This window comes from Calothrix sp. CCY 0018, assembly GCF_963920925.1.
Taxonomy (GTDB): Bacteria; Cyanobacteriota; Cyanobacteriia; order Cyanobacteriales; family Nostocaceae; genus Rivularia.
In genome coordinates this window covers 1-57,671 of record NZ_CAWUDI010000012.1, presented here as the reverse complement: position 1 = coordinate 57,671, position 57,671 = coordinate 1, and the positions used below count along the sequence as shown (strand labels likewise).

Below are 57,671 nucleotides of genomic sequence, written 5' to 3'. Positions count from 1 at the left end.
AATAAAACTTACGCGACTGGCATATTCTGGTCGTAGGGTGCTTGTACACTGACTCAATATAATGGTTTTGTGTCACGCACCAACCAGGGTTTTGTGACAATTGCGTAAGTCCTGACAAAAAAAAGGCAGGTGTCAAGTTAACTTCGACTACACTAGTTGAGCTTCATTTGCTACCACTTCATCAAAATCAGTACTTACAGATACTTCCCTCCAAGCATCTAATTCTGCTTTGATGAACTCCAATGCAGCTTCAATAGTTTTTACTGTATCTGCTCCCAATGCTAATCTGGTTGGTGGATTATCGCTATCAACTGCTTTAATTATTGCTAGAGCAGCTTTCTTCGGGTCTCCTGGTGCCTTGGCTTTCATTTCTTGCACGGGAACCACCCATTGACTTATTTCATTAATTAATGGCTTATAATCTTCAATCTGAGTGTCCATTAAGACATAAGAACGTCTGAAAAAATCTGTACGGAACCAACCCGGTTCAACCATCGTGACTTTTATCCCGAAAGGTGCAACTTCGTTAGCCAAAGAACCAGAAATTCCCTCTAGTGCAAATTTACTACTTCCATAAATTCCTCCCCCAGCACCAGCCCTAAAACAAGCAATTGAAGAAAAATTGAGAATATGACCGCTGCGTTGCTGTCGCATATGAGGTAGCACTGCTCGAAGTACTTCTAAGACACCAAAAAAGTTTGTTTCAAACTCACGACGAACTTCTTGATCGGGAACTTCTTCAATTACTCCAGCAACCTCACATCCTGCATTATTGACAAGTACATCAATGCGCCCAAAGAAAGCGATCGCCTTTTTCACAGCCTCCTTTACCTCTTCGGGTTTTGTCACATCAAGTTGTATTGATAATGTGCTATCCCGAAAGCTTGCCGCTAAATCTTCTACTTGCTGTAAATTCCGTGCTGTTAGCACCACAGTCTCGCCCCGCTCAAGTACTGCTTCTGCTAATGCTCGACCAAAACCACTTGAGCAACCAGTAATAAACCATACTCGTGTTTGAGAAATTGAGGACGCTACCATAATAAATTCTCCAATTTTTAAAAAGTGTTACTGACGTACTGCTAAAAAATGGGACAGGGTTAAAAGTTTTTTAGAAGAAAAACTTTTAAGGGAACCTATGACAGGCTTTTTTGAAAGCCCTCGTTTTCACGGTTCGGGACTCGTCCTGATACAGATTCAAGTCCCGTATCAGAAAAGCCGACCCCATTTTTTATAGAGCAATTGTAGCTAAGTTAAAAAACTTAAAATTGCATCGTTCAAAAAATGCTTTTATGAACTTGAAGTAGGCAGAAAAAAACCCACTCAAGTACGCAATTTAAACCTACAGTGGCTTAATGGGTGCTGCTAGATGTTTCCTGCATCTTTTTCCGGAGACTTAGCGGTCTCATGTCAGTCCAGACTTCTTTTATGTAATCTAAACATTCTTGTTTGAGTCCATTTTTACCAACATCTTTCCAACCTTGAGGATTTTCACGGTCTGATGACCAAATGGAATACTGTTCTTCATGATTAACTACAACTTTGTAAATTGTAGTGTCTTCCTTTTCATCTTGATACATAATTAACCTGGTGATATTTAACTAATATGTGAAGGTAGAAAGAAGTAAACTTATTGTTCTACTGGTTCTAAATGTCCTTTACCGTTCAAAGTCGCTAAATCAACATCTGCAATACATCTGACTTTTACATAGTTCAGTGTCAAATTACCAACTAAATGAACTTTCCCCGTTTGATGCTCAAAGTCAGCTTCATTAAACACAGATGCTTCCGAGTCGAGTCTTACACCTAGATCGGTACCTCCCTCTGTGTTTGTGAATTTGATATGTATATATCCTCGGTCAATATTTTCTTTAAGTGCTGTAGCTGTTTTTTCAGGTCGCAAGCTTGCTTCGATTGGATGTTCCCCTTCTGACAATCTTTGTACTAACTCGTTCATAGAAATATCTCCTAATTAATTAAGAATTATTTTTCGGAAGGACTTTCAGTTGCTTGTACTTGTACTGCTTCATAAACAGGAATCTCAAATTCAAGAATATTTTGACAAAACTCTTTCCATTCAGGTGTTACATTATCAAAAATAATATTCTCGTCTTTATAGATTCCATCTGTAACTACGTAGTTTTCTTGTAAATATAAAAAATCATCGTCCGTTAACACTCTTTTAACTTCTACTTCCTGACCATCTATCTCTTGTTTATATGCCCTTGTATTTTCTAAATTCTCAGTCCATTGCTCAAATTGACGTAAGTTTTTAATTAAGTATGCTTTGCAATACTTTGCCATTGTTGCCATTTTTCACCTACTTTTATACGTTTCGACAATCCGATCTAATTCTACATAAAAATAAGTATTTTATCAGTAAATTATTTATATAAAAAATGTTCTAATATTTGTATAAATAGAATTTATAAGTATTTATAAGTGCTGAAGTCTAGATAAAATTTTAAATTCTCTAAATGTTAATATCAAAGCTACTAACATAAATAAAATATCTCCTAAGATTGAGCCAATATATATACCTCTTAACCCCATAATATTTGAGAACAATAGCATCATTGGCACGTTGAAAACTATACTTTTTAAAAATAGTGCTAATAACACAACTTTACCTTTGCCGATAGATAAAAAAAGAGTATTGCTACAGTATGCTAAAGGCCATATAGGTGTTAATATATTGAGAATTCTAAAATTTGTCACATCATCTTCGGAGAAATTAACATTTGGCAGAATCAGATTTAAAAATATCCTTGGAAATAATTGTAAAGGTAGCCAAATAAATAGTAATAAAATAGCTCCAATTATTGCAAAAATTAAATATGCTTTCTTTAACCTGTTATATTTTTTTGAACCATAATTCATACCAATTACAGGTTTTAAAGCATTTGCAAAACCAATTATGGGAATAAAGACTAATGTAACCACTTTCATTGTTGCTCCAAAGAAAGCAATATCACTATTTGTTCCGTAATCAGAAATTAAATTAAAGATTATAAATTCTTGAACCAATATCATAACTGGATAAAATAGTGCTGATATTCCCACTGATAATATTGCGGGTAATAAATCTATTGCAATAGCTAACTTTTTCAAATTAACTGGGATAAAACTTTTACCTATAGTAAAATAAGCTAAATTCATAATACTAGAAACAACCATCGCAATAACTGTAGCAAGAGCAATGCCTTGGGTTCCCCAATCATATACAGTGATAAATATATAATTTAAGAATATGTTAACAGTTACAAAAGTCAGCTTAAATATTGTAGTTAATCTAATTTGTCCTTCTGAATTTATGACTTCACCACAAGCTGTTCCTACTATTAAGAAAACAGAACCTAATACATAAGTTTTAAAATATTTCGTCCCTTCGGAAGCTACTTCACCATTTCCTCCCATGAATGCAATTAATTCTTGACCAAAACTGTAGCCAATAATTGTAATAAAACATGAGATTACAACACTCATAATTATGAGGTTGCCAAATATTTTAGACTGAGTTTTAATATCTCCAGACCCAATAGCTCGACTGAGAACAGAAGCGGAACCTACCCCAATTAAACTAGCAAATCCATTTACTATATTTGTAAGGGGCAATGCAAGCGAGATACCAGCTAAAGCAGTTTCACCAATGAATCTGCCTGCAAATAAAGCATCAATAAAAGTATTTAAACTAAGCATCAATATCCCCAGAATACTGGGAACTGATAACTTGAACATCAGTTTAATTAAATTACCTTCAAGGATTTCATTTGTGATTTGAGATTGTTTTTGTGAAGTCATTTGTTTACTCAACTTTAACCAAACTGCTAACGCGATACTGCTTAACTGCTTCTAATTCCAAATATTTAGCTGAGTTAAATGCACTCATAACTTCACCACAAGCTTCAATTCTGGCCTCATAGGCACCTGTTTTACTACCATCAGTTGCAGCAAAATCAATCCGAACTTCTGCCCAATTAGGCTCGTGTTCTTTAGCGACTTCTTCCATCACCAGAACTTTTCCTGTTTTCAAGTAATCTAACCAACTCCAGCCAAACTGTATCCAAATTTCACGCTCGGCAATTTGCTCAAATTGGCTTAAACCAGTCCATCCTCGGTAGTATTTACATAAACCTGACACTGAACCATTTCGGTGTATTAGTAAATCTAATACATCTGGCTCTAGATGTCCCCACAAGCATCCTTGGGGTAAATCAATTAAAGTCGGAGCAAACTGATGACCACCAAAGTGAGTTGTTTGCCATACTCTTAATTTTCCGTTGGAAGCAGGAGCATATTCTTTACGTAATTGTCGGTATATAGGAGTTCCAAATCTGCCACAGGCTAGGTCTACTTGAGTATGAGTACAAACCATGAGTTCGCGAATGTGACTCGTTTGCTGTTGATATTGTTTAAATTCGGATAAATCATTAGGTTGTTGAATTAACTGTTTAAATATCGCCGTTACTAAATCAGCAGCTTTATTTTCTGGAACAATAAATTCCTGTTTCTCAAACCGAGAAAATAGCTTTGCAGGACGATAGTAGTAAAACACGCGGGTGAAACCAGGATTGGAATATTCGCGATCGGGAGCAATTAGTATCGGTTTTAACTTAATCCCATGCTGAAAAACTAACTCTTGGAATAAACCCATTAATGATTTGAGAGTGGGATTTTCCTGAAAAATTTCTTGCGGCCAAGGTTGTGGAATTTCCATAATTAACCAATAGTCACAAGTATCTGCTGTACCAATTAAGTCTTCTCCATTGGCTTTAGAAACGGCAGAGCAAAAACGACAGTCTTTTGCAAGAAATTGGGTATTATTTTGGGTTTGCATATTTACTGTACTGTGCTGTGGTTATTCTTCAAAAGAATGAAATATCAATAAACTATTAATCAAATCCAATATTTATATCAGATATTTTTAAAAAGATTGTCATAAAAATATTGGTGCGGCACTAATCTTTTATACAGCGCATTCAGTTTACTTTCCCACGGCGATTTTGCTACAAAATATTCTCTTTTAGGTTTGGAAGCTTCGAGAGCCTCTAATATCACTGCTGTCACTTTTTCAACTGGTAAACCTGTAGTCCGATTTCCCTTTGCAGAATTTTCCATAAATATTCTAAAATTTTTACCATATATAGCTTTCATTTCGGTTGACATATTAGCTAAAACTTTCTCGCAATTAGCTTCTACTTTGTCAGCCTGTTCTGAAGTGATTATTCCTTCTGGTAATATCGATAGTACTTCAATTCCACTCGAACGTAATTCGATTCGCAAAGAATCTGTAATTGCTTCAATTAAAAATTTTGAAGCAGATAAAAGACCTCTATATGGTAAAGCTAATTTACCACAAATTGCACTGATATTAATTATCCTACCTTTAGCTTTTCGTATCATTGGTAAGAAGGCTTGTGTGACTGCAATTTGACCGATAACATTTACTTCAAAATTCCATCTAATATCATCTATTGGAATACATTCTAATGGTCCATCTACCCCGACATATGCATTATTAATTAATGCTAATAATCCTTCATCCCCGATTGCCAATGAGACAAATTCTAAAGCTGATTTTATTTCTTCTGCTTTTGTAATATCCATAATGATGGGTGTTAAATTTCCAGATGCAGCCTGCTTTAGTGATTCAGCATCTTTTTCTGTACGGACTCCTGCAAAAACTCTATACCCTTGTTTATCTAGTAATAGCACGGTTGCTCGACCAAGACCTGTAGATGTTCCTGTTATGACGACTGCACCTTTATCATTCTTTGTCATATCTACTTTCTCCATTCCGGAAATATATTTTTAGATTGAAAAACGTATAAATCTAATAGCTAAAACAAGTTAGGAATAAATGGTTGGTACTTTGACTAATGTTAATGCTGACCGCGCATAACCATCTTTACACCGCTCTTTGGGTGACATTGGTCATCAAAACGCTTTTGTTTTTCTGGTCGATTGTTAACCAGTTCTAATTTACAGTTTGAAAGAATAGTTGCTAACACAAGCTTCATTTGAAACATAGCAAAAGGCGCTGCAATACAATTACGAGCGCCACCACCGAAGGGTAGAAATTCATAAGGGGAGAATTTTTTTTCTAGAAAGCGCTCTGGCTTAAATTGTTTTGGCTCTGGATATAAATCTTCACGTTGATGTATTAAATAAATATTACCAATGAGTACTGTTCCCGGAATTAATTCATAGCCCATCATCTCTAATGGAGACTCCACTAGTCTTGGCAGCATGAACATCGGACTTGAACAAATTCGTAAAGATTCGTTACAAACAGCATTCAAGTAGGGTAATGCGACAATATTCATCGGATTTAGATTGTCGCCGAGGCTATCAAGCTCTTCAAGGAGTTGCTCGCGAATATCTCTTAAACTATGAACCCAGTATAAACACCAGGTGAGCGAATGTGCTGCACCATCTCTACTTGCTAAAATAGGCAAAAACAAGAGGTCACGCACTTCTTCATCGCTTAATGGTGTACCCGTTTCATCACGAGCAAATATAAGCTCGGAAAGCATATCAGTACGTGAATAATCTGCTTGCTTCCGGCGTTCTTGGACTTCATCATATAAAAATTGTAATATTTCTTTGTAAAGGTAATTACGGTATCCCGCTGGACTCCATCGACCTAAATCTAATTGTGCAAAAGCGAATTGTTTAACAACAAGATCGAACAGTGGAGATTCTTCATATTTTATCAAAGAGGTAAATAGACGCTTGATTTTTTCATAGCGCTCTCCTTCTCGCAAGCCTATCACAACCTCTATTGCTACCTGTAAGATAATTTTTAATCCGATTTCATAAGCAGTGAAAGTTTTTCCAATACCCTGTTGACTAATAATTTTTTCTGTTAGTTTGCAAATACGTTGTCCGCTTGCATTCATTCGCTCTCCGTGGTAAGCCTTCATTAAAAGAGGACGACGATGTTTATGAACTAAGCCATCAATTTGAAGGATTCCTCGCTGTTCTACTGTCAAGGTGGAATCTCGGAAAAATGTACCAGAGTCTGTAATCTGTTTGGTATTATTGAAAATCTGCTTTATTCCTGAAGGATTACTGACGTAAACAATTGGTGTAGAACCAGACATTATAGTTACAACATCACCATAGCGTTTATAAATAGCATCCATACAGCCAAGCGGATTATTTTTAAGTTGCTGACTTAGCAGCCAAGCGGGTGTTTTAACTTTTGGAGGTAGCGTCATAAATATTACTTACTCCAGTATCAATGGAAAGGAATGAATTTGCTCTTTTGATTAAATTAAATCAACAGCTAATAACTGGGACTGTCCTTGATGTTGACGCAGACTACGCACAATCATCTTCACACCACTATCAGGGTAAGAAATTAGACCTTCAAATTTAGGACGTTCTGGGCGGTTACTGACTAGCTCTAGTTCATAATGCGAAAGGATGGTTGCTAATACTAGTTTCATTTCAAATAGGGCAAAAGTTCCGCCAATACACACGCGAGAACCACCACCAAAAGGTAGAAATTCGTAGGAAGAATATTGCTTTTTTAAAAAGCGTTCTGGTTGAAATTCTTTTGGTTCCGGGTATAAATCTTCACGCTGATGTGTCGAATAAATATTACCAACAAGTATTGTTCCTGGCTTCAACTCGTAACCCATCACCTTGACAGTAGATTCTACCAACCGGGGAAATGCAAATAACTGAGTTGGGTAAATTCGTAAAACTTCGTTACAAACTGCACTTAAATACGGTAATGCAAAAATGTTCATGGGGTCTGGGTTTTCACCAAGACTATCAAGTTCACAAAGTAGGCGATCGCGAACATGAGGAAAACGGTGAATCCAGTATAAAGACCAAGCAAGTGCTGTTGACGAAGCATCCTGGGCTGCAAAAAGAGGTGAGATTAATAAGTCTCGCACTTCCTCCAAGGTTAACAGATTACCTGCTTCATCCTTTGCTAATACTAGCTCAGAAAGAATATCAGTACCTAAGTTCTGTGCTTGCTGGCGACGCTCTTGAACTTCGGTGTAGAGCAAATCAAAAAGTTCTCGCCGCAGGTAAAGCAAGTATCCTTGCGGACTCCACCGACCTAAATCTCGCCCCCCAAAAGGTAGATTTTGAGCAATTTTTAGCGATGGAGATGACATCTGTTTCAAAGCCAAAGAAAGCAATTGCTTGAGTCTGTTGTAGCGCTCTCCTTCAGATAATCCCATCACAACTTCTATGCTCACCCGTACAGTGATATCTTCCATTGTTGGATAGCCAATGAAAGGTTTGCCTATTGCCTGTTGTTGCATAACCTTGTGTGTAAGGTCACAAATTCGCTGTCCGTGGGTTTGCATCCGCGCACCGTGAAAAGCAGGCATTAGAAGCTTACGTCGATGTTTGTGGCGTATCCCATCAAGTTGAAGGACTCCTTGTTTTCCCGTCATCAAGGCGAAACCCCGGTTTAATTTGCCACTAGCTGAAATTTCCTTGGTGCTTGTGAAAATCTCTTTTATTCCTAAAGGATTACTGACATAAACTGTTGGTGCAGAACCCGACATTAAAGTAATGATATCACCATAACGTTTGGAAATAGCATCCATATAGCCAAAGGGGTCGGCATTGAATTGCAGAGGTATTAGCCAAGAAGGAATTTTCGGTCCTGGGGGTAATTTCATAAGCATTTTTACTCCTATTATTCCTATTATTTATTTAAATTACACATAGCATTATCGATACAAATTCTCAGTTGTTTAGCTAATACTTGAATATGAGGTTCAACGAAAATTGAAAAATGGTCTCCAGGAACGTCAATGAATTGAATCGGTTGACTAGAATATTTACCCCAACCTAATAAGGGGTCGCTAGTATACCATTCTGGGTTATCAAAGTCATGAACTATTTCCTCCGATGCTCGAAATAGAGTTACGGGCTGAGGATAAAGCTGGGGAAGATAATTTCGCATCGCTTGAACATGAGCTTTAAAAAGTTTGTAATAACGGAGAAAGTCTTGAATTTCGGCATCGCTAAAGATAAAATTTGCCTTTTGATTAATTAAATTAAGTTGCTCAGTTAATGGCAAATCTCTAAGTTCTTCAAAAGGTACTGAAAAGTCTATATTATTATCGGTTTTTATTGATTCAGCTATGCGGAGCAAAAATTTTGTATCGTCATCATTTGTAGGTTCAATGTTTGTTTCTGGTAATATGGCATCAATGACAACTACTAAACCTACTGTTTGACCCTGCTTTTGTAGTTGCTGCGCCATTTCAAAGGCAAGTACACCACCGTAACAATGACCACCTAAAAGTAATGGACCATTTGGTTGTACTTTACGAATTTCTTGCAGGTAGCGAGTTGCTGTCTCTTCTACTGAAATAATTTCTGGTTTGTCTTGTTCTACATTATCTTCCAAAGCATAAAATGGATAATCTTCACCAAGTCTTCTGGATAAATTAAAGTAGTGACTAATACCTCCACCAGCACCATGTATACAGAAGAAAGGTATTTTGGAGCCAGAAGAGTTAATTGCTACTAGAGGAGAACCAGATTTTTGACGAGATGGCTGACTGACGATGGTTGCTAGTTTTTCAATTGTGGGATTTTCAAAAAGAGTCGATAGGGGAAGATTATGCCCAAATCTGTCTTGAATTTGAGCCATTAAGCGGACAGCTAAAAATGAGTGACCTCCTAATTCAAAAAAGTTATCTGTCACCCCTATAGGGCTAGTATTCAGAAGATTACCCCAAATTTTTACTAATGCTAATTCCGTAAAGTTTCGGGGAGGAACAAATGATTTATTCGTATTTTGTCGAACAATTTCATTATTAGGTAGCGCACGTTTGTCTACTTTGCCATTAGGTGTCAGTGGAAGTGCATCTAATACAACAAAAGCAGATGGTACCATATAACTAGGTAGTTTATGTTGCAAATAGGGCAAAAGTTGTGCAGCTATATCTTGCTTCTCTGTAACAATATAGGCAATCAAACTAGTGTTTAATTGAGCATCATCTCTGGCAATTACAACCGATTCTTGCACATCTTGATGTTGTGTAATTACTGTTGCTATCTCACCTAATTCTACTCGAAACCCTCTGATTTTTACTTGTTCGTCATGGCGACCTAAATACTCAATATTTCCATCTTTAAGATATCGGACTAAATCGCCTGTTTTGTAAATTTTATTTACTGGAATAAAGGGGTTATCAATAAATCTTTCTTGAGTTAATTCCTGACGATGTAAATAGCCTTTTGCTAAACCATCACCACCAACATAAAGTTCACCAACTACCCCTACAGGTGTTGGTTGTAAATCTTGATTTAACACATAAATTTGAGTATTATCAATCGGACAACCAATTGGAACACTGTGTGCTTGATTTTGTAATAAACTGGTGTCATAGTAAGTAGCGTTAGCGGAAACTTCCGATGAACCGTAAAGGTTAATAAGTTTTGCTTCTGGTATCAATTCTTGGAAAGTTTGAACTAATTTTACAGAAATTGCTTCTCCGCTAGTTATCCAAAGTTTTAGCTGCGACAATTTCTTAACTAGATGACTATAATTATCTAAAAGTAAACGCAGTAGTGAGGGTACAAGTACAATACGAGTAACTTTGTGATCCGCAAGAGTTTCTATAAATAATTGCGAGTCTAGTACAGTTGCATTGCTGATGATTACTGTAGGAATTCCTTGAAGTAAAGGAGCGAAAATTTCCCAAACCGAATCTACAAAGCTAATAGCTGTTTTCTGACAACAAACTTCTCCTGGAATAAAAGAATAGGTTTTCCATAACCAGTGTAAGCCGTTTACTGTACCGCAATGAGTCCCCTGAACTCCTTTAGGTGTTCCAGTTGAACCAGAAGTGTAGATAATATAGGCAAGATTATCAGCTTCTAAGCTATTAATGGGGTTTTCTAAACTTTCTTGAGCAATCTTCTCTTTATGAATATCTAAGCAAATGGTTTTAGCTGAAGATAAAGATAGTTTTTCTAATATCTCTTGCTTGGTAATTAACAGTGATGCTTGGGAATCAGCGAGCATGAAATTTAAACGCTCCACTGGATAACTTGGATCGAGGGGAATGTATGCACCACCAGCTTTGAGAATAGCTAAAATTCCCACTACCATATCTATAGAGCGTTCCAAACATAGAGCAACCAGCGTTTCTGTTGTTACTCCCTGTTTTTGTAAGTAATGTACAAGTTGATTAACTTTATGGTTAAGCTGACGATAAGTTAGTTGCTCAGATTCGTTAATTAATGCTAAAGAATCAGGAGTTTGCTCGACTTGTTGCTCGAATAATTGATGTAAAGTTGCATCTTGAGGATAATCTGCACTAGTTTGATTCAACTTAAATAATAGTTGTTCTTGCTCGGAAGCAGTTAATAATGATAATTCACTCAGACGCTGTTGTGGATTTACAACTATATTTTCTAATAAAGTTTGGAAATTATTGATAAATTGGGTAATTGTTGTTGAATCAAAAATATCCGTATTGTATTCTAAACACCCAGTTAATCCTGCTTCGGATTCAGACATTGATAGAAAAATATCTAATTGAGATGTACCGCTATCAAACTCCAAAGTACGCAAGGTTAATCCAGATACTTCATGGACAGAGTTTGGAGTATTTTGCAATACAAACATAACTTCATAAAGTGGATTTCGGCTTAAGTCCCGTTCGGGTTGCAATTCTTCTACAAGCATTTCAAAAGGCAAATCCTGATGTGCATAAGCATCGAGAGTCACTTCACGTACTCGATGTAAAAGTTCGCAAAAACTGGGATTTCCATTGAGGTTATTACGTAACACCAAAGTATTAACAAATAAACCCAACATTCCTTCTAATTCTGCACGGTTGCGGTTGGCAATTGGAGAACCAATCAAGATGTCTTCTTGGTTTGTGTAGCGGTATAGTAAGATGTTAAATGCTGCCAGCAAACTCATAAAAAGAGTGCTATCTCCTCGCTGGCTTAATTGTCTGAGTGCATTAGTCAGGGATACTGAGAATTTAAAGTATTGCTTGGCACCACTGAAAGTAGTAGAATTAGGTCGCGGACGGTCTGTAGGTAATTGGAGTACGGGTAACTCACCCTTGAGTTGTTGCTTCCAATAATTTAATTGGGTTGCGAGAAATTCATCTTGGATGCGATCGTGCTGCCAAATTGAAAAATCTGCATACTGAATTGGGAGTTCGGGTAAGGGGGAAGGTTGATTTGTCGAGAAAGCAGCATACAGCGTTGACAGTTCGCGTAGAAACACACCCCAAGACCACCCATCCGTGATAATGTGGTGCATGGTTACGAGCAAAACGTGTTCTTCTTGACTCAATCGTAGTAAAGTAGCTCTAATTAGCAGTCCTTTAGCTAAATTAAAGGGTTCTTTCGCTGAGGATGCTGCAAATTGTTTAACCTCCGATTCCCAATTTTCACCAGACAAATGTTCCTGGTTAATAATAGATAAATCCCAAATAAATTCGGGAGCAATTTCTTGTACTGGTTCTCCATTTACAAGTTTAAAATTTGTCCGTAAAACTTCATGACGCTTGATAATTTCATTCAAGCTTTGCTCTAGTGCTGCAATATTAAGATGTCCTTGTATATGAAAAGCGATAGGAATATTATAGAAAGAACTCCCGTGATAAAGCTGGTCAATAAACCACAATCTTTGTTGAGAAAAAGATAAGGGAATATTTTGAGTGTCTTGACGCTTGAGAATAAGATCGGATTGAAGCTTTCCTCCCTTCCATTTTTCTAAAAGGGCTTTTTTAGCTGGTGATAAATTAGAAGATTTTTTATTCATAGCAAATAATTATTTATGAATTATTAATTAGTTAATAGAACCGCTACTTCTTCTTCAGATAATTCCTCTATCTTTGATAACAGAATTTGCTCAAGCATTTCTGCTTGTTTGGCTGGTATCATTGCCTCGGATAAAAGTTCGCGCAGTGGTAAGTCCACAGGAAATTTTGTTCGCAATCGAGAAACTAATTGAGTTGCACTAAGGGAATCTCCTCCTAACTCATAGAAGTTGTCGTAAATACCAATTTCTGCAATTCCAAGTACTTCTTGCCATATTTCCGTAATTTGTTTTTCCAAATCATTTGTCGGAGCAACATAGGAATTACTAAGGTTAGGTCTAGAGTAACCTGAGAATGAATCTAATTGATTATTATTAGATTGTGAATTTTTATTGTTGTCTAGTTTAAATGTATGATTTTTCCTAGCATTTATATCTACTGTTGAAATAATAATCTGAGTACCTGACTTGAAAGAAAATACTCGTTTAAATACTTCTATAGTTTCTGTTGGGGTAATCGCTAATTCTGACCCAGTTACTTGGTTGAATATTGTTTGTTCCTGGTTCGCATTCAGTTGTAATTTATCCCAATTTATAATATACCACGGTAAACAATTATTCCGGTTATGTCGGTTAATAAAAGTATCTATAAATTGATTGCTTGCTGAATATAAACTTAATCCAAATCCTCCTAAAATAGAAGATAAAGAAGAAAAAACTATACAAAAGTCTAAATTTATATTCTGTAATACCTGTTCTAATACTGAAATTTTACGATGTTGTAATTTTAAGTTATTTTCTAATTCTATTTTTGTAATTTCTGGAATGGAAGCAAATGTATGTTCCCGTTTAATTCCAGTTGAACAAATTACCCCGTTAATTTGTCCGATATTTTCAGTTGCAAGGATTTGATATATTTGCTCATAATTAGTTGTATCTGCACGCAATACTAAAACTTCTGCACCATTATTCTCTAATGCTAGTAGTTGTTGGATTTTGCAACTCACTTCATCATCTTGAGTATGTGTTTCAAGCCATTCTGAGAAATCATCTTTTTCTGGAAATATAAAATCCTCAATAAATATGAGTTTTGCTCTTATAGTTTTTGCTAAATATTCTGCAAGCACAACTTCAATACTTTCTAACCCACCAGGAAACAGGTAAACACCTTGTTTTCTTAAAGGTATTTTGTCTTCAACGACTGATTTCAAACGAACTGGTTCAAATGTTTGTACCCAACGATGGCGATCGCGATAAGCAACTACATTATCTGAGGATACAGAAGTTAACTCATCTAAAAGTTTCTCAACAATATTACTTTCATCATCTTTTTGTGCTTTTTCTACTTCTCTATGGTTAGTTAAAGCGATATCAATACACCGACAATTAATATTGGGATACTCTTGCTCTATGACTTTACACAAGCCTAATATTGCTGCTTTTTCTGGGTCTAGTTTTTCATTACCATTAACCTCTTGGATGTTATTTGATATAACCCAAAGTTGTAAGCTATCGTTAATTTTTAGCTTACTAAGGCTTTGCGCTAAGAATAACAGACTATTAAATTCTAAATAATTTTCTAATTTATTTTGATCGTGATGACTTACGCTCCATAGATAAGCAATTTTTTGTGGTTTTTGACCTAACGATACTAATTCTTTAAGCAAGGTATCGTAGTCTTGACTGATAAATGGATTAATTGTATATGTACTCTCAGTTAATTTGCTAAACTGTTCTCCTTTTTTTACAGTAATGATATTTTGATATTGTTTTTTTAATACATCAATTAATTGCTCGCCGATTCCCAAATCATCAACAAAAAACAGCCAGTTTTCTTGTTTAGATTCTATTTGAGTAGAGGATGAATTAGGCAGTAAAGAACGTTTCCATGAAGGCACATAAAACCAGTCAGCAATATCTTGTTTATTATCTAAGGTGGTTAGTTTTTGATTTATATAATGGGAAGGAGATTTGGCATCAATCCAGTACCTTTGTCGTTCAAAGGGGTAAGTTGGTAAAGGCAAACGATGACGATGCTCTTGAGTATAAAACTCCGACCAATCTATTTCTACACCTCCAAGCCACAACCGACCTAATGTTTGTAATAAAAAGCTAACATCTGATTGTTGCTCTTTTACATGGCGTAATGAAGTTAATACCTGTTGCTTAGTATTTCTATCTAAATGCTGTGTCGTTAATGTGCTTAAAGTTCTTCCCGGTCCCACCTCTAGAAAAACACCTTCAAATTGCTGTATTAATTGCGATATCCCATCCGAGAATCTTACAGTTTTTCGTAAATGTTGGCACCAGTAATCTGGATTTGTGGCTTGTTGCTCGGTAATCCAGTCACCAGTTACATTGGAAATAAAGCGTATAGAAGGCGAATTCAGTTTGACTGTCTTGAAAACCTCACTAAATGCTTTTAAAATGGGTTCCATCATCTGGGAATGGAAAGCATGAGATGTATGTAACCGCCGACATTCAATTTCTTGAGAGGATAATTGCTTTTCTAAAGCTGCAACTGCTTCATTGGTTCCTGAAACTACACAAGAGGATGGGCTGTTAATTACTGCAATTTGTAAGGATTGTTGATGCAACTCATTTCCATCTAGCAGCAGTTGCACATCTTTTTCTGGAAGCTTAATTGCCAGCATACTTCCTGTGGGCACTTGTTGCATCAACTGTCCTCTTGTTGCCACAACTTTTAGAGCATCTTCTAAAGAAAATACACCTGCAATTGTTGCGGCAACATATTCCCCGATACTATGACCAATCATCGCTTCTGGACGGACTCCCCAAGATAAGAATAACTGAGCCAGGGCGTACTCTGTAACAAATAACGCAGGTTGCGTAAGAGATGTTTGTTGTAATTGCTTTGAAGCAGTTTCTATCTCTTCTTGCTTGGGGTAAAGTAGGGAACGAATATCAAGACCGAGGTGAGGTTGCAAAATCTTAGCGCAAGTATCTACGTGTTCTTTAAACGTCGGTTCTACTTCATACAGTTCCCGACCCATGTTTGCATATTGCGAACCTTGTCCCGAAAACATGAAAATAATTTGAGTGTGACCTGGCTTGCGGTGGTGACTCAAAATATGTTGTGGGTCTTGGCTGTGTAGTGATTTAACCGCATCATCTAGGTCTTGGCAAATTACTACGCGGCGATAGTCAAAATCTCGGCGACCAACTTGTAAGGTATAAGCTACATCAGGTAGGGTAATATCAGGGTTTTGCTCTAAATAATTGCGTAGTTGTACTGTTGTAGTGTCTAAAGCTGTGCTGGTTTTGGCTGATAAAAGTAATAATTGGTAAGGACGAGAAGGACTCGAAGCTTCAATTATTGGAGCTTCTTCTAAGATTACATGGGCATTAGTCCCACCAATGCCAAAAGAACTTACACCTGCTCTGCGCGTTGTACCGTTAGTTTTCCACTCTGATAACTGATTATTAACGTAGAAGGGACTATTGGCGAAATCTATCTGGGGATTTGGTTCTTGAAAGTGCAAACTCGGAGGTATTTGTTTATGTTTGAGTGCAAGGACTGTTTTTATCAATCCTGTTACACCCGCTGCTGTATTCAGATGTCCGATATTGGTTTTGACTGATGCGATCGCGCAAAATTCTTTTTTATCTGTACTGGTACGGAACGCTTGTGTAAGAGCTGTGATTTCAATCGGGTCTCCTAAAGGGGTTGCTGTTCCATGTGCTTCAATATAATTGATGGTTTCTGGTTCAACTCCAGCTAAAGCCAGCGCTTCTAAAATCACCTCTCTTTGACCATCAACACTGGGAGCCGTATATCCAACCTTCAAAGAACCATCATTATTGATAGCTGAAGCTTTGATTACCGCATGAATACAGTCACCATCAGCAACAGCGTCCTCTAATCGCTTCAAGACTACAACACCCAAACCGCTACCAAAAATAGTTCCTTGAGCTTGAGCATCAAAGGCTCGGCAGTGTCCGTCAGGAGAATTAATTCCTCCTTCAGTATACAAATAACCAGTTTTTTGGGGAACTTGTATCGAAACACCACCTGCAAGTGTAATATCGCTTTCGCCATTTAACAAACTTTGGCAGGCTAAGTGAACTGCAACTAATGATGTAGAACAGGTGGTCTGAACATTTATACTTGGTCCTTTAAGATTTAATTTATAAGAAATTTGTGTAGGTAAGTGGTCTTTATCATTGCCAATAAAAATTTGGAATGTATCGGCTGATTTTATAAAATCATGATTGGGATATAAATTTGACAATAAGTAACTACTAACAGATGTTCCAGCAAAAAGACCTATTTGACCAGTGTAAGTTTGCGAATCATAACCAGCATTTTCTAAAGCTTCCCAAACACATTCCATGAAAAAACGGTGTTGTGGATCTGTAATTTCTGCCTCTCTGGGGGTAAAGCCAAAAAATGAAGCATCAAATAGTTCTGTATCTGCTAATATAGTACCTGCTTTTACATATTTAGGGTCATTCAGTAGTGCTGGGTCTACTGCCGTAGATGCTAATTCTTCATCAGTAAAAAAATAAATTGATTCTTTGCCATTTTGTAGGTTTTTCCAAAAAATATCGACGTTATTGGCATCAGGAAAACGACCAGACATACCGATGATAGCAATTTCATCTTTATCATTAAAGTTATTAATTAAATTGTTTTCCGTATCCATAATTTTAAACCTTTTGTTTTCGCTAAATTATTTATTAATATTAATAAATTGAGAGTGAATCTCTTACGTATTTTTTTTAATTAGAGAGTGCTTTCTTGTAAACTTTACTTCAGATTTTATTAACCAGGTTCAGTGTGTTTCATTAAATGACCGAATAGCGTTGTCATCTAAAGTTAAGTGGCGGTTTCCGAAAAAAAAGGATACAATCTTCCGAATTTATTTGTATATAAAAGCTTTAGTTAATTGCCTAAATAATTTAGGTATTTTTCTCTGCCTCCTGCCTTTATTCGATAAGATTTACTCTATTATTGTTTTGAATCTCGATAATTCTGTAGAGCTTGTTTCCGACGATTTATTGAAGCTGTGCGACTTTTATTTTGACCAGAATTTTCTCGAACAAATTGTTGCTTATCTTGTAATTTAGTTAGATATTTGGCTAAATAGTTGATGGTTGGATATTGAAAAATATCAACTAATGAAAGTTGCTGAAATATTTTTTGCAACTTGCTATGAACTTGAACTAAAAGCAATGAATGACCGCCTAATTCAAAGAAATTATCATAAATACCAACTTCTTCAATACGAAGAACTTCTTGCCAAATATCAGCAATAGTTTTTTCTACCTCAGTTTGAGGTGGTAGATAAACCGCTTCCAGTTCTGGGCGTACTTGGTCGGGTACAGGTAATGCTTTACGGTCAACTTTGCCATTAGGTGTTAATGGTAGTGCCTCTAAGGTCAGCAAAGCATTTGGAATCATGTAGTTTGGTAACTTTGATTCTAAAAATTCCCGTAGTTCGGTAATTGTCAGTGTTTGCTCTTTTTGAGCAACTATATAAGCTACTATTTGTTGAAAATCTACCTTATCTTCCCTGACTAGTACTACAGCTTCTTGCACTGTTGGGTGTTGGCTAACAACTGCTTCAATTTCTCCCAGTTCGATGCGAAAACCGCGAATTTTAACTTGGCGATCAATACGCCCTACAAATTCGATATTGCCATCTGGCAGCCAGCGGGCTAGGTCGCCAGTCCGATATAATCTTGCTTCTGCTGCCGTTTTAGTTTTATCATTGTGCTTTATAAATGGGTTAGGGATAAATTTTTCCTGGGTTAACTCGGGCATATTCAAATACCCTTGTGCCAGTCCATCTCCTCCTACATATAGCTCACCCGTAACACCTTGTGGGAGAAGACTGCCATATTTGTCCAGGATGTAAATTTGCGTGTTTGAAATCGGTTTTCCAATCGGAATCGTATTTTTTTGCAAATATTCTTCTAGGGCTTCTCCCATATCTGTTTTTAAATCGTCTGTTAACTGCAAAGGTATCGCTTCAAAATACTCTACAGCAGCATAATTATCACCTTTTTCTTTACTTCTTGCTTCAATTTGATTTGCAATTCTTAGTTGATCCTCAAGAACACTCTGTAAATCACGAGCAGTCGTATTAGGATTGGATAAAACAGCCCGAAATACAATGATTTCTTTATCATAAGAACTGTCCACCAGAGTGGTCTTGGATGCAAAAGTCAGTCCTTGTTCAAACTGTTCTAATTGTATCTGTGTATTAAGTTGATTAATTCTTTGAATGTCATATTCACTCAAAGATTTTTGTATTGCTTTTGCTCTTAAATCTTCAGGAACATATCGGTAATTAACGATATTCAAAGCTGGTTCCATTATCAGTTCAAATGGTTCCAATTGCTTAATAATTTTGGAAAAATATTGGGCTTTCTCTATGCCATTGTTAATCAGAATCTCGTATCCCTTTTTACCGATAATATGAAGTGCCCCATGTAAGCATAGGGAAATTGCCGAACGTGAACCCTCAATGGTGAATCTTCCCACATCGAATGTATCTCTCTGAGCCTGGTAACGCGCTGTGGTTTGAGCAAAGTTTAACATCTGCGGATCTTTAAACAAACAAACACTAATACCCTGGGGTAGGTATAACTGTTTATGCCCACAAATAGTTATAGAATCAGCTTTGTTGATTCCCTTCAATTTTCCTTTGTGCTTGTCGGAAAATATCGTCGCACCACCCCAAGCTGCATCTACATGAAAATGAATGCCGAATTCCTGCGCGATATCGCCCATTTCAAATAAAGGATCGATTTCACCAGTTTCTGTTGTTCCAGCGATACCCACAAGTGCCAGGATGTATAACTTATTTCTCCTGCATTCGCGGATTTTTTCTTTGAGCAGATTGATATCTAACTTCCCGTCATTATTACTGTCAATAAAAATAATGTTGTCTGTCCCCAAACCTAACATCGAAGCTGCTTTATTGAGAGAGTAATGCATTAGCCGAGAGCCAATGATAACAATATCGTCATATCCCTTCTTACTTAGAACCTTGTAAAGGCTTTCTTTTGATAACTCTCCAGAATTTTCTTTACTTAACAATCCCGAATTTCGCGCACACAACAAGGCACTGATGTTTGCCGTTGTACCGCCAGTTGTTATAATACCTAGATTTCGATTTTTCTGCTGAATATTTTCTTCGTAAAATTCACCATTAAATCCATAAACAAGACGATGCAACATGGCGATCGCCTCTCTTTCCAAAAATATCAAAGACTTTGATGTCTCGATTTTAACCAGATTTTGGTTCAATCGCGAGATCATCTTGCTCATATCGTGCATAAAATCAGGCAAAGCGGATGTCATATGCCCAATGTATGTAGGAGACCCCGTATCGATTGTATATGGAAGCACTTCCTGGGAAAATTGATCGTAATAATTATCAACTGTTATAGGATATAAGGGCAACTCGCTCCGTTGAAATTTTGTAGCTAGCATTTCTGGACTAACCCCAGGTTTCGTAAAAGATTTCTGGTGAACCTTAAGAACCTGGTTTTTAGTTTGTTCGCGAACAACTTCCGGCTTGAAATATTGCAGTATTCTTTGACGTGTTTCCCAAAAATTAACTTCAAAGTATGTAACATCAGCGGCTACTTCTGAAGAGCCGTAGAGATTGAACAATCTGGCAGAACTGAGTTTCTGATGAAATGAGTCAGCTAACGCTAGTGGCAGGGCTTCACCGCTGCAAAAGACATATTTGAGATATTGAAGTTTTGTCAGTTGTTCGGGCGCATTGTCCAGCATCGCTTTGAGCAGGGATGGAACAACAACAATTCTAGTTATCTTTTTGTCGCTCAATAGGCTCATTAACCTGGGAATATCGCCCCGTATATTCTCTGGAACCACTACCAGCGGAATTCCTTTGAGAAGAGCAGAAAATATTTCCGCAACATGATCGACAAAATTGATGGAAGTTTTCTGAATACAAACTTCCGAAGCTGCAAATGGTATGGTTTCCCACATCCAATGCAAGCGATTGACAATGCCACGAACCTTACCGAGAACTGCTTTGGGTTTTCCGGTGGAACCGGACGTATAGATTGCGTATGCCAGCGAGTCGAGTGTTGTTTGACAATTTAAATTTTCAACGCTTTCCCTACCAATGGCATCCCTATCCCTATCTAGACAAACGATATGGGCGTTTTGAGAAGAAATCTTTTCGGTCAGAGACTCTTTGGTTAATAGGATATGCACATTAGAATTTTCTAGCATGAACGACAATCGTTCTTGCGGATAGTTCGGATCTAACGGTACATATACGCCATTGGCTTTGAGAACAGCCAGCAAGCTAACTACCTGCTCCAAAGATGGCTCAAAACAGATTCCCACCAGCACTCCCGAACCAACTTCGAGGGACTGTAAATAGTGCGCTAGTTGATTTGCCCATTGGTTTAACTGCTGGTAGGTCAGTTCCTGATTTTCAAATACCACTGCCACTGCATTTGGCGTTTTCTCTACCTGGGCTTCAAATGATTCATGGATACATTGCTGTTGGGGATATTCAGCTTTTGTATTATTCCACTCCCGCAGCAATTGATGCTGCTCAGATTCTGTTAGTAATGATAATTCTGAAAGTCTTCGCTTCGGATTTGCAGTAATCTCTTTAAGCAAGTTCTGGAAGTGTCCAGCCATTCGCTTGATAGTAGCTGCCTCGAATAAATTAGCATTGTAATGTAAGTTACAACATATATTATTTTTTCTTTCTGTAACGTCTAAGTTTAAGTCAAAATCAGCATTAACATTTGGAATTGATAAGGAATTTAAAGTTAAATTAGGTAATTCAAAAGCCGAAATAGGTGCATTTTGAAGTACAAAGCCTACTTGAAATAGTACTGTATGACTTAAACTTCGTTGAGGTTGTAGTTCATCTAACAAGAATTCAAAGGGCAAATCCTCATGTGCGTATGCTCCTAATGTCATTTCTCGCACACGATTTAGTAATTCTTCAAAGCTAGGATTTTCTGCTAAATTAGTTCGCAGCACCAAAGTATTCAGAAAAAAACCAATTAGCTCTTTTATCTGATCCCGGTTACGGTTAGCAATGGGCGAACCAACCACGATATCTTCGCTACCCGTATAACGCCATAGCAAGACTTGGAAAGATGCCAGCAAAGTCATGAATAAAGTACTTTTTTGCTGCTGGCTTAATGTATTTAGCGTTACAGATAATTTTTGAGATAGCTCAAATGAATAGGTTGCACCTTGGAATGTCCGAATCGCTGGTCTTGGGAAGTCTGTAGGTAAATCTAGTACTCTGGGTGCGTCCTCTAACTGTTTTCGCCAATAAGAAATTTGAGATTCTAGTACCTCGCCTTGCAGCCACTGCCGTTGCCAAACAGCGAAGTCCGCACACTGTATTGGCAACTCCGAAAGTGGAGAAGGCTTTCCTTTACAAAAAGCTTTGTAATGTGCTGTTACCTCTTTAATAAGTAACCCTATTGACCAGCCATCAGAAACAATATGATGCATGGTAAATAACAACACGTATTGTTGTTCGGATAAATGCAATAGAGTTGCTCTGAGTAAGGGTCCCTGCGCTAAATTAAAAAGCAATTGGGTTTCTTGAATAGCTAACCGCAAAACTTCTGCTTCTTGCTGTTGTGTGGGGTACTCTTGCAAGTCCACAATAGATAACTTTAAAGTAAAGGTTGGATTAATAACCTGAGTAGGTTGTCCATTTACACTTTTAAAAGTGGTTCGCAAGGTTTCGTGACGCTGCACAATTTTGTTAAGACTTTGCTCCAATGCAGCCACATTTAAAGCACCAGTAAGACCCAGGGAAATAGGAAAGTTGTAAGCGGTACTATTTGGCTCTAATTGATTTATAAACCACAGTCTCTGTTGGGCGAAGGAGAGGGGTAAGTTGGTATCTCTGGGAACAAAAACTATAGGGCTGTGAGTCGAACTAGAAACAAAACTAGTATTATTACGTAAAAACTCAAGTATTTCTGTTTTACGTTCTCGTAATTGAACGCTCAACTCAGGTGTAAGTTGTCCTTCAGGAGCGTTACAGTATAAGCGATTGCCATCAATTTTAAGCTTTATATCTAAACTTGAGATGTCTAATAAAAATTCTTCAATACTTTTCATCATTATTATTTTCTCCTTTAAACCATCAGCAAAGGAAGACCTTGTCAATAGCTTTTTAAATATAAAGTCCAAAAATTATATAGATAAATTTCTTCATAATTCAATCTCTTCTCTTTTAGAGGAACTAAGGCTGGAAAAATCTAGCAGCTTTTTGGTTGTATCACGAATATTTTCAATATAATTCGACATACCGGCTATAGTAGGTTTATCAAATAGGTTACGCATAGACAAATTAATTTGGAAAGTTTCGCGCAATTGGGAAATTATCTGAATTCCTAACAATGAATTTCCTCCCAATTCAAAAAAGTTATCATTAATTCCTACCTCTCCTACACCAAGATTCTTTTGCCATATTCTTGCAATTTTTTGTTCAATTTCATTTCTGGGAGGAGCGTATGCTGTTTGTAAATTTGGTCTGTGATAATTCGAGAATAAATTTTCTTCGTTGGTTGCTTTTTTATTTCTTAAAAATTCTCGTTTAATCCATTTGTCAATCCTTGGTTGTAACTCTCCCGCAGAAATAATCATTTGAACAGTTGTATTTATAGATAATAAACGCCTCAAGACTTCTATTCCTTCCTGCGGTGTCATACGTATTTTTTCTAACGCTAATCCAAAAGTAATATCTTGCTTTTCGCTGTCTTGAGACTGCCAGGTATCCCAGTTAGTACAAATATAAGGAAATGAGTTCATCTGGTTATGTTTGTGGGCATAGGCATCCATAAAAATGTTTGCCGCCGAATAGGAAATTAACCCCATGCCTCCCAAAACAGATGATGAGGAAGAGGTTAACAAGCAAAAATCTAACTTTTGACCTCGCAAAACTTTTTCTAGAACAAATAGTCCATATACTTTGGGATGAAATTGTGATTTACTTTGAGTTATAGAAGTTTCTGAGATAATGTAATACGCATCATCATTAATTCCTGCTGCGTGGATTACACCATTAATTTCACCAAAGCGCTCCTTAGATAAGGCTATAGCTTTTTGCATTTGTTGTTCATTGGCAACATCAGCACTGATAACCTGAACTTCTGCACCTAATTCCTCAAGCATGATTATTTTCCGAAGTTTTTGACTAACTTCATTTGATTCATCGTGAGTTAGCAAGTATTCAGACCATTGATGTCTTTGAGGGATATCCTTTCGCCCGATCAAAATTAACTTAGCCTGCATTGTCTTTGCAAGATATTCTGACATTGCGAAACCAATGTTACCAAGCCCACCAGTGATTAAATAAACGCCGCCTTTCCTTAATTTAGTTTTACTGGTAATATTTTCATCTATATGTAAAGCTTCGTAAGTTTTTATCCAGCGATGATTTCCACGATAAGCAACTAATCTGTAGGTGACTGGTGCTGCTAATTCTGTCAGCAAATACTCCACCAATCTTTGCGATTGCTTATTTCCGGATTCAGTAAAAACAATGTCGATACAACTACAAGTTATGTTGAGATACTCTTGTGGAATTACATTGCATGGTGCTAATATTGTCGCTTTCTCAGGACATAAATTCTCAGAGCCAGTTACATCATGTAAATTGTTGGTAATAACCACCAACTTCATTGGCTCAATAATATTTTGGTGTTCCAAAGCCTGTGCCAAAAATAGCAAACTATAAAAACCGAGATTTTGACAATTTTCAAAAAACTGATGCTTTAACTGTATATGACCATCTAGCTCCTGGTGAGTTAAAATACCGTCAGGTATGATGCTCCAAAAGTGAACTATCTCTTGTGGCTTACAACCCTGCTCTCGTAATGCTTGAATTAAGGCATCATAGTCATCCCTTTGTTGAGGATTAATTGTATACTGAGTGTCACTAAGTTTTGTAAATTTATCTGCAACTTTAACCGTAATCACATCTTGACCCTGTTGTTCGAGTCGCTCGGCAATTTCTATTCCAACTCCGTAGGTATCGACAAACACTAACCAACATGACTTTTGTTCTAACAGTTTTTCCTTTTGGAAAAGCTCAGGGGGTGTAGATTCTTTCCAGCGAGGAATGTAAAACCAATCAGCTATATCTGGCTTTTTACTTTTCGATTGCTGTCCTAACATAGCCAGATTAGCATTTTTGTTAACCTTAATCCAGTAAGGTTGTTGTTCAAAAGGATAAGTCGGTAAAGGAATGCGATGACGATGCTCCGATGCGTAAAAACCAGACCATTTTACATCTACCCCAACTAGCCACAGCTTACCTAAATTACTAAGTAAAAATGCGACATCAGACTGTTGTTCCCGAGGATGGCGTATCGAGGTCAGCACTAAAGATTCTTCTTTTTGATGCTGTTTAACAAAAGTGCTTAATGTCCGTCCAGGACCAACTTCTAAAAATAATGTTTCGGGTGTTTTAGCTAACTCAGAAATTCCTTTGCAAAAACGTATAGGCTGTCTCAGATGCTTTGCCCAATAATTAGGGTCTGTTGCTTGGGCTGCTGTAATCCAAGTACCCATGACATTTGATACGAAAGGAATTTTTGGTGGATTTAGTTTGACCTTTTGTAAAAATTGGACAAAGGTATCAATGATGGGTTCCATCATTTGAGAATGAAAGGCATGAGAAGTATGTAAACGCCTACAACTTACACCTATTTGTTGCAGTTCCTGTTGCAAATTATCTATTGCTTCTGAGGAACCGGAGACTACGCAGTTGGTCGGAGCATTAGAAGCAGCTAGAGAGATGTCTTTTTCTAGTAGTTGCTCTACCTCCTTTTCTGGAAGCTGAATTGATAGCATAGCACCACTAGGCAACTGCTGCATGAGTTTTCCTCGCATTGCCACTATCATTAAAGCATCTTCCAAAGAAAAAACTCCAGCCAAAGTCGCAGCTACATATTCTCCTATACTATGACCAATCATCATCTGTGGGCACACACCCCATGCCATCCACAACTTTGCTAAAGCATACTCGATCGCAAACAGCGCTGGTTGAGTAATTGCTGTCTGCTGTAACTTTTGTGTTGCTTCTTGAGCTTTTTCTTCACTGGGATAGAGAATTGTACGTAGGTCTACTTCCAATTGAGGTTTGAGCAATTCGCAGCAGTAATCAATCTGCTCTCTAAATACGGTTTCGTTCTGGTATAATTCCCGACCCATATTTACATACTGCGAACCTTGTCCGGAAAACATAAATACAATCGAGCGATTACAAGGTTCTTGGTAATGAGTAAAAGTTCTTTGAGGGTCTTGCAATGCCTTTATTGCATCTTCTTGGTCTTGGCAAACTACCATTCGCCGATGGTTTAAATTCCAGCGACCTACTTGTAAAGTATGAGCAACATCAGCAAGATTTAAATCTGAATGTTCCTGGAGGTAATTAGCCAGATTTTCTGTCTTCATTTCCAGTGCTGTACTGGTTTTAGCAGAAAGTAATAACAATTGCCAAGGTCGAGAAGAACTAGAAGGTTTAACTAACGGAGCCTCTTCCAAAATCACATGAGCATTTGTCCCGCCAAAGCCAAAGGAACTAATACCCGCACGACGAGGAGTACCATTAGTTTTCCACTCAGACAATTTATTATTGACGTAAAAGGGACTATTGGCAAAATCTATCTGGGGCGATGGTTCTTCAAAGTTCAAACTAGGGGGAATTTGTTCGTGTTTTAGGGCTAATACTGTTTTAATCAAACTTGCTACTCCAGCAGCGCCATCTAAATGCCCAATATTGGTTTTCACAGAACCAATCCGACAAAATCCCTTTTCCTTAGTTTTGGTGCCGAACGCTTGCGTTAATGCAGAGATTTCAATTGGGTCGCCCAGGGTAGTGCCAGTTCCATGGGCTTCAATGTAGCTAATGGTATCGGGCTCTACCTCAGCCATAACCTGAGCTGCTCTAATAACCTTAGCTTGACCATTTACGCTTGGTGCGGTGTAGCTAACTTTATCCGATCCATCGTTATTGATGGCAGAACCTTTGATAACAGCGTGGATACAATCCCCATCTGCTATGGCTTCTTCTAAGCGTTTGAGAACTACAAGACCCAAACCCCTTCCTCTTACAGTTCCCCCAGCTTTAGCATCAAAAGCACGGCAATGTCCATCGGCAGATTCAATTCCTCCTTCTTGATATAAATAACCATCTGCTGTTGAAATTGAGACTCCTCCTGCTATAGCAACACTACACTCACCACTGAGCAAACTTTGGCAAGCTAAATGTACGGCAACCAATGAGCTAGAGCAGGTGGTTTGAACTGCATAACTCGGTCCTTGTAAGTTTAATTTATAAGAAGCAAGTGTAGCTACATAACTTGGAGAAGTTCCTTTTTCTATTTGCTTATCACCGACAGACGCTATAAGCTCATAATTTGAATAAATGTTAAGTAAATATTTACCGAAACTTGTACCAGCGTATACTCCAATCGGTTTTTTGTAGACTTCCGAGCTATAACCTGCATCCTCAAGCGCTTTCCAGGAATGTTCTAAGAAAAAACGCATTGAAGGGTCCATGACTTCAGCTTCTCTGGGACTAATATCAAAGAATGAAGCATCAAACAGATCTATATCTTTGACTGCACCCTGTGCTTTAACATAATTTGGGTCGTTAAATAAAGCAGCATCTACACCTAAATCTTTTAATTCTTGATCGGTAAATCTATGTATTGATTCTATGCCGTCTCTAAGATTATGCCAAAATTCCTCAATATTTTTAGCTCCCGGAAAACAGCCACTCATGCCAATAATAGCTATTTCTAATCCAGTTTTGTTACTTAAATATGGCGAATTTTTCATCGGTTATATTAATTATTGATTGTTAACTATTTGTTAAACTTGTTAAACATTCTGTTGCTGATTTCGTAAAAACCGTTGTTTTAATCTGGCTTTACCAACTTCTAATTCTTGATTTAATTCATCGCTTTGATTGGCAAAACTATCTTCTTCTTGATTTAAATACCGGGATATAGAACTGATTGTAGGATATTTAAACAGGTCAGTCATTGCTAAGTTATTTGGGAAAAGTTCCCGCAATTTACTGTAAACCTGAAGCACATTTAAGGAATGACCACCAAGGTCAAAAAAGTTATCTTGAATGCCTACTTTTTCAACATTAAGTATTTTCTGCCAAATATCGGCAACTTTGCGCTCTATCTCATTTCGCGGTGACACGTAAGCAGCATCAAGTTCCGGACGAAGATTATCTGGTTTGGGTAAAGCTTTACGGTCTACTTTACCGCTAGGTGCTAGCGGTAGATTTTCCAGCATTACAAAAAAAGAAGGAATCATGTGGTCAGGTAATTTTTCCTTCAAGAAGCTACGCAGTTCGCTAATACTTGAAACTGCTTCGGTAGACGGAACTATATAGGCAACTAATTGCGGATTATCCGCTTCCTCCCGATCAACTACAACTACAGCTTCACGTACATTTGGGTGTTGACCTAAAAATACTTCAATCTCTCCAAGCTCAACCCGGAAACCTCGAATCTTCACCTGATTGTCAATACGTCCGAGAAATTCTATATTTCCATCACTCAGCCACCTTCCTAAATCTCCAGTTTTATAAATTAAATCTTGGCGATTTTCTGGTAAATTCTTCCTAGCATCTGTAAACGGATTCGGAACAAAGCTATTTCTAGTTTTTTGTTCATTTTTCCAGTAACCAGCACCTACACCAATTCCCGATACATAAATTTCTCCAGGAGCGCCAATTGGCAATAATTTCATCTTCTCATCGAGTATGTAAAGATTTAAGTTTGCTAATGGTTTACCAATTGGAACTGTTCGTTGCTTTTCATTAAAAGGCTTGTCAACGATAAATTGAGTGATATCATCAGCAGCCTCGCTAGGACCATAAGCATTAGCAATTCTGATGTGGGGATATATCTCAAGCCACTTATTTATCAATTTAGGCGATACAGACTCACCCGATAACATCATCCATTTTAAATTTGGTAATGACCTTTCATTGTTGGGTAAGTGGGAAGTATATTCAAGTAAACTTGTGAATAATGCTGGTACTAATTCAACAACTGTTATTTTTTCTGTTTTTATTGCTTCAAATAATTGTTCGGGGATAGCAACAGTTTCTATATCTACTATTACTGACTTTCCGCCAATTAAAAGTGGTGCTAAAAATTGCCATACAGAAATATCTGTTGAGGAAGGAGCGCTTTGTAGAAAACAAAAATCTTCTGTTAACTCCAAGCAATCAAATTGGGCATAAATATGATTGATTGCGCCATCATGCCTAACAATTGTCCCCTTCGGTAATCCTGTAGACCCCGAAGTATAAATCATATAAGCTGGGTCAACAGCTTTATTAATTTGTTCTAAATTGCTCGTGTTAAGATTATAAAAATCAGGCCTACTATATATATTTATCCCTGCATTATTATTAAGCAGTGGATCTTCGGGGATTACATTATCTAAAGAAATAATAGATAATAATTGCGAACCATTCTCCAGTAGTTCTGGTACGCCGCTTAATAGCGAAAAATCTGTTAATAAATATTTAATTTCGCTATTAGATAGCATATATTTAACTCTATTCTTCGGATAAGTACTGTCAATAGGTACATACGCTCCACCAGCCTTGTATATGGCAAGGATAGCAATAAGAAAATATATATCGCGGTCTTTAAAAATGCCTACAAACTCTCCTTTACAGACTCCTAATTTCTGCAATAATCTAGCTAATTGATTAGCTTTTTCATTAATTTCTTTATAGCTTAACTGAGTTCCTTCATGAATAACAGCTATATTATTTGGAGTCTTAGATACTTGCTGTTCAAATAATTGATTGATTGTCTGCTCAATTGGATACTCTTTAACATTGTAATTAAATCTTTGTAACAACTGGTGTTTATCAGTATCTTTCAATAAAATAAGATCAGATATTTTGGTACTAACATTGTTAATAATGCTTTCTATAGCGTTAGTATAATATCTACTCATCAGTTTGATATTTTCGTCTTGAAAAAGCTGTTCGCTATACTTTATATTACCGCTAATAACTTCACCGTCAATTAAAAAAGAAAATGTAATGTCATTATTAAGAAGATTAAAATTTTTGTGGTTATGAATGTTTTCTAATAAAACTACTACATCAAAAAATGGGCAACGATTTGGACTAGTTGGTATTCCTAGTAACTGAATTAATTCATCTACATTATAATTTTGATTGTTGAAAGCACCCATGATTTCATCTTTGACTTGAAAAATAAAATCTTTGAATGTAAGTTGAGGAATTACCTCAGTACGCAGCGGAATAATTTTACTATTTAAATCATCTGTATTAATTTTATAATATACAGGTATTCCAACAATAACATCATTATTTCTAGTGTATTTTTGCAGTAATATATTCAACGTAGACAATAGTATCCAGTAGCTTGAAAAATAAGAACCTTTAGCTAGTTTAAGGATTGCTTGAGATAAATCATATGATAGTTCAAAGTTAAGAGACTTATTTTTAGTAATACCAACTGAAGGTCTTATATAGTCGAGCATCAAATTGGTTTCTGGCAATTCTCCTGATAACTTATTTATCCAATAAATTTTTCGTGATAATAAGTTATTAGAGTCTAATTTTTTACTCATGTTATTCTCCTGATTCCAAAAATCTTTACAGAGCTATGTATATTAATTATTCAATTTAATTGAAGATACATTCATTAAAAGCTTCTTTAATAATTGAACAACCTTTTTGTAGCGTAGGCATATCAATTACCAAAGGAGGCAAAATTTTAATTACTGTGCTATTTCTGCCTGCTACTTCGACTATTAAACCTTTTTCAAAACAACATGAAGTGATGGTTTTGGCAAAACTTTTACCACCAACATTTTTAACATCAATACCCCAAATCATGCCAATCCCACGTATTTCTATCTTATCACTAATAGGTGCGATTTGTTGAGCGAGATAACTTTTCAATAAAAGCTCTTTTTCTTTAACATCTTGTTCAAGATTAATATTTCCTTTATACTCTAAAGCTGCTGTTGCTCCTATAAAGGCTAATTGATTACCCCGGAAAGTACCGTTATGCTCGCCAGGTTCCCATATATCCAATTCTGGCTTAATCAATAATAACGACATTGGAAACCCGTAGCCACTAATAGATTTAGAAAGTGTTACCATATCAGGAACAATGTTAGCTCTTTCAAAAGAAAAGAAAGACCCCGTTCTATTACAACCGACCTGAATATCGTCGCAAATTAATAAAATCTCATTGTCGTCACACAATTTTCTTAGTCTTTGCATCCATTCAATAGGAGCAACAATAACTCCACCTTCAGCTTGCACTGTTTCAAAGATTATTGCTGCTGGTTTTTCAATTCCAGAGTTAACATCATTTAAGACAGACTCTATATATTCTATAGTGTCAAAACTTTCCATGAATCCATAGGGATAAGGCATAAATGTGACATTATTTAATGTTCCAATTGTTCCTGCTCGGACTCCGGTATTACCAGTGATTGACAAGCTTCCTAAAGTCATTCCATGATATGCTCCCATAAAGGAGAATATGCCTGTTCTTTGTTTTACTTTCCTCGCTAACTTTAAAGCAGCTTCAACGGCATTTGTTCCTGTCGGTCCACAGAACTGGATGCGATAATCTAACTGTTTTGGATTGAGTACTACTTGATTAAACTGAGCTAAAAACTTCTCCTTAGCTGAGGTATACATATCTAAACCGTGGGCTATTCCATCAGCATTTAAATAGGACATAATCTTTTGCTTTATATAGTCATGATTATGTCCGTAATTTAAAGCACCTGCTCCAGCAAAAAAATCTATGTATTCTTTACCTGATTCATCATAAACAATAGAACCTTTTGCGCGATGGAATATAGCAGGGAAACTACGACAATAACTTCTAACATTTGATTCACACTTTTCAAATATATTCATGATATTTTTGTGATTTAATTACAAAATATTTTAATTAATCTACTAACTATTTATATTGGATATATTCCTAATCATTACAATATCTACTCAATGATTCTAAACAAAATCAAAATTATGTGACATTTCTTTTTCTAACATCAATAGTTGAGTATCGGGTTTTTGCTCTGTAAACAGCAATAAGTCCTTAAGGCATACTTCATGATTAGCCACCATACCTTCAAGCAATCTGTTTAGATGCTCCAATATATTATTAATTATTACAGTATCAATACGACTGAAATCGTAATTGATTCCAAGGGTCAAGGGAAATTCGGGAATTATGACCAAAGTTAAAGCATAGTTCGTTTTGTAAAAATTATTTGAATCCACAACCTGTAATATTCTGCTATGATTCTCTCGTAAATTCTCAGGTACTGGTAGATTTTCAAACACTACAATGCTATCAAATAAGGATATATTTCGAGGTACTTCACTCCACCCTTGAACATCTACTAAAGAACTATATTCATACTGCCGCATTTCAAGTAGTTGGGATTGAAGCTCTTTAAGCCAAGATAATAAATACTTTTCTGAATTTACTTTCACACGTACAGGTAAAGTATTGACTAACATCCCTACTATCGACTCTGACCCAACTAAGTCTACTGGACGACCAGAAACAGTACACCCGTACACTACTTCCTCGTAACCACTGTAGCGAGATAGAAGTATTGTCCAAGCTCCTTGAATAAGAGTGTTTATGGTTAGCTGGTGCTGGCGTGCAAAGGCATGAAGCTTAGATGTAGTTGCATCTGACAGAGTTATTTGCTCATCGTCATATTTTTCTTGTTGGTTTAGATTATCTGCCAATAGGTTGGTTAAGGGTGTTGGTGCTTTTACTCCTTTCAATTGTTTTCGCCAGAACATTTCAGCTTTGTTTACATCTTGCTGTTCAAACCAGTCGAGATACTTGCGGAAAGGAAAGCTAGGTTCTAGAAATACTTCTGTACCTTGAGAAAGGGCTTCATAAATTTGTACAACCTCACCAAGTATTAATGGTATTGACCACCCATCAGCTACGATAAAATGTCTGCTCCAGACAAATTCGTGTACATCTTTGCCAAGCTGAAAAAGAGTTAAGCGCATTAAGCTTGCTTGGGATAAGTCAAAGCCTTGTTGGCGATCACTTTTGAGAAAAGAATTTAATTTTCTCTGCTGTTCACCTGGATTTATGTCACTCCAATCGTATAACTCTAAAGGTACTTTGACCTGCTTGTATACAATTTGTAATGGTTGTTCTGCTTCTTCCCAATAAAAACCAGTACGCAGAATTGTGTGACGTTCTACCACTTTTTGCCAAGCACGCTTAAAAGCAGCAACGTTAAGTGAACCACGCAAGGTAAATGTGGTTTGGAAAATATACTGCCCAAATTCCGGCGCATATAAACTATGGAAGAGGATACCTTTTTGTACAGGTGTAAGATTGTAAATATCTTCAATATTTTCTGTTTGCATAGCAAATTTTCTCTCAAAATTTATTTACTGATTTTTTTTATGGTTGATTTTCGCTAAGAACGTATCCAGGTCTTTTTGACTCAAATGCGCTTTTGGAAAGTCAGAAGAAGTAAAACCTCCAGCAGCATTAGATTGGCAATGAGCAATTAGCAATCGTAATGTGTCTATAAATCTTTGAACAAGTTGTTCAATAGTGATCTTTTGATAAAACTGACCGTTGTATTTCCACTCTATTTGCAGTTTTTCCCCAAGTACAAAAGTGTTGATTTCCTGAAGATAAGGATGATTAATTTGAGAGTTGCTTTCTACCCTCAAGGTTTTAAACAAATGTGATTCAGAGGAAACTGCATCAAACGAATCTACGTATTTAAACTTCACCTCAGCTTGAGGAAGGGTTTGCAATTGCTTTTCTTGCTTTGTATATTTTAATAACCCATAACTGATACCTTGAGTAGGAATTCTCCGCATCTGCTCTTTTATAGCCTTAAGTGCTTCTGATGACTCAGTAATGCTTTCCAAACTCAGTATTACTGGAAAAATGCTCGTAAAACACCCTACAGTACTTGATAAGTCTACCTTGCTTTCAAATATTTCTCGTCCTTCTCCTTCTACATCTAGCATTATAGAATTACTTTTTGTCCACTGAGAATATGTCTGTACTAATGCTGTAACGAGAATTTCGTTAACTTTTGTTCGGTAAGCCTTGGGTATTTCTTGCGACAATGCTTTGGTCTCTTCAATAGTCAAAGAATCCACAACCTGACCAACTGAAGCAGCAGTTTTTACACCGTTATGATTGTCTACAGGTAGCTTTGATGGGTACTGATGGAAGAATATTTTTACCCAATAATCGCTTTCTTGCAAGAGGTTATTTGACTGTTCTAAAAGTTCAGTCCACTGTTTAAAAGAATTTGTTTTTAAAGGAAGCTTTACTGGTTGCTTTTGGCTGAGTTTTTGATAAATTTGCTGAAGGTCTTTCAACAAAATTCGCCAGGATATGCTATCCGCAACCAAATAATGAATCACCAAAACTAAACGCTGGGGCTGATTGTTGCCAAAATTTAATAAAGCTGCCCGTAACAACAAACCTTCTGCTAAATTTAAGCTAGTTTGTAGTTCACTTAAAATTGATTCTAAAGCGGTTTCTTGTTGTTCTGCAAGTTGACCAGATAAATCTATGTAGGAGAAAGATGCTGTTTTGACTGCATCTGTTACCGTGTTTGATTGCTGCCAAGCTGATTGTTGGGAATTGAATTGAAAACGCAAAGCTTCATGGTGCTGTAGCAAATACTGTACAGCTTCTTCAAATAAATCAGGTACAATTATTTTCTGTACTTCTAATACTAAAGTCTGGTTGCAATGCTGTGGTTTGGACAGATGCTCTTCAAAGAACCTGCGTTGCATTGGGGTCAAAGGAAGTAAGCCTGTCTCCGATTGAATATTCAAGTTTGTGTCTATAACAGCTGCCAAACTAGCAACCGTAGGATATTCAAAAATCTGCTTTGGTGTTACTTGTAAACCAACCTGATTAACTCTGGCGGCAATTTGAATAGTCATAATTGAATCGCCACCCAACTCAAATAAATTATCATTGATGCCGACTCGCTCGATTCGCAGTACCTGTGCCCAAATTTTGGCAATTGTTTCTTCAGCAGGTGTCCGGGGTTGCACGAAAGTCTGTGCTAACTCTGGTCTAACTTGCTCGGGATCTGGCAATGCTTGACGATCAACTTTACCATTGGGTGTTAGAGGCAAACTCTTCAGTTGCACGAAAGCCAAAGGTATCATATAGTCTGGCAGTTTTTGCTTGAGGAAGTCCCGGATATCGGTGGCTGTAAATGTATGCTGATGCGGTACAATATAAGCTATTAAACGCTTATTGCCCGAATCATCTTCTTGCGCTAGAACAACTGTTTCTCGGATCGTAGGGTGTTGTTGCAGTACCGACTCAACTTCACCTAATTCAATGCGAAAACCGCGAATCTTTACTTGATGGTCTATTCGTCCTAAGAACTCAATATTACCATCAGGAAGATAACGGGCTAAATCCCCTGTTTTATATAATCGTGATCCCACTTCATCGTTAAAGGGATTATCAACAAATTTTCGTTTTGTTAGTTCCACTTGGTTGAAATAACCTCGTGCTAAACTATTTCCCCCAATATGCAGCTCACCCGTAACACCAATTGGTACAGGTTGTAAATAATGGTCGAGAATATAAATTTGAATATTGCTGAGTGGGCGACCCAAAGGAACTATTTCAGATCGATCCTTGATTGCTTCACCATTAAGAGAATAGGTGAGGACACCTACAGTGGTTTCTGTGGGTCCGTAATGATTGAGGATTCGACAGTTTGGTGCGTACTTCTGAAGTGTTTCAACTAAATTCCAAGAAAGCGCCTCGCCACCGAGAATTAGGCACCTTTTTGGTAAAATCTTCTCTGGTTTTGAGGCAGTTAGCAAAGCATTTAAGTGAGAAGGTACAATTTTAAGGTAGTCAATTGGATGGTGATCGCAATAATCTAGTAAAGCTTCTGGATTTGTTGCTCGTTCATGGGAAATTACGTGCAGACATCCTCCCGTACAGAGGGCTGGGAAAATGACAGTGTTACCTAAATCTGCTGCAATAGTAGAAATCGTAGCAAAGTTAGCACTATCTACTGGCTTTAATTTATCTAAAATTCCATTTAGATAATTAAGAAGTTGTCGATGCTCAACCGCAACACCTTTTGGTTTACCTGTGGAACCAGAAGTAAACAACACATAGACGAGATCCTCGATTTTTGTAGTACAAATAGGATTTGTATCTGAGGATTGAGCAATAGTATCCCAATCTGTGTCTATACAAACTGCTTGGGCTACATCAATTGAGAAAGCGTTTGCCAACTGATGCTGTGTCAACAAAATTGGTGCTTGGACATTCTGTAATCTGAAGCACAAGCTTTCTTGTGGTAACATTGGGTCAAGCGGTAAATAAGCTCCTCCAGCCTTAAGAATGGCTAGAAGTCCAATAATCATTTCCAAAGAGCGCTCTACACATAAACCAACTACAACTCTTGGTTTTACTCCCAGTGTTTGTAAGTAATTAGCCAATTGATTGGCTTTGCAGTTCAGTTCGGCATAGGTTATTTTCTCATTTTCATATACAACAGCAATCCGATTAGGTGTTTTAGCGGCTTGCTCTGCAAATAGTTGGTGAATACATTTGGTTGATGTGTAATCAATACGTGTCTGGTTAAATCCGAAGACAAGTTGTTGGCGATCGCTTTGTGTGAGAATCTCTAATTGGGAGATTAATTTTTGCGGTTCTACAAGTGCATTGTTTAACAAAGTTTCAAACTGTGTGGCTAAACTTTGAATTGTCTCAGACGAAAAATAATTGACATCGTAATAAAATTCGGCAATTAAAGAGCTAACGCTCCAAATTAAACTTAGTTTAATTTTGAAAGGTTCAATACAGTTAACTAGTTTGTCAATAGCAAATGATATACCCGTATTAGAATATTTTTCTGGTAATTTATCACATTCAAAACCTACAGAAAAAGCGATAATTTCGTCTTCTTCTGTAATTTCAGAAACAAAATAATCTTGCCATTCAGCAGCATTTTCTAATGTTTGTGCTACTACTGTTAATAGCTCTAAAAAATTTAAATTAGGTGTAAATTTAGTTTTAATTGGTAGCCAGGTGGCTAATAAGCCAAGCACGTCATAAAGTTCTTCATAATCACGGCGCTCGCTTGCTGTACCGATAACAATTTCTGATTCTCCTGTTAATCGCCAAACCAGTATTTTCCAACAGGCTAATAAAATGACATCAGGGGTTTGATCGTACTTTTGAGCGAAATTGTTAATTTTATTAAGTAATTCTTGACCAATAACTAATTTATAACTATCAGTGACAAATTCTTGATTATTTCTTAGTTTTTCTAACGGTAATTTTAATGTGGATAGAGAGCTAATTTTTTGTTGCTGCCAATATTCTTCAGCTGAGGAAGCATCTTCATCATCCAGTAGTTGATTCTGCCATTCAGAAAATTGCACATACTGTACATATTCTTTGCTAAATGCCTTACCTTTACTACATTGAGCATAAGCTTGGCTAATTTGATTAACTAAATTTTTGATTGTTCTAGTATCAGCACATAATGTAGGTAAGGAAATAATTAAAATATGCTGACTCTCTGAAAGCTTAATTAAATATAAATAAAGTAGTGATTCTTGGGATAGATTTTGATATTCCTGTCTTGCTTGCCAGAATAATTCTTGAACTTTATTAGAAATATTTTTCTCAGAAAAAGCACTTAAATCTAAATATTCCCAATTAAACGAATTTCTATCTTCAACTACCATCACTGGAGTTTTTACTCCAGGTGGACGATAAAAATTGGTTTTGAGTATGTCGTGATGATTAACAACTTGTTCAGTAGCTATTCGTAGTATTTCCGGCTGAAGATTTCCCTCAATCAAAATACTTGATTGCGAACAAAAAGCAGAACCATTTTTTTTATGTAAATGCCACAGTCTTTTTTGCTGAGGTGCAAGTTGAAAACCGCTAATTGCTTGAGTTTTCATATTTATTAAGGATTATTGTACGCAGAGTATATTTTTTCGGGATTTGCTAAAAAAGTTAGTACATTTAGCAAATATTAATATTTTTACTATTTATTATTTCTCCCATTGAGACAACTATTTTACGTTGTCCTGTATAGGGCTTTCTGCCGTGAGCAGCCAGCATATTATCTAACATAATTACATCATTCTGTTGCCAAGGAAAGCTAGTTTTTGATTGCTGATATACTGCATTGATTTCGGCAATTTCTTCTTCTGCAATTACTGTACCATCTCCAAAGTAAACGTTACGAGGTAACTTTGACTCCCCAAACATGGATACTAATGATTCTCGTACTTCTATATCCAAATAGGAGATGTGGTGCAATTGAATTTGGTTGAAAAATACAGATTCGCAAGTTCTAGGATGTACTGCTAAGGCTGGACGAATTTGTCGAGTAACTAATCCATTATTACTATACCATTCAAATTCAATTCCTGCTTGGCGACAGTAATTTTCTACTTCGCTTTTATCTGTGGTTTTAAAGAAGTTCTGCCAACTAACATCTAATTTTTCCGCGTAATTCCTCACGTACATTAGCTGTTTGGTAGCTAGTTTTTCTCGTAATTGAGGACTTAGTAGTTGATAAGCTTTTCGACAGTCTATAATTGGAGTTTCTCCACCCTTAGTGGCAGGTTGAACGCAGTAAAACCAAATTTTTAAGGGAAAACAATGTAAATGGGAACTTTCATTGTGGAAAAGTATAGCTTTATCTGCTGGGTAAGGTGTAGAGCCATAAACTTTACCACCTTCACCGATACGGGGTAAATCCCCATATTCAGCAAATAAATTAGGACAAATAGCTTGGGCGAAATTTTCAAATTCTAATACTGATTTGATGTTAAAGCCTCTAAATAAAATCGCTCCATGTTTTAATAATCGTTTTTCAAGATATTCTCGGTTATTTTCGGACCAAGATATTGAGTCAAACTCTGCACTATTAGGCTGAATTACGAGAGGAAATTTTTGTTCATCTGTTAGATAACTTGTTTTAATCAGTTTATCTAATGACAAATTAACAGCTTTAGGAGCAATACTCATAAATTTTTGTCTTTTAGCTGCTTTACGTTTCTGCTGTTGCATAGTTTGTTGGGCTTTTTCTGCTTCCGTGAACATTTCCAATGTATTGATGTGGGTTTGAGGTTGGCTAATAATGCTATTGATTAATGTTTTCCAGTGATTCGTTAAACAAGTGATAATATCGGCTGTAAATAAATCGGCATTGTATTGCCATTCACCTTTTATACCTTGCTCGGTTTCTTCAAGAAATAGAGCTAAATCAAATCTGGCTATTTTACTTTCTACTTCTATTGGTTCTAAAATAAGTCCTGGTAATTCTAAGGCTGAAGTCGGTGTATTTTGTAAGACAAATAACACCTGGAATAATGGAACCGTGTTGCTTAAGTGACGCTCAGGTTGTAATTCTCTAACTAACTCGTCAAAGGGTAAATCTTGATAAGCATAAGCTGATAATGTCTGTGTACGAACTCGTTGTAATAACTCTAAGAAGGTGGGATTTCCGCTTAAGTCAGTGCGTAAGACTAACAAGTTAACAAAGAATCCTATTAATTGTTCAACTTCTGCTTGATTCCGGTTCGCAACATCTGTTCCAACAACAATATCATCTTGATTACTGTAGCGTTGTAATAAGATTTTAAAACTCGCTAGCAGTGTCATGAATAAAGTTACACCTGCTTGTTGGGAAAGCGATCGCACTTCCCGCCTCACCTCAGTAGGTATTAAGAATGTGTGACTAGCACCCCGGTTAGTTTTTACTTTTGGACGGGGATAAACTGTAGGTAGCTGCAATACAGGTAGATTTGTTAATTGCTGCTTCCAGTAAGTAAGCAAACTTTCTAACCTTTCACCTTGTAAATCTTGACGTTGACAAACTGCAAAGTCTGCATATTGAATAGATAATTCTGAGAGTGGGGAAGCTTTCTGGGTAGAAAAGGCTTCATATAATGCTGCTAACTCATTAATTAATACACTGATTGACCAACCATCAAAAACTATATGGTGGATAGTAAACAGTAAAATATGTTCTTCTTCACCCAGTTGCAAGAGAGTGCATCTAAGTAAGGGAGCTTGGTTAAAATCAAAGGGACGTTGAAATTCCTCTGCACTCAAACTGTTAATTTCCGCTTCTCGTTCGACTTCCGTCAAATTGCGTAAGTTCACTACAGGTATTTTCATCTGCACACGGGGAATAATTACTTGTAGAGGTTGTCCATCAACTAAAACAAAAGTAGTACGTAAAGCCTCGTGACGATGAATAATTTGGTTAATGCTTTCTTCTAAGACCTTTACATTTAAATTACCCGTAAGGCGAATCATTGCGGGCATATTATAAATATAGCTACCAGGGTTTAGCTGTTCTAGTAACCATAACCTGGCTTGAGCAAAGGATAGAGGTAAATTGCCATCACGAGGGACAGGCATAATTGCAGAAATACCCTTGGTGCTTACTTGCTGAATCTCTTTAGCTAGTTGTGCGATGTTTGGGAATTTAAATAGATGGTGAAGTGATATATCCACCTCCAAGGTTTTACGAATACGCGAAACAACTTGAGTTGCTAATAAAGAATGTCCCCCTAATTCAAAGAAGTTGTCGTAAATACCAACTTGGGAAACGCCCAGGACTTGAGTCCAAATTCCGGCTAATACTTCTTCTACTGGATTACGGGGAGCAACAAAAGTAGTTTCTAATTCCCAGTTACTATCTTTCAATAAAGGTAATGCCTTACGATCAACCTTACCATTAGGTGTTAATAGTAGCGCTTCTAATGTTACAAAAGCTGCTGGTACCATGTAGTTCGGTAACTTTGACTCTAAAAATTTACGTAGTTCAGGAATTGTCAGTGTTTGTTCTTTATGAGCAACTACATAGGCGACTATTTGTTGAGAATGTACTGAGTCTTCCCTTACTACAACTACGGTTTCTCGTACTGCTGGGTATTGGCTGATTACTGCTTCAATTTCTCCCAATTCAATGCGGAAGCCACGTACTTTTACTTGGTTATCAATCCGACCAATGTACTCTATATCTCCACTCGGCAGATAACGTGCTAAATCCCCCGTTTTATACAGACGTGTTGTTTCTGTACTAAAGGGATTAGGGATAAATCTTTCTGCACTCAAGTCAGGACGGTGGAAATAACCTCGTGCAAGTCCTTGTCCACCGATACACAACTCACCCGCTACACCCACAGGAACTAATTGACTGTATTGGTCTAGGATGTAAAGTTGTGTGTTCGCAATCGGATGACTAATTGGTATTATCTTACTATCAGTTTTGAGTTGGTATGCAGCTGACCAAATAGTAGTTTCCGTCGGACCGTACATATTCCACAGACAACCACACCGCTCTAATAGTTGACTAGCTAAATGTTTAGGCAAAGCTTCGCCACCACAGAGAATTTTTAATTGACGATTACCATCCCAGCTTGCTGCCAAAAGTAGCTGCCATGTTGCTGGTGTTGCTTGCATAACTGTAGCTTTTGAATTTATCAGTTTTGCTGACAACTGGGTTCCATCCGAGATAATTTCCCGACTGGCAACTACTAAGCGAGCGCCTACTATGATTGGCAGAAATAGTTCTAATGCCGCAATATCAAACGAATAAGTAGTTACTGCTAACAAGGTGTCATCAGATGTTAATCCTGGGGCTTCCTTCATAGAATACAGAAAGTTGCTCAAAGCGCTGTGGGGAATTTGTACCCCTTTGGGTTTGCCCGTGGAACCTGAAGTATAGATGGTATAAGCTAGGTTATCAGTAGTTAGTTCAGAACATAAATTTTTCTGGCTGTGCTGTGCTATTAGATGCCAATCAGTATTTAAACAAACAACTTGAGCTTTATGTTGCGGTATTGTTTCTAGAAGCGACGCTTGAGTTAGCAATACTGACGCTTGAGTATCTTCTAGTATAAATTGTAATCTTTCTAAGGGATAGTTGGGGTCTAAGGGTACATATGCACTACCAGTTTTGAGAATGGCTAATAGTCCGATTACCATATCAAGCGAGCGTTCTACACAAATCCCCACCAATACCTCTGGTTTTACTCCTAGCGATCGCAAATAGTGCGCTAGTTGATTTGCTCTAGCGTTTAGTTCCTCATAGGTTAACTGTTGATTTTCAAATACTATTGCAACAGCATCTGGCGTTTTCTCTACCTGTGCTTCAAATAATTCATGGATACATTGAAGTTGAGGATACTCAACTTCTGTATTATTCCACTCCCGCAGCAATTGATGCTGCTCAAATTCCGTTAATAATGGTAATTCTGACAAACGCTGTTGTGGATTTGCTACCATACCTAATAACAAGGTCTTTAAATGCCCTAACATTTGAGCAATTTTAACATTCTCAAAGCGATGGGAATCGTAAAAAATCTCAACCGATAATTCTCTATCTACTTGTACTGAAACATTAAGTGGATAGTGAGGATGAATAAAACTATTAATATTAAATATTTTGAGATTATCTGTTAGTTGTTGTATGGAAGAATTTATAGGGTAATTCTGAAAATTAAATATAGTTTCAAATAAAAGCTGCCTAGCAGAAATTTCACTCCACTTTTGGATTTCTATTAGTGGAGTATGTTCGTATTGACGCACCTCATTTTGCTGTGTCTGTAATTGCTTGAGCCAAGGTATGAGAAATTCTTGAGGATTAAAGTTTACTCTGACTGGTAAAGTGTTGATAAACACCCCTACCATGGATTCTACACCTGCTAATGTGGTTGGACGACCAGATACAACTCCTCCAAAAACAATATTGTTTTCACCACTATAACGACTTAGAATAATTGTCCATGCTCCCTGCAATATAGTATTGAGTGTAAGTTGCTGTTGCCGAGCTAAAGACTGCAATGCGGCTGTTTCTGTATTTGATAAGCGCAATATCTGTGAAGCATAATTTTTATTTTCGACAACTTGATTGCTAAAATTCTGGTCTATCCCCAAAGAAGTGACTGTTGTAAAACCTTTAAGATATTGCCGCCAAAAAGTCTCTGCTTTCGACAAATCTTGCTTTTGTATCCAAGCTATATAGTCTCGATAAGGACGTTTTTTTTGCAACTGTACATCTTTACCTTGGGTTAATACTTGATAATATTTAAATACTTCTTGAAGTAGTAAGGAAGAAGACCAACCGTCTAATAGTAAGTGATGATGACTCCAAACGAATTTGTAGTGCTTTTCAGCTAACTGGAGTAACGTTAAGCGCATTAGTGGAGCTTGAGAAATTTCAAAATCTTGTTCTCTTTCTAGTATCAAACAAGTTTCAATGCGCTCTTGCTGTTCAATCAATTTTAATCCTGACAAATCTTGTTGCTGCCAAGGTAGTTTAACTTTTTTATGCACTACTTGCACAGATTCTTTTATTCCTTCCCAAATAAAAGAGGTTCGTAAAATCGGGTGTACTTCAAGTAATTGCTGCCATGCTTGTTGAAATAGAGAGATATTTAAATCTCCCTGAATATCAAAACTTAGCTGTTCAACATAGACTCCCGATTCCGGTGCATAAAGAGTGTGGAAGAGTATGCCCTGCTGCATAGGTGATAGTGGATAAAATTCCTCAATATTCTTCATAGTTTTAAAAATCTTTAGATTTTGTTGATGCTTGTCAGAGAGTGCTTTTAATGCGGACTTCCTTTAAAGTTATTTTGTTTACAATATCTATTCCATAAACCATACTCTTAGAAAAATATTGCTTCCACATTCTTAAGGAGTCACCACCAGAATTCGGGTCATTATATCCTCCTATACCAATTTATAAAATTTTTAGTTTCTTATTTTGGAAAAAGAGATTTGGTTTGTTTTAACTAGCATTGTAATTATTCCAGTGTAATAGTGCGATTTGTAAGTTCATAATTATTTAACTTTTGGTTTGATTAATCGCTGCCATAATGTCGTCAATATCGTCTTGGCTCCATTGACTAGATTCAAATTCAGCAAAATCTGAAGGTGTGTAGTTTGGTACTGAAGAAGACTGAGTACTAGTAAATAGAGAAAGTAAAGCTGCCAGAAAATCTTGAGCTAATTTTTCGATTGTTTCTCGACGATGTACATTTTGGCTGTAAATCCAGTCAACTTTTAGTTGCTTTTGGACTATCAAGGCATTAATTTCTATGAGATGACTGCGTTGTCCACGTAAACTACGGGATAAACCGTTAGATTTTGGCGATAACTTAAACAAAGAAGATTCAGGTACAGTTTGCTCGTAGTTGCCAAGGTAAAGGAAAAGTACCTCCGCAGGTTGTAGCGATCGCAATTTTTCTGTAATTATTTCATCTTTACTAAGGTAGCGCAAAACTCCATAACCTAAACCCTGATTTGGAAAACTACGTAGTTGTTCTTTTACCTGTTTTAAAATTTCTCCTGTTTGTTTGGCTTCATCAATCTCCAAAAACAAAGGGGCAATATTAGTAAACCAGCCCACTGTACGCGATAAATCAATATCATCGAAAATAACATCCCTGCCATTCCCCTCTAAATCTATCAATAATGATTCCTTAGCAGTCCATTTACTAAATGCTTGACCTAAAGTAGCAAGCAATACATCCTCTAAGTGGACTCGATAAGTTGCAGCAATTTCTTCTTGTAGTATTTGTGTTTGTTCCGTACTCAAGGTAACAGAAACAGTCTCAGCAGATGCCACAGTATTACTACCATCTGGATAATCTACTGGCAGTGGTAATACCCAATCACGCTCAGTTGCTAACCAATAAACCTGTTCTCTTTCTAACTCTATTGACTGAGCGTACTTAGCTAACCGCAAAGCCCACTGTTTGAATGAAGTTGTCTTCGGCTGTAGTTTGATAGCTGTTGTTTGGCTTAGTTGTTGGTATGCAGCTTCTAAATCTTCTAGCAAAATTCGCCAAGAACCAATATCAATCGCTAAATGATGAATAGCCAGTAACAAACGGCTTGATTGCTGCGTACCAAAATCAAAGTAGGCAACTCGCACAATCGGACCAACTCTTAGATTTAGACTAGCTTGTATCTGTGCAGCAGATGCATCAAACGCCTGTTCTTGCTGCTGCGGTGACAGTCCTGATAAATCTATCTTTATAAACGGTACAATCTTCTCCAGATTAGCATTTACTTGTTCCCATCCCGATGCTTCCTCTCGAAAACGCAAACGCAAAGCGTCATGATGTATCAACAAATGTTGAATTACCTGTTCTAAAATGAACGGGTCGAGGGATTGTTGCATCTCTAAAACTACTGTTTGATTCCAGTGATTTGCATCTAGTAAATTTTGCTCAAAAAACCAGTGTTGAATTGGTGTTAAAGGTAGTTCTCCTTGTACTAATCCCTGTTCGCTTAAAACCGTTTGTGTTTTTGTAGCTATTTTTGCTAACTCTACAACAGTTGGGTATTCAAATAAATGTTGATTTGTAAACCGTAAACCTGCTTTATTAGCTCTAGCAGTAATTTGGATACTCAAAAGAGAATCGCCACCTAATTCTAAAAAGTTATCTTCAATACCTACTTGTTCAATCCCTAGAATTTCTTGCCAGATATTAGCTATGCTTTGTTCTGTCTCATTTGTGGGAGCAATATAGTTATTCTGTAGGTATGGTCTCGAATGTAATGCTGTTGAATTACTTTGATGGACAATTTCGGAAGGCTTAATCCACTGTTCGATTCTGGCTTGTAAATCAGTTGTTGAGACAACTATGTGATTTACTTTATTTAAAGATAATACACGTCGAAATATCTCAATACCTTCTTGGCTGGTCATGAAAAGTTCAGTGGAAATTTCTGGTTTTGTCGCTAATTCTATAGTCAATTGTTTAGTTAACCAGTTATCCCAGTTTACAGCCATCCAAGGTATAGAATTAATTTGGTTATGTTTATAAATAAAGGCATCTGTAAAAGTATGGGCTGCTGGATAAGCTGCCATACCTAATGCACCTAAAATAGATGACAACGAAGATATTAAAACACAGAAATCTAACTCAATTCCTTGCAATATTTTTTCTAAAACAAATAGCCCATGCCCATTAGCTCTCAATTGTTGTTCGCATTCGTTTCTATTTATCTCTTCAATTGTTTTAAATAACTTTATCCCAGCAGCATGAATAACACCATGTATCTGACCAAAGCGGGCTACGCTTTGAGTAATCACAGCTTGCATTTGGGTTTCGTTATCGACATCAGCACTCAGGGGAAGAATTTCTGCTCCCAGTTGCTCTAAATCCTGTATTTTCCGTATTTTCTGGCTGACTTTATCTTCTTGTTCATGAGTTATCAGCCATTGCTCCCACTCATCTACTGTAGGTAAAGCCGAGGTGCTTACTAATATCAGTTTTGCTTTGACTGTCTGAGCTAAGTATTCAGCCAGTTCCAAACCAATACCCCCTAGACCTCCAGTAATTAAATATACTCCTTCTTGCCGCAACTTGGGCATATCCGGAATATCATCTACAGTGAGAGGTTCATAAGTTTGTACCCAGCAATGATGTCCACGGTAGGCAATTTCCGAGTGAGACGGCTTACTGTTCAATTCTGCTACAAGTTGTTCTATAAGTTGATTTTCTGCAACAGTTCCAGCTACGGGTAAGACAATATCAATGCTGCGACAGGAAATATTTGCATACTCTTGGGGAATTGTTTTACACATTCCCAAAATAGTTGCTTTTTCTGGACTTAATCCCTCTAAAGCTGTGACATCATATAGATTGTTGCTAACAACTAAGATATCTATAGGTTGAGTAATATTTTGTTTACTCAAAGATTGTGCTAAATACAACAGGCTGTAAAAACCCCAATTTTGACATTTCTCAAAAAACTCGATTCCTGATGTTGTTTTCTCTGATGATGTGATATTCCAGAAATGAGCAATCGCATCTGGGATTTGACCTAAATTATGCAATTGAGCAATTAGAGCATCATAATCATCAGGACAGTTGTGGTTGATGCTATATTCACCTGCACTCAGTTCGCTAAAATGCTCTCCTGGGTAGACGATAATTACATTACTATCATCATCCCGCAAACGTTTAGCTAGTTGTGTTCCTACTTGATAACTATCAGCAAATATTAATACCTGTTCTTTTGATTTGAAAGTTTGCGGTGTAACTGCTTGCTTCCAAATTGGCGTATAAAACCAGTCTGCTATATTGGACTTTTTCTGGTTAGTAACAAAAGAATCACTAAATTTTATTTGAGGTTCTATCCAATAACGCTGACGTTCAAAAGGATAGGTAGGTAATGGAACATGGTGACGTTGTTCCGTAGCATAAAAACTAGACCAATCGACAGAAACCCCTTTCAGCCATAGACGACCAAGTGTATTCAGTAAAAATGCTATATCCGCTTGTTCTTCCTTGGGATGTCGTAATGAAGACAGCATTACTTGCTCACTTACTTGTTGGGAAGACTGCTGTTTGAACAAAGTAGATAAAGTTCTCCCTGGTCCAACTTCTAGTAAAATTTGCTGCGGCTGTTGTATTAGTACAGACACACCATCAGCAAACCTTACTGTTTCCCGTAAATGTCTTGCCCAGTAAGTTGCTTCTGTAGCAGCTTCTGCCGATATCCAGGTACCAGTAAGATTGGAAATATAAGGAATTTGTGGAGGACTTAGGCTAATTTTTCTAACTTCATCTGTAAATTTCTGTAAAATGGGTTCCATCATTTGGGAATGGAAAGCATGAGAGGTATGCAACCGACGGAATTTTACCTCTTGAGTAACTAAATATTCAGCCAGCACGTCTATGGCTTTATCAGTTCCTGAAACTACACAGGAAGAAGGTGTATTTTTAGTAGCTAAAGATAAATCTTCATTGAGCAGAGGTAAAATATCGGCTTCTGGTAGAGGAATAGACAGCATACTTCCTCTTGGTAATTCCTGCATTAATCGTCCCCGAATGGCGACTAGATTTAATGCATCTTCTAAAGTCATGACACCAGCTATGCAAGCCGCGACATATTCCCCAATACTATGACCAATCATGGCTTCTGGAACAATACCCCAAGACATCCACAACTGAGCTAAAGCATACTCAATTACAAATAATGCTGGTTGAGTTATATAAGTTTGTTTAAGTTGTTCTTGTGCAGCTTTCTCTTCAGATTCGCAAGGATATATAACTGTAAGCAAATCTAAACCCAAGACAGGTTCTAATATTAAACAACAACGGTCTACGTATTTACGGAATACTCGTTCGGTTTCATAAAGTTGTTTACCCATATTGACATACTGACTGCCTTGTCCAGGAAACATAAAAGTAATTGGACAGTCGTATGATTCTTGATAATTAGTAAAAACCTTTTGAGGAGAGGGATTTTGTAATATGCTGACGGCTTCTGGTATATCCTGACACACTAAGATACGACGATGATTAAATCCTCTACGTCCTACTTGCAGTGTATAAGCAGCATCCGCTAGATTTAAATTGGGATAGTCTATAAGATGTTGAGCCAAATTATAACTAGCGGTGTTTAATGCTGTCTCGGTTTTGGCAGAAATTACCAATAATTGCCAAGGGCGACTAGGAGCAGAATCGGATAGTGCAGGAGATTCTTCTAGAATTAAGTGGGCATTGGTTCCCCCCATCCCTAAAGAACTGATACCAGCACGACGGGGAAATGATTCAGTTTTCCATTCTGTGAGTTCTGTATTTACATAAAAAGGACTATTGGCAAAATCAATTTCAGGGTTGGGTTGTTCAAAATTCAGACTTGGTGGTATTTTTTGATGTTTTAAGGCTAAAGCTGTTTTAATTACACCTGTAACTCCAGCAGCAGCATCAAGATGACCGATATTTGTTTTAACAGAACCAATTGCACAGAATTCTTTTTTCTGGGTACTAGCACGAAAAACTTTAGTTAAGGCAGCTATTTCAATGGGATCGCCTAAACTTGTACCAGTTCCATGAGCCTCAATATAGCTGATAGATTCAGGTTTAACTCCTGATAGCATAATTGCTTCTGCAATCGCTTCTGCTTGTCCGTCAACACTAGGCGCTGTATAACCAACTTTGAGCGAACCATCGTTGTTAACTGCCCAACCTTTTATTACTGCATATATATGATCCCCATCTGCTATTGCATCTTCTAGTCGCTTGAGCAGAACAACTCCCACACCATTCCCAACAGTTGTTCCTTGCGCTTTGGCATCAAAAGCACGGCAATGTCCATCAGGAGATAAAGTCCCTCCTGGTTGGTACAAATAACCTGTTTTATGAGGGACTCGAACTGAAACTCCTCCAGCCAAAGCCATATCACATTGATAATTGATTAAACTTTGGCAAGCAAGCGTGATTGATACTAATGAGGTAGAACAAGCGGTTTGAACGGTAATACTTGGTCCAGTTAAATTTAATTTATAAGAAACACGGGTATTCAGAAAATCTTTGTCATTACCAATTAATTTTTGATAGGACTGTGCAGAACCAACCCGGTCACTATTTAAATCAAAAGATAAATAATTATTTAAACTAGCACCAGCATACACTCCTATGCGACTTTTATATCTATTGGAATCATAACCAGCATCTTCCACAGCTTGCCAAGCAGATTCTAAAAATAGACGGTGTTGTGGGTCGGTAATCTCAGCTTCTTTAGGGTTAAAATCAAAAAATCCAGCATCAAATAAATCTATATCTTCTAAAATACCGCTTATTTTAACATAGTTACTATCATATAAACAACTTGAATCAACACCTGCTGATAATAATTCTTCATCTGTAAGCTGAGAAACTGACTCAATTCCAGCTTGTAAATTTTGCCAAAATTCTGTGATATTTTTGGCTCCAGGAAAACGTCCTGATATACCTATAATGGCTATTCCTTCCATTAAGACTTCAGATTCTATGCTATCCATTTTTTTCAATTATTATCTTAGCTAGGTTAGATTAAATTCAACAACATTGAATTATGTTATGCAATAAAACTCCACTATTTTCTGTCTCGCATAAAGTAGCAACTTTTTACTTCAATTACTTAAGATAACTAAGCAGAGAATAAATTCGTCGGTTTCTATCACTAAACGAGCGACGACCATGTAAAAATCTAGAATTATCAATCATGACTAAATCTCCTGGTTGCCAAGAAATTACTTCTGTACAACTATTCATTACTTGGTTAATTTGATTGATAACTGTTGACGCAATAGATGAACCATCTTCAAAAGTTACATTCCCTCTAGGATTTTTGTATTCGGCAATTAAACTATTAGCAAATGCATTTTGATGACCATATTTAGTCTTAACTACAGCCGAGCAAACATATTCAATTGAAACAGATTGGTCTTGATTAATTTTGTAACTTAATCCAGAAATATCATTAAGCATCCGCTTGACATCAGCTATAGTAGAACCAACTCCTAGAAAACGTTTCCAATCAGCAGGTGGAAATTTTTGTAAAAATTTGATTTTCCTAGTAATAAATAACTCTCGCAATTCCTCACCCAATTGTTCCCATACTCGCACTCCATCCCAAAATAAAGTTTCACCACTTTGGGCTGCTGGTACACCGCAACAAAACCAGATTACATCGGGACGAAACGGAGAGTTAGCATTTTCGCAATGAGGGCTAACATAATGCATTCCTGGATCTACTAAAGTGACGAATTTATTACGCGAATCAACTATGGGTCTATCTTTATCTAAGACAAATTTTGAACTAAATTGTTCGGCAAATTCTTTCATTTTGTCATAATCAACACCAAAATCTCTAAACAATAATACACCGAATCTTTTAAATAAATTTAATTGTTCTTGAATCGGTAATTCCAAGATTGACTTAGATTCTTTGTTGATAATTACTTTGGCACTAGTAGTTAGCGAAGAAGCGGTTTTCATAATTATAACCTAGATTATCTTTGTAGTTCAATTGTCGATATCTGATTAATTATTTATGTTTTTACCTCGTTTAATCAAGTTTTTACGTCTATTTACAGATGCTATTTGTTTTTGAACTCTATTATTTATAGATTCAAAATTAGACCCTGCTTGTGAAGTTTTCTTTATGTAGTTAGTCAAAGACTTAATAGTGGGGTTTTGAAATATTTCTACAACAGAAATGTCGTAGTGCAAATCTTCCCGTAATTTATTGTTAACCTGAGCTATTAATATTGAATTACCACCTAAATCAAAAAAGTTATCATTTACACCTACTCGTTCTAAACGCAATATCTCTTGCCAAATTTGTGCTATCGCTCTTTCTACCTCAGAGTTTGGTGCTTCATAAGCCTTTTCTAAATCACGGCGCTGATTATCAGGTGCTGGTAAAGCACGACGGTCTATTTTCCCGTTAGATGTCAAAGGTAAAGCATCTAACACAACAAAGGTAGAAGGAAGCATATATTCGGGTACTTTGTGTTTAATAAATCCCCGTAATTCCTCTAGAGAAGGCGTAGCATTCTTGTCAGCAACCAGATATGCAATTAAGCGGCAGTCATTCGGTATATCTTCTCTAGCTACTACTACCGTTTTTCGTACCTGCGGATGTTGTTCTAATAAAGCTTCAATTTCTCCTAGTTCAACACGATTTCCACGAATTTTTACTTGATAATCTATTCTGCCTAAAAATTCAATGTTTCCATCTTCGCGATACCGTGCTAAATCTCCTGTTTTGTAAAGGCGTGCGTCTAAACTGAGATTTTGACTTGGAGAATTCCTATTTAATTGTAAACCATTAAATGGACTAGGGATAAACTTTTCTTCAGTTAATTCTGGTTTATTCAAATAACCTCGTGCTAATCCCGTTCCACCAATATGTAATTCTCCGGGAACTCCTATAGGAACAGGCTGTAAGTGTTTATCTAAGATAAATATCTGTGTATTAGCAATTGGACGACCAATAGGAACAATTTTTTCATTCGGATTACAGCACCACGCTGTCACATCAATAGACGCTTCCGTTGGTCCATAAAGGTTATGTAATTGAGCATCAAAACTCTTGAAAAATCGTTGTTGTAATTCAAAAGATAAAGCTTCACCACTACAAATTACACGCTTGATACTTTTACAGTTTTGATGCTGTGGTTCCTCTAAAAAAACTTGCAGCATAGAAGGAACAAAATGAAGTGTAGTTATTTTGTGTTGTGATATAAGTTCTGCTATATACCCCGCATCTTGATGACCTCCTGGTTTCGCTACAACTAAAGCTGCACCTGCCAATAATGTCCAGAAAAATTCCCATACCGATACGTCGAAACTAAAAGGAGTCTTTTGTAAAACTCGGTCTGATGATGTTAATTGATAAGCACCTTGCATCCACAGCAAGCGATTACACGCACCCTGATGAGTATTCATTACTCCCTTGGGTTTACCCGTGGAACCAGATGTATAAATTACATAGGCTAAATTTTCTGATTTTACATCGCTGACTGGATTTTGAGAACTGTAATTTATATATATTGAACCTTCGGTATCTATACATACTAATTGTGCTTGATGTAGTGGCAGTTGATTTTCTAAATGCGGTTGCGTTAACAATACTGATACTTGAGCATCTGCCAGCATGAAATTTAACCGTTCTTGAGGATATGCTGGATCTAGCGGTAAATATGCACCACCTGCTTTCAAAATAGCCATTAAGCCCACAAGCATTTCAATGGAGCGTTCCATACAAATACCAACAATTGTGTCTGATTTGACACCTTGTTGCAGCAAGTAATAGGCTAGCTGATTTGCTCGACTGTTTAACTCCTGGTAGGTTAATTGTTGGTCTTCAAATATTACAGCGATATTTGAGGGTATTTTCTCTACTTGTTCCTCAAATAACTGATGAATACATTTATCTTGAGGATAATCTTTTTTAGTATCATTCCACTCAACTAATAACTGTTGTACTTCAGGTTGCGTTAACAATTGTAATTTTGAAATATTTTGTTCGGGATCGTTAACTATGCTTGACAGTAAAGTCTGGAAATGTCCCAGCATTCGGTTAATTGTGTTTGCATTAAATAAATCCGTATTGTACTCGCAAGTTGCAACTAACCCTTGCTGGGAGTCCTCCATAAACAATGTTAAATCAAACTTGGATGTACCGTTATGACCCTCTTCATAACTAACTGATATCTCAGGTAAATCTAAATTCGGTATTGGAACATTTTGCAGAACAAACATCACCTGAAATAGTGGATTGTAACTCAGGTCTCTATTTGGCTGTAATTCCTCTACTAACTTTTCAAAAGGTAAGTCTTGGTGAACATAAGCCTCTAAAGCAGTTGATTTTACCCGTGTTAATAACTCTTGAAAACTAAGCTCGTCAGATAACTCTGTACGCAGTACTAAAACGTTGACAAAAAATCCGATTAATTGCTCAATTTCTGCTCTACTACGATTAGCAATTGGCGAACCGACAATAATATCAGTCTGACCTGTATAGCGGTACAGCAAGATTTTGAAGGCTGTAAGCAAGGTCATAAACAGAGTTACTCCCTGCTGACGGTTCAAATCCTTTAGTTCTTTTCTCAGAGTTTGGGGGAGAACTAATTGACCTTTCGCACCTTTAAAAGTTTGAACTGGTGGACGTGGACAGTCAGTTGGTAAATTTAGTACACTCAGTTCACCCTGCAATTTTTGTTTCCAATAGGTTAATAATGGTTGACTGCGTTCTCCATCAATAGATTTTTGTTGCCAATTGAGAAAATCTTTATATTTTATGGGTAATTCCGGAAGTTGGGGAAGTTCGTTTTGAAAATATGCATCATATAGCCCAACTAGTTCTTTGATAAAAATGCTGATAGACCAACCATCTGCAATTATATGATGCAGAACAACAATTAAATGATAATTTTTGTCACTTATTTGTAAAAATTTTGCACGAATTAGCGATTTAGAAGATAAATCAAAAGGCTGTTGTGCTAACTCTGTAGTTAAACGGTGTGCTACGCTATTACGTTCGCTTTCTGGTAATGAGCGTAAATCTTCAGCAGCTAAAGTTAAGGGTACAGCTTGATTGATAACTTGAACGGGTTGTCCATCTCTTAATGTAAAGCTTGTACGTAATACTTCGTGTCGTCTGACAATTTCGTTTAAACATTCTTGTAAGATTGCTTGATTAACAGAACCTTTTAAATTAATAACTATAGGAATGTTATATGTAGATGTATCGGGACTCAGCTGATGTATAAACCACAATCCCTGTTGGGCAAAAGATAGAGGATAATAAGATGTATTTGTATTTTTGTCTTGCTGGGTAAGGGATATTAATGGGAGTCCATCTGTAGTCATCTGAGCCAGTATCTTAGTGACGAGCGATCGCGTACTCATTCCTTCAAAGAAATCAGCTACGGATACCTCTACTTCTAAGTCAAGCTCAACCCGGTTTTTCAATTCAAATACTTTGAGAGAATCAAGTCCAAGAGTAGTTAATGGTTCTTCCGGGTTGATATCCGAAGGTGCGACACTTAAAACTCTTGCTTCTTGTTCTATCAGATATGTTTCTAAAACTGCTTGACATTGCCTTGGAGAAAGCGCTAATAGTTCAGAACGCTCAAATCTAGTTTCTTTTCTTGCGATATCACTAATTTTGAGAATATTGCTCTCAATTACACACAAGGTACCATTCTCAAACTGAGCGCGAGTTGTACGTCGTTGAATCTTACCACTGGAAGTTTTGGGGATACTACCTGGTTTAATTAAAACAACTGCATAAACTTGTATTTCATGTTCTTCACTAATGGCTTGACGAATTGCATTCGCTACTTCTGTCGTATCCGGTTTAGCACGAAACTCTAATTCTTGCACCACTACTAGTTTGTCTTCGTTATTAACTAAAACCGTAAATGCTGCACTCGCACCGGCACGCAACGAAGGATGACTGCGCTCTGCGGTTAATTCTATATCCTGCGGGTAAAGATTGCGACCTCTAATTATAATTAAATCTTTGGCTCTACCTGTAATGAACAGTTCTCCAGAGTGCAAAAAACCTAAATCCCCAGTCCGTAGAAACGGTTCTTCTCCTGTATCTGATAAACAAGCATCGAATGTCTCCTTGGTATCTTGTTCGCGATTCCAATACCCTTGACCAACACTCGGTCCTGATACCCAAATTTCCCCGATTTCCGAGGCTTGACAACTTTTGAGTGTTTCTGGATTCGCAATTACTACTTTCTGTTGTGGTATAGCTCGTCCGGAACTTACAAAATTGTAACCCTCATTATCAACAGATGATTCAACGACTCGATTAGATTCTAATCCAGATTTTCGCACTGCTTTCACCATAGGTGATGTAGCCTTATCTACACCGGAAACCATCAGGGTAGTTTCAGCCATTCCGTAACAAGGGTAAAAAGCCTCTATACGGAAACCACACTCTGCAAAAGCCTCTGCAAATCGCTTTAAAGTTTCATACCTAACGGGTTCCGCACCATTAAATGCTACATCCCAACTACTCAAATCAAGAGTCGCTTTTTGTTCTGGAGTAATTTTTTGCACACATAAGTCATAGGCAAAATTCGGTCCCCCACTTGTTGTTCCTTTATACTTCGAGATAGCCTGTAACCAACGGTAAGGACGTTGAAGAAATGATGTGGGAGGCATAATAAAGCAGGGAAAACCCCCATACAAAGGCTGCAAAATACCGCCAATTAGACCCATATCATGGTACATCGGCAGCCACGTCACGAACTTACTTTCTGCTGAATGCCCCATGAATTGGTAAGTTGTTTGAGCATTGTGCAGTAAGTTTCTATGACTAATCATTACGCCTTTGGGTGTCCCTGTGGAACCAGAAGTATATTGCAGAAAAGCTAAGGTATCTCTATTAATAGAGAGTTCTTTCCAACTAACTTCTGTTCCTGGCGCAATATTATCGGTAGCCAGCCACTGCAAAGATTTTAAGTCAGTCTTCTCTGTCATTAAAGACTGCACTGTAAACAATTTTTCCGTTGTCGTCAGAGCGATCGCCGCTTGTGCATCATTAGAAATCGCTTTGATTCTTGGTGTATTGCGCTTATTTCGTGGAGGGTATGCAGTTACAGCTACAACCCCCGCATACAAGCAACCGAAAAAAGCAATTAGAAAATCTAGCCCCGCAGGATAAAGTAGTAAAGCGCGCTCTCCAGCCAAACCTTGTGCTTGCAACTGAGCCGCGATTCGACGCGCACGTCTATCTAACTCCTGATATGTTAGTGTTGTTTCTTCGGTTTCACCATCTAATAGAAAGGTGAAAGCATTTCCTAAAGGCTGCTTGGAACTTCTTAGACGCAGCAGTTCAACAACTGTAGAGCAGTTGCGAGCGTCTTCTTCAGAACAAGAAGAATGTTGATTCATTTTTTTGACCGCTAGATGCACCCGTGATAATTTTCTTACTCTTACTTTACTTTGATAATAGAAAAATAAATAGTAAGTAAACCTTTAACTCCCGAACAATATTTCAATATGTTTATCTGTAAGCGAATACCTTCTTACTAGACTTAAATTTTAGGTAAACACCTAGAATACTAAAATGTTGCAAATCGTATTAAAAACTGGTATGATTAACAAACTTAACTTTTCGGTTTAGTCTAAGCATTGTTAATATTGGCTTAAAAAAACTTAAATAATGTCCCGACAATCAAAAAAGTACGCCGCCAAAGATATATTTATCTTAAAATGGCTGAAATGTGGAGCATTCATATCACTCATCTCCTATAACTAATACTTCCTGTTTGTAAGATATATCAGTCTCAAAATATTAAGTATAGTAGTTAGCAAAACCAAAACCTTTTAGTCAAGTTAAACAACATATAAATGATTTAACTTTAAGTCTCGACCATTAAGTTTAATTTCAGCTAAGTACCAGCGACTCTTAGATAACAGTACTGAAAACTTACCTTCGTCCATTAACTCAATTTTATCGCAGCTAAATTTCTTAGCCACCATTACATTAACGAAAATTAGTAGTATTAGCAACAGTTGGAACATCATGATTCATTATCAAATCATTTAGATTTATCAATCTTGGTTATTGCAACATTTTGTCTATCTTCCGGAAGATGAAATATATGCATTTCTTCTATAGTTGCCAAATGATATAGGGTAAAAGGCTTTTATAAATAATCGAATCGGGGATATTTAGATTTAGTTTATATGCGGCGTGAAGCGGTGAATTTAATTAGTATCACAGTATCTAGGTATGTGTCAAGTAAAGACCTGGCCTAGGAATTACTGTTGATTGGTATCTACTAATTGAGATAAACGATTAACTATCCTATGTATTGATATACTATCAGGAATAAGGTAGTTTTGCTGAAAATTGCGTAGGAAATAAGAAGCGATACTTGATATCTTACATCTTATGACTACACAAGATTTACTAAATATCCGGAACTTCACAGAATCTTCATAAAAAGCACTTTTACAAACTTAAATTTATAGTAAAATTCACGTAAGTCACTATTTGAGATATATTCGCAATAATTATGAATATAAGTTAATCTCAGTTTATGAGTCTTGTAACTTGAAATCACTTTTCTCAAGTTTTTTTTGTAAAAGAATCACTCCGTATCGCTTGCGTATTCAATCAAATGCGCTGGCTCGATTTTGGTTGCCTTCCGAAATATAACACCAACATAAAGGAAAATTAACAATGGTACAAGTTAGCCTTTCTACTTCTACGAACTACGATGACGAACGTAATGCGCTCGTTGAAGAACTGGGGACGGCTTTGACGGTTAGCTTCTCGTTGGATGAACCTGCACCCGAAGGTGGTTTGAAGGTTTATGTTGATAGCGATGTCGAACAAATTGTCAATCGTCTCAATTTACCTGGGTTTGGCGGTAATCCAATCGTTGAAAATATCAACCCCTCGTTGGTTGGCACTAATTTTGATAATTCTGGCTTTTTCGTCACTATTGATGAAGGAAGCACGAATGCCAGCT

Annotated in this window: 22 protein-coding genes; 1 reads left to right on the top strand and 21 read right to left on the bottom strand. The window is 37.0% G+C overall.

Going from position 1 to position 57,671, the window contains the following annotated elements; translation table 11 throughout:
- Positions 1–147 precede the first annotated feature (147 nt).
- The 21 genes from ACM03V_RS10845 to ACM03V_RS10745 form a co-directional block, all read right to left on the bottom strand.
- Complete coding sequence (locus ACM03V_RS10845; protein ID WP_414620789.1) at positions 148–1,038, bottom strand: oxidoreductase; 891 nt, start codon at positions 1,036–1,038, stop codon at positions 148–150.
- Between the two features lie 311 nt (positions 1,039–1,349).
- Positions 1,350–1,577: an MbtH family protein gene (locus ACM03V_RS10840; protein ID WP_414620788.1), complete on the bottom strand. Its 228-nt coding sequence runs from the start codon at positions 1,575–1,577 to the stop codon at positions 1,350–1,352.
- 50 nt (positions 1,578–1,627) lie between these two features.
- A complete protein-coding gene (locus tag ACM03V_RS10835; RefSeq protein ID WP_414620787.1) occupies positions 1,628–1,954 on the bottom strand; it encodes an MbtH domain protein in 327 nt (108 codons plus the stop codon).
- Positions 1,955–1,980: 26 nt separating this feature from the next.
- Complete coding sequence (locus ACM03V_RS10830; protein WP_414620786.1) at positions 1,981–2,310, bottom strand: hypothetical protein; 330 nt, start codon at positions 2,308–2,310, stop codon at positions 1,981–1,983.
- 123 nt (positions 2,311–2,433) lie between these two features.
- The gene (locus ACM03V_RS10825) at positions 2,434–3,798 is read right to left on the bottom strand and encodes an MATE family efflux transporter (protein ID WP_414620785.1); all 1,365 of its coding nucleotides are present in this window, start codon (positions 3,796–3,798) and stop codon (positions 2,434–2,436) included.
- Positions 3,799–3,802: 4 nt separating this feature from the next.
- The gene (locus tag ACM03V_RS10820) at positions 3,803–4,834 is read right to left on the bottom strand and encodes a sucrase ferredoxin (protein ID WP_414620784.1); all 1,032 of its coding nucleotides are present in this window, start codon (positions 4,832–4,834) and stop codon (positions 3,803–3,805) included.
- Between the two features lie 77 nt (positions 4,835–4,911).
- Positions 4,912–5,778, bottom strand: a complete 867-nt coding sequence (locus ACM03V_RS10815; RefSeq protein ID WP_414620783.1) for an SDR family NAD(P)-dependent oxidoreductase — start codon at positions 5,776–5,778, stop codon at positions 4,912–4,914.
- 101 nt (positions 5,779–5,879) lie between these two features.
- Positions 5,880–7,220 (bottom strand): cytochrome P450, encoded by a 1,341-nt coding sequence (locus ACM03V_RS10810; RefSeq protein ID WP_414620782.1) that lies wholly within the window; start codon positions 7,218–7,220, stop codon positions 5,880–5,882.
- 51 nt (positions 7,221–7,271) lie between these two features.
- Positions 7,272–8,651, bottom strand: a complete 1,380-nt coding sequence (locus ACM03V_RS10805; protein WP_414620781.1) for a cytochrome P450 — start codon at positions 8,649–8,651, stop codon at positions 7,272–7,274.
- 26 nt (positions 8,652–8,677) lie between these two features.
- Positions 8,678–12,775: a non-ribosomal peptide synthetase gene (locus ACM03V_RS10800; protein ID WP_414620780.1), complete on the bottom strand. Its 4,098-nt coding sequence runs from the start codon at positions 12,773–12,775 to the stop codon at positions 8,678–8,680.
- A gap of 23 nt (positions 12,776–12,798) precedes the next feature.
- The gene (locus tag ACM03V_RS10795; RefSeq protein ID WP_414620779.1) at positions 12,799–17,439 is read right to left on the bottom strand and encodes a beta-ketoacyl synthase N-terminal-like domain-containing protein; all 4,641 of its coding nucleotides are present in this window, start codon (positions 17,437–17,439) and stop codon (positions 12,799–12,801) included.
- A 305-nt stretch (positions 17,440–17,744) separates the two neighbouring features.
- Positions 17,745–22,892: an aminotransferase class V-fold PLP-dependent enzyme gene (locus tag ACM03V_RS10790; protein WP_414620778.1), complete on the bottom strand. Its 5,148-nt coding sequence runs from the start codon at positions 22,890–22,892 to the stop codon at positions 17,745–17,747.
- A 90-nt stretch (positions 22,893–22,982) separates the two neighbouring features.
- On the bottom strand, positions 22,983–27,620 hold the full coding sequence (locus ACM03V_RS10785) for an SDR family oxidoreductase (protein ID WP_414620777.1): 4,638 nt from the start codon (positions 27,618–27,620) through the stop codon (positions 22,983–22,985).
- A 42-nt stretch (positions 27,621–27,662) separates the two neighbouring features.
- Complete coding sequence (locus ACM03V_RS10780; RefSeq protein WP_414620776.1) at positions 27,663–30,425, bottom strand: non-ribosomal peptide synthetase; 2,763 nt, start codon at positions 30,423–30,425, stop codon at positions 27,663–27,665.
- Between the two features lie 55 nt (positions 30,426–30,480).
- Complete coding sequence (gene ectB, locus ACM03V_RS10775; RefSeq protein WP_414620775.1) at positions 30,481–31,737, bottom strand: diaminobutyrate--2-oxoglutarate transaminase; 1,257 nt, start codon at positions 31,735–31,737, stop codon at positions 30,481–30,483.
- Between the two features lie 96 nt (positions 31,738–31,833).
- Complete coding sequence (locus ACM03V_RS10770; RefSeq protein ID WP_414620774.1) at positions 31,834–33,231, bottom strand: condensation domain-containing protein; 1,398 nt, start codon at positions 33,229–33,231, stop codon at positions 31,834–31,836.
- Between the two features lie 24 nt (positions 33,232–33,255).
- Positions 33,256–37,803: an amino acid adenylation domain-containing protein gene (locus ACM03V_RS10765; RefSeq protein ID WP_414620773.1), complete on the bottom strand. Its 4,548-nt coding sequence runs from the start codon at positions 37,801–37,803 to the stop codon at positions 33,256–33,258.
- Between the two features lie 64 nt (positions 37,804–37,867).
- Positions 37,868–43,432: an amino acid adenylation domain-containing protein gene (locus tag ACM03V_RS10760; RefSeq protein ID WP_414620772.1), complete on the bottom strand. Its 5,565-nt coding sequence runs from the start codon at positions 43,430–43,432 to the stop codon at positions 37,868–37,870.
- A 286-nt stretch (positions 43,433–43,718) separates the two neighbouring features.
- Entirely contained in the window at positions 43,719–49,679 is a 5,961-nt protein-coding gene (locus tag ACM03V_RS10755) for an SDR family NAD(P)-dependent oxidoreductase (RefSeq protein ID WP_414620771.1), read from the bottom strand.
- 115 nt (positions 49,680–49,794) lie between these two features.
- Complete coding sequence (locus tag ACM03V_RS10750) at positions 49,795–50,658, bottom strand: TauD/TfdA family dioxygenase (protein ID WP_414620770.1); 864 nt, start codon at positions 50,656–50,658, stop codon at positions 49,795–49,797.
- Positions 50,659–50,703: 45 nt separating this feature from the next.
- On the bottom strand, positions 50,704–56,082 hold the full coding sequence (locus ACM03V_RS10745; RefSeq protein WP_414620769.1) for an amino acid adenylation domain-containing protein: 5,379 nt from the start codon (positions 56,080–56,082) through the stop codon (positions 50,704–50,706).
- Between the two features lie 1,297 nt (positions 56,083–57,379).
- Between ACM03V_RS10745 and ACM03V_RS10740 the strand changes: the two genes are divergently transcribed.
- Positions 57,380–57,671, top strand: a 292-nt coding sequence (locus ACM03V_RS10740) for a hypothetical protein (protein ID WP_414620768.1), incomplete at its 3' end; no start/stop codon positions are given.

Bases quoted from the DNA above. Each gene is read 5' to 3' on its own strand.
- ACM03V_RS10845 (WP_414620789.1), bottom strand. From the start codon at position 1,038: ATGGTAGCGTCCTCAATTTCTCAAACACGAGTATGGTTTATTACTGGT.
- ACM03V_RS10810 (WP_414620782.1), bottom strand. From the start codon at position 7,220: ATGACGCTACCTCCAAAAGTTAAAACACCCGCTTGGCTGCTAAGTCAG.
- ACM03V_RS10830 (WP_414620786.1), bottom strand. From the start codon at position 2,310: ATGGCAACAATGGCAAAGTATTGCAAAGCATACTTAATTAAAAACTTA.
- ACM03V_RS10780 (WP_414620776.1), bottom strand. From the start codon at position 30,425: ATGAGTAAAAAATTAGACTCTAATAACTTATTATCACGAAAAATTTAT.
- ACM03V_RS10745 (WP_414620769.1), bottom strand. From the start codon at position 56,082: ATGAATCAACATTCTTCTTGTTCTGAAGAAGACGCTCGCAACTGCTCT.
- ACM03V_RS10785 (WP_414620777.1), bottom strand. From the start codon at position 27,620: ATGAAAAATTCGCCATATTTAAGTAACAAAACTGGATTAGAAATAGCT.
- ACM03V_RS10815 (WP_414620783.1), bottom strand. From the start codon at position 5,778: ATGACAAAGAATGATAAAGGTGCAGTCGTCATAACAGGAACATCTACA.
- ACM03V_RS10820 (WP_414620784.1), bottom strand. From the start codon at position 4,834: ATGCAAACCCAAAATAATACCCAATTTCTTGCAAAAGACTGTCGTTTT.
- ACM03V_RS10755 (WP_414620771.1), bottom strand. From the start codon at position 49,679: ATGGATAGCATAGAATCTGAAGTCTTAATGGAAGGAATAGCCATTATA.
- ACM03V_RS10825 (WP_414620785.1), bottom strand. From the start codon at position 3,798: ATGACTTCACAAAAACAATCTCAAATCACAAATGAAATCCTTGAAGGT.
- ACM03V_RS10835 (WP_414620787.1), bottom strand. From the start codon at position 1,954: ATGAACGAGTTAGTACAAAGATTGTCAGAAGGGGAACATCCAATCGAA.
- ACM03V_RS10805 (WP_414620781.1), bottom strand. From the start codon at position 8,651: ATGAAATTACCCCCAGGACCGAAAATTCCTTCTTGGCTAATACCTCTG.
- ectB (WP_414620775.1), bottom strand. From the start codon at position 31,737: ATGAATATATTTGAAAAGTGTGAATCAAATGTTAGAAGTTATTGTCGT.
- ACM03V_RS10750 (WP_414620770.1), bottom strand. From the start codon at position 50,658: ATGAAAACCGCTTCTTCGCTAACTACTAGTGCCAAAGTAATTATCAAC.
- ACM03V_RS10795 (WP_414620779.1), bottom strand. From the start codon at position 17,439: ATGGATACGGAAAACAATTTAATTAATAACTTTAATGATAAAGATGAA.
- ACM03V_RS10790 (WP_414620778.1), bottom strand. From the start codon at position 22,892: ATGATGAAAAGTATTGAAGAATTTTTATTAGACATCTCAAGTTTAGAT.
- ACM03V_RS10800 (WP_414620780.1), bottom strand. From the start codon at position 12,775: ATGAATAAAAAATCTTCTAATTTATCACCAGCTAAAAAAGCCCTTTTA.
- ACM03V_RS10765 (WP_414620773.1), bottom strand. From the start codon at position 37,803: ATGAAAACTCAAGCAATTAGCGGTTTTCAACTTGCACCTCAGCAAAAA.
- ACM03V_RS10770 (WP_414620774.1), bottom strand. From the start codon at position 33,231: ATGCAAACAGAAAATATTGAAGATATTTACAATCTTACACCTGTACAA.
- ACM03V_RS10760 (WP_414620772.1), bottom strand. From the start codon at position 43,432: ATGAAGAATATTGAGGAATTTTATCCACTATCACCTATGCAGCAGGGC.
- ACM03V_RS10840 (WP_414620788.1), bottom strand. From the start codon at position 1,577: ATGTATCAAGATGAAAAGGAAGACACTACAATTTACAAAGTTGTAGTT.